Origin of the sequence: Pseudomonas sp. PB101 (assembly GCF_009764265.1) — a bacterium.
Taxonomy (GTDB): Bacteria; Pseudomonadota; Gammaproteobacteria; order Pseudomonadales; family Pseudomonadaceae; genus Aquipseudomonas.
The window spans coordinates 57,672-113,882 of the sequence record NZ_RWIR01000067.1 but is presented as its reverse complement, the minus strand read 5'-3'; the positions used below and the strand labels follow the sequence as shown (position 1 = coordinate 113,882).

At 61.3% G+C, this 56,211-nt stretch carries 52 protein-coding genes and 8 tRNA genes (2 of these 60 running past the window's edge); 41 read left to right on the top strand and 19 right to left on the bottom strand.

Annotated elements, in window-relative coordinates:
* From gltX to EI969_RS20720, 10 genes are all read left to right on the top strand, one after another.
* On the top strand, positions 1–309 hold the 3' end of the coding sequence (gene gltX / locus EI969_RS20765) for a glutamate--tRNA ligase (RefSeq protein WP_160389420.1). Its footprint begins 1,173 nt before the window's first position; 309 of the gene's 1,482 nt are visible here — the last part of the coding sequence; its start codon lies beyond the left edge, outside the window; it ends in the stop codon at positions 307–309.
* 259 nt (positions 310–568) lie between these two features.
* A tRNA-Ala gene (locus EI969_RS20760) sits at positions 569–644 on the top strand.
* A gap of 81 nt (positions 645–725) precedes the next feature.
* A tRNA-Glu gene (locus EI969_RS20755) sits at positions 726–801 on the top strand.
* A 53-nt stretch (positions 802–854) separates the two neighbouring features.
* A tRNA-Ala gene (locus tag EI969_RS20750) sits at positions 855–930 on the top strand.
* A gap of 80 nt (positions 931–1,010) precedes the next feature.
* Positions 1,011–1,086: transfer RNA gene (locus EI969_RS20745), tRNA-Glu, on the top strand.
* A 185-nt stretch (positions 1,087–1,271) separates the two neighbouring features.
* Positions 1,272–1,811, top strand: coding sequence for a TetR/AcrR family transcriptional regulator (locus EI969_RS20740; protein ID WP_160389419.1), 540 nt, complete (start codon positions 1,272–1,274; stop codon positions 1,809–1,811).
* Between the two features lie 29 nt (positions 1,812–1,840).
* A complete protein-coding gene (locus EI969_RS20735; protein ID WP_160389418.1) occupies positions 1,841–2,674 on the top strand; it encodes an alpha/beta fold hydrolase in 834 nt (277 codons plus the stop codon).
* A 49-nt stretch (positions 2,675–2,723) separates the two neighbouring features.
* Complete coding sequence (locus EI969_RS20730; protein ID WP_160389417.1) at positions 2,724–3,185, top strand: thioesterase family protein; 462 nt, start codon at positions 2,724–2,726, stop codon at positions 3,183–3,185.
* 132 nt (positions 3,186–3,317) lie between these two features.
* The gene (locus EI969_RS20725; RefSeq protein ID WP_150717010.1) at positions 3,318–4,277 is read left to right on the top strand and encodes a tRNA-dihydrouridine synthase; all 960 of its coding nucleotides are present in this window, start codon (positions 3,318–3,320) and stop codon (positions 4,275–4,277) included.
* Between the two features lie 121 nt (positions 4,278–4,398).
* Positions 4,399–4,845: an Hsp20 family protein gene (locus tag EI969_RS20720; protein ID WP_160389416.1), complete on the top strand. Its 447-nt coding sequence runs from the start codon at positions 4,399–4,401 to the stop codon at positions 4,843–4,845.
* A 230-nt stretch (positions 4,846–5,075) separates the two neighbouring features.
* Here the strand turns inward: EI969_RS20720 and EI969_RS20715 are convergent, their stop codons facing one another.
* From EI969_RS20715 to EI969_RS20680, 8 genes are all read right to left on the bottom strand, one after another.
* The gene (locus EI969_RS20715; RefSeq protein WP_160389415.1) at positions 5,076–6,008 is read right to left on the bottom strand and encodes a phosphatidate cytidylyltransferase; all 933 of its coding nucleotides are present in this window, start codon (positions 6,006–6,008) and stop codon (positions 5,076–5,078) included.
* A 1-nt stretch (position 6,009) separates the two neighbouring features.
* A complete protein-coding gene (locus tag EI969_RS20710) occupies positions 6,010–6,630 on the bottom strand; it encodes a 1-acyl-sn-glycerol-3-phosphate acyltransferase (protein ID WP_160389414.1) in 621 nt (206 codons plus the stop codon).
* Between the two features lie 9 nt (positions 6,631–6,639).
* Positions 6,640–7,095, bottom strand: coding sequence for a hypothetical protein (locus EI969_RS20705; RefSeq protein WP_160389413.1), 456 nt, complete (start codon positions 7,093–7,095; stop codon positions 6,640–6,642).
* Positions 7,085–8,428 (bottom strand): phosphatase PAP2/dual specificity phosphatase family protein, encoded by a 1,344-nt coding sequence (locus EI969_RS20700; RefSeq protein ID WP_160389412.1) that lies wholly within the window; start codon positions 8,426–8,428, stop codon positions 7,085–7,087. Before EI969_RS20700 ends, EI969_RS20705 begins: the two co-directional genes overlap by 11 nt.
* Positions 8,428–10,182, bottom strand: coding sequence for a bifunctional alpha/beta hydrolase/class I SAM-dependent methyltransferase (locus EI969_RS20695; RefSeq protein WP_160389411.1), 1,755 nt, complete (start codon positions 10,180–10,182; stop codon positions 8,428–8,430). Before EI969_RS20695 ends, EI969_RS20700 begins: the two co-directional genes overlap by 1 nt.
* 10 nt (positions 10,183–10,192) lie before the next feature.
* On the bottom strand, positions 10,193–10,816 hold the full coding sequence (locus EI969_RS20690; protein ID WP_160389410.1) for a CDP-alcohol phosphatidyltransferase family protein: 624 nt from the start codon (positions 10,814–10,816) through the stop codon (positions 10,193–10,195).
* A gap of 395 nt (positions 10,817–11,211) precedes the next feature.
* The gene (locus EI969_RS20685) at positions 11,212–14,490 is read right to left on the bottom strand and encodes a PAS domain S-box protein (protein WP_160389409.1); all 3,279 of its coding nucleotides are present in this window, start codon (positions 14,488–14,490) and stop codon (positions 11,212–11,214) included.
* 67 nt (positions 14,491–14,557) lie between these two features.
* Positions 14,558–15,448, bottom strand: a complete 891-nt coding sequence (locus EI969_RS20680) for a LysR family transcriptional regulator (protein WP_160389408.1) — start codon at positions 15,446–15,448, stop codon at positions 14,558–14,560.
* Between the two features lie 147 nt (positions 15,449–15,595).
* Between EI969_RS20680 and leuC the strand changes: the two genes are divergently transcribed.
* The 19 genes from leuC (at position 15,596) to EI969_RS20585 (ending at position 34,759) form a co-directional block, all read left to right on the top strand.
* Positions 15,596–17,014 (top strand): 3-isopropylmalate dehydratase large subunit, encoded by a 1,419-nt coding sequence (gene leuC / locus EI969_RS20675; RefSeq protein WP_160389407.1) that lies wholly within the window; start codon positions 15,596–15,598, stop codon positions 17,012–17,014.
* An 11-nt stretch (positions 17,015–17,025) separates the two neighbouring features.
* The gene (gene leuD, locus EI969_RS20670; RefSeq protein WP_160389406.1) at positions 17,026–17,670 is read left to right on the top strand and encodes a 3-isopropylmalate dehydratase small subunit; all 645 of its coding nucleotides are present in this window, start codon (positions 17,026–17,028) and stop codon (positions 17,668–17,670) included.
* Between the two features lie 152 nt (positions 17,671–17,822).
* A complete protein-coding gene (locus tag EI969_RS20665; protein WP_160389405.1) occupies positions 17,823–18,590 on the top strand; it encodes a class I SAM-dependent methyltransferase in 768 nt (255 codons plus the stop codon).
* A gap of 51 nt (positions 18,591–18,641) precedes the next feature.
* Positions 18,642–19,724: a 3-isopropylmalate dehydrogenase gene (gene leuB, locus EI969_RS20660; protein ID WP_160389404.1), complete on the top strand. Its 1,083-nt coding sequence runs from the start codon at positions 18,642–18,644 to the stop codon at positions 19,722–19,724.
* Between the two features lie 66 nt (positions 19,725–19,790).
* Complete coding sequence (asd, locus tag EI969_RS20655; protein ID WP_057715575.1) at positions 19,791–20,903, top strand: aspartate-semialdehyde dehydrogenase; 1,113 nt, start codon at positions 19,791–19,793, stop codon at positions 20,901–20,903.
* A gap of 281 nt (positions 20,904–21,184) precedes the next feature.
* Positions 21,185–22,195, top strand: a complete 1,011-nt coding sequence (locus EI969_RS20650; protein WP_160389403.1) for an aspartate-semialdehyde dehydrogenase — start codon at positions 21,185–21,187, stop codon at positions 22,193–22,195.
* Between the two features lie 205 nt (positions 22,196–22,400).
* Positions 22,401–25,022, top strand: coding sequence for a FimV family protein (locus EI969_RS20645; RefSeq protein ID WP_160389402.1), 2,622 nt, complete (start codon positions 22,401–22,403; stop codon positions 25,020–25,022).
* Between the two features lie 295 nt (positions 25,023–25,317).
* A complete protein-coding gene (gene truA, locus EI969_RS20640) occupies positions 25,318–26,142 on the top strand; it encodes a tRNA pseudouridine(38-40) synthase TruA (RefSeq protein ID WP_160389436.1) in 825 nt (274 codons plus the stop codon).
* 63 nt (positions 26,143–26,205) lie between these two features.
* A complete protein-coding gene (locus EI969_RS20635) occupies positions 26,206–26,832 on the top strand; it encodes a phosphoribosylanthranilate isomerase (RefSeq protein WP_160389401.1) in 627 nt (208 codons plus the stop codon).
* A 210-nt stretch (positions 26,833–27,042) separates the two neighbouring features.
* Positions 27,043–27,963, top strand: coding sequence for an acetyl-CoA carboxylase, carboxyltransferase subunit beta (accD, locus tag EI969_RS20630; protein ID WP_008047319.1), 921 nt, complete (start codon positions 27,043–27,045; stop codon positions 27,961–27,963).
* Positions 27,960–29,267 (top strand): bifunctional tetrahydrofolate synthase/dihydrofolate synthase, encoded by a 1,308-nt coding sequence (gene folC, locus EI969_RS20625; protein ID WP_160389400.1) that lies wholly within the window; start codon positions 27,960–27,962, stop codon positions 29,265–29,267. The genes accD and folC overlap by 4 nt, the downstream gene beginning before the upstream one ends.
* On the top strand, positions 29,251–29,910 hold the full coding sequence (locus tag EI969_RS20620; protein WP_160389399.1) for an SPOR domain-containing protein: 660 nt from the start codon (positions 29,251–29,253) through the stop codon (positions 29,908–29,910). Before folC ends, EI969_RS20620 begins: the two co-directional genes overlap by 17 nt.
* Positions 29,911–30,009: 99 nt before the next feature.
* Positions 30,010–30,570 (top strand): CvpA family protein, encoded by a 561-nt coding sequence (locus EI969_RS20615; RefSeq protein ID WP_056722189.1) that lies wholly within the window; start codon positions 30,010–30,012, stop codon positions 30,568–30,570.
* Between the two features lie 41 nt (positions 30,571–30,611).
* Positions 30,612–32,117: an amidophosphoribosyltransferase gene (purF, locus tag EI969_RS20610; RefSeq protein ID WP_095943671.1), complete on the top strand. Its 1,506-nt coding sequence runs from the start codon at positions 30,612–30,614 to the stop codon at positions 32,115–32,117.
* A gap of 73 nt (positions 32,118–32,190) precedes the next feature.
* A complete protein-coding gene (locus EI969_RS20605) occupies positions 32,191–33,402 on the top strand; it encodes an O-succinylhomoserine sulfhydrylase (protein ID WP_150715390.1) in 1,212 nt (403 codons plus the stop codon).
* A complete protein-coding gene (locus tag EI969_RS20600; RefSeq protein WP_160389398.1) occupies positions 33,399–34,175 on the top strand; it encodes an SDR family oxidoreductase in 777 nt (258 codons plus the stop codon). The genes EI969_RS20605 and EI969_RS20600 overlap by 4 nt, the downstream gene beginning before the upstream one ends.
* A 207-nt stretch (positions 34,176–34,382) precedes the next feature.
* Positions 34,383–34,458 (top strand) — tRNA-Val (locus tag EI969_RS20595).
* A gap of 53 nt (positions 34,459–34,511) precedes the next feature.
* Positions 34,512–34,588, top strand: a tRNA-Asp gene (locus EI969_RS20590).
* Positions 34,589–34,682: 94 nt separating this feature from the next.
* A tRNA-Asp gene (locus EI969_RS20585) sits at positions 34,683–34,759 on the top strand.
* 180 nt (positions 34,760–34,939) lie between these two features.
* Here the strand turns inward: EI969_RS20585 and aldA are convergent.
* Genes aldA through EI969_RS20565 form a run of 4 tightly spaced genes read right to left on the bottom strand, consistent with a single transcriptional unit; the run spans position 34,940 to position 39,721 of the window.
* The gene (gene aldA / locus EI969_RS20580) at positions 34,940–36,373 is read right to left on the bottom strand and encodes an aldehyde dehydrogenase (protein WP_160389397.1); all 1,434 of its coding nucleotides are present in this window, start codon (positions 36,371–36,373) and stop codon (positions 34,940–34,942) included.
* A 19-nt stretch (positions 36,374–36,392) separates the two neighbouring features.
* Positions 36,393–37,193: an aldolase/citrate lyase family protein gene (locus EI969_RS20575; RefSeq protein WP_160389396.1), complete on the bottom strand. Its 801-nt coding sequence runs from the start codon at positions 37,191–37,193 to the stop codon at positions 36,393–36,395.
* A 14-nt stretch (positions 37,194–37,207) separates the two neighbouring features.
* Positions 37,208–38,392 (bottom strand): L-rhamnonate dehydratase, encoded by a 1,185-nt coding sequence (gene rhmD / locus EI969_RS20570; protein WP_160389395.1) that lies wholly within the window; start codon positions 38,390–38,392, stop codon positions 37,208–37,210.
* 33 nt (positions 38,393–38,425) lie between these two features.
* Positions 38,426–39,721 (bottom strand): MFS transporter, encoded by a 1,296-nt coding sequence (locus tag EI969_RS20565; protein ID WP_160389394.1) that lies wholly within the window; start codon positions 39,719–39,721, stop codon positions 38,426–38,428.
* Between the two features lie 125 nt (positions 39,722–39,846).
* On the opposite strand from EI969_RS20565, the gene EI969_RS20560 reads away from it, so the two are divergent.
* The 5 genes from EI969_RS20560 to EI969_RS20540 all read left to right on the top strand — a co-directional run bounded on the left by EI969_RS20560 (position 39,847) and on the right by EI969_RS20540 (position 46,542).
* Positions 39,847–40,788: a LysR family transcriptional regulator gene (locus EI969_RS20560; RefSeq protein WP_160389393.1), complete on the top strand. Its 942-nt coding sequence runs from the start codon at positions 39,847–39,849 to the stop codon at positions 40,786–40,788.
* A 176-nt stretch (positions 40,789–40,964) separates the two neighbouring features.
* Positions 40,965–43,796 carry a xanthine dehydrogenase family protein molybdopterin-binding subunit gene (locus EI969_RS20555; protein WP_160389392.1) on the top strand — a complete coding sequence of 944 codons (2,832 nt, stop codon included), beginning with the start codon at positions 40,965–40,967 and terminating at the stop codon, positions 43,794–43,796.
* Positions 43,789–44,328 carry a (2Fe-2S)-binding protein gene (locus EI969_RS20550; RefSeq protein ID WP_007982256.1) on the top strand — a complete coding sequence of 180 codons (540 nt, stop codon included), beginning with the start codon at positions 43,789–43,791 and terminating at the stop codon, positions 44,326–44,328. Before EI969_RS20555 ends, EI969_RS20550 begins: the two co-directional genes overlap by 8 nt.
* 2 nt (positions 44,329–44,330) lie before the next feature.
* Positions 44,331–45,569 carry a cytochrome c gene (locus tag EI969_RS20545; protein ID WP_160389391.1) on the top strand — a complete coding sequence of 413 codons (1,239 nt, stop codon included), beginning with the start codon at positions 44,331–44,333 and terminating at the stop codon, positions 45,567–45,569.
* Between the two features lies 1 nt (position 45,570).
* Positions 45,571–46,542 (top strand): XdhC family protein, encoded by a 972-nt coding sequence (locus EI969_RS20540; RefSeq protein WP_160389390.1) that lies wholly within the window; start codon positions 45,571–45,573, stop codon positions 46,540–46,542.
* 127 nt (positions 46,543–46,669) lie between these two features.
* On the opposite strand, the gene EI969_RS20535 is transcribed toward EI969_RS20540, so the two are convergent.
* Positions 46,670–47,953, bottom strand: coding sequence for an FAD-binding oxidoreductase (locus EI969_RS20535; RefSeq protein ID WP_160389389.1), 1,284 nt, complete (start codon positions 47,951–47,953; stop codon positions 46,670–46,672).
* Between the two features lie 184 nt (positions 47,954–48,137).
* On the opposite strand from EI969_RS20535, the gene EI969_RS20530 reads away from it, so the two are divergent.
* Positions 48,138–48,214: transfer RNA gene (locus tag EI969_RS20530), tRNA-Val, on the top strand.
* Between the two features lie 480 nt (positions 48,215–48,694).
* On the opposite strand, the gene EI969_RS20525 is transcribed toward EI969_RS20530, so the two are convergent.
* Positions 48,695–48,901 carry a hypothetical protein gene (locus EI969_RS20525; protein ID WP_160389388.1) on the bottom strand — a complete coding sequence of 69 codons (207 nt, stop codon included), beginning with the start codon at positions 48,899–48,901 and terminating at the stop codon, positions 48,695–48,697.
* A gap of 251 nt (positions 48,902–49,152) precedes the next feature.
* On the opposite strand from EI969_RS20525, the gene EI969_RS20520 reads away from it, so the two are divergent.
* The gene (locus tag EI969_RS20520) at positions 49,153–49,347 is read left to right on the top strand and encodes a hypothetical protein (RefSeq protein WP_160389387.1); all 195 of its coding nucleotides are present in this window, start codon (positions 49,153–49,155) and stop codon (positions 49,345–49,347) included.
* A gap of 57 nt (positions 49,348–49,404) precedes the next feature.
* On the opposite strand, the gene EI969_RS20515 is transcribed toward EI969_RS20520, so the two are convergent.
* Positions 49,405–50,157, bottom strand: coding sequence for a carbonic anhydrase (locus EI969_RS20515; RefSeq protein WP_160389386.1), 753 nt, complete (start codon positions 50,155–50,157; stop codon positions 49,405–49,407).
* A gap of 192 nt (positions 50,158–50,349) precedes the next feature.
* Here EI969_RS20515 and EI969_RS20510 point away from each other — a divergent pair, with 192 nt between their 5' ends.
* Positions 50,350–50,805: a DUF2214 family protein gene (locus EI969_RS20510; RefSeq protein ID WP_160389385.1), complete on the top strand. Its 456-nt coding sequence runs from the start codon at positions 50,350–50,352 to the stop codon at positions 50,803–50,805.
* A gap of 172 nt (positions 50,806–50,977) precedes the next feature.
* Here the strand turns inward: EI969_RS20510 and csrA are convergent, their stop codons facing one another.
* Positions 50,978–51,169: a carbon storage regulator CsrA gene (gene csrA, locus EI969_RS20505; protein ID WP_053161267.1), complete on the bottom strand. Its 192-nt coding sequence runs from the start codon at positions 51,167–51,169 to the stop codon at positions 50,978–50,980.
* A gap of 250 nt (positions 51,170–51,419) precedes the next feature.
* Between csrA and EI969_RS20500 the strand changes: the two genes are divergently transcribed.
* Positions 51,420–51,785 carry an SPOR domain-containing protein gene (locus EI969_RS20500; protein ID WP_160389384.1) on the top strand — a complete coding sequence of 122 codons (366 nt, stop codon included), beginning with the start codon at positions 51,420–51,422 and terminating at the stop codon, positions 51,783–51,785.
* Between the two features lie 83 nt (positions 51,786–51,868).
* Here EI969_RS20500 and EI969_RS20495 read toward each other — a convergent pair whose 3' ends face one another.
* The 3 genes from EI969_RS20495 to EI969_RS20485 all read right to left on the bottom strand — a co-directional run bounded on the left by EI969_RS20495 (position 51,869) and on the right by EI969_RS20485 (position 54,102).
* Positions 51,869–52,558, bottom strand: coding sequence for an endonuclease (locus tag EI969_RS20495; protein ID WP_160389383.1), 690 nt, complete (start codon positions 52,556–52,558; stop codon positions 51,869–51,871).
* Positions 52,559–52,562: 4 nt separating this feature from the next.
* The gene (locus EI969_RS20490; protein WP_160389382.1) at positions 52,563–52,832 is read right to left on the bottom strand and encodes a DUF1654 domain-containing protein; all 270 of its coding nucleotides are present in this window, start codon (positions 52,830–52,832) and stop codon (positions 52,563–52,565) included.
* A gap of 181 nt (positions 52,833–53,013) precedes the next feature.
* A complete protein-coding gene (locus EI969_RS20485) occupies positions 53,014–54,102 on the bottom strand; it encodes an asparaginase (RefSeq protein WP_160389381.1) in 1,089 nt (362 codons plus the stop codon).
* A 354-nt stretch (positions 54,103–54,456) separates the two neighbouring features.
* Between EI969_RS20485 and EI969_RS20480 the strand changes: the two genes are divergently transcribed.
* From EI969_RS20480 to EI969_RS20470, 3 genes are all read left to right on the top strand, one after another.
* Positions 54,457–54,918, top strand: a complete 462-nt coding sequence (locus tag EI969_RS20480) for a hypothetical protein (protein WP_160389380.1) — start codon at positions 54,457–54,459, stop codon at positions 54,916–54,918.
* A 194-nt stretch (positions 54,919–55,112) separates the two neighbouring features.
* Complete coding sequence (locus tag EI969_RS20475; protein WP_160389379.1) at positions 55,113–56,072, top strand: sugar ABC transporter substrate-binding protein; 960 nt, start codon at positions 55,113–55,115, stop codon at positions 56,070–56,072.
* Positions 56,073–56,126: 54 nt separating this feature from the next.
* Positions 56,127–56,211: the beginning of a sugar ABC transporter ATP-binding protein gene (locus EI969_RS20470; protein ID WP_160389378.1), read on the top strand. Its footprint extends 1,469 nt past the window's final position; only the first 85 of its 1,554 coding nucleotides appear in the window; the start codon lies at positions 56,127–56,129; the stop codon falls past the right edge of the window.

The following is a 56,211-nucleotide window of genomic DNA, read 5'->3' as shown; positions in this document are numbered from 1 at the left end:
GATCAGGTCCGCCAGCTGATGCAGTTGATCCTGTGGAAGCTGGAAAGCCTGCGTCAGTGGGAAAAGGACAGCATCACCGCGACCATCCAGGCGGTGGTCGAATCCCTGGAGCTGAAGCTGCGTGACGCCATGCCGCTGATGTTCGCCGCGATCACCGGCCAGGCCAGCTCGGTCTCGGTGCTCGATGCGATGGAAATCCTCGGGCCGGACCTGACCCGTTTCCGTCTGCGTCAGGCCATCGACCTGCTGGGCGGCGTGTCTAAGAAAGAAAACAAAGAGTGGGAAAAGCTGTTGGGCGCGATTGCCTGATCCCGCTGGGTTGGACCTGTAGGAGCCGGCTTGCTGGCGAAGCGACCTTGCAGCCTGCATCAATCTTGCGGCTGCTATCGCTGGCAAGCCAGCTCCTACAGTTGGGGAAAACCCCGTTTTTTCCGGGGAAGGGCGGTAAGTGATTGTTATGTCGGCAAAAAATTTTAAAAAAAATCAAAAATAAGTTTGACAGACTTTCGATACGCCCTTAAGATTCGCCCCGTCCTCAGCGATGACATCGAAGATGCATCAATGATGAGGGGCTTTAGCTCAGCTGGGAGAGCGCCTGCATGGCATGCAGGAGGTCAGCGGTTCGATCCCGCTAAGCTCCACCAATTTTACAAGTTCAAGGTCTGGCCACACCGGTCTTGAATCGATCAGCACTCAGCACTGATCAGTTGTATAGAAGGGTTTGCGTCCCCTTCGTCTAGTGGCCTAGGACACCGCCCTTTCACGGCGGTAACAGGGGTTCGAGTCCCCTAGGGGACGCCAGTTTTACAGAAGTGATGTTGCAAGATGTCACTCCGCCGCGAGGCGAAAAATCCGGGGCTTTAGCTCAGCTGGGAGAGCGCCTGCATGGCATGCAGGAGGTCAGCGGTTCGATCCCGCTAAGCTCCACCAATTTTACAGTTCAAGGTCTGGCCACACCGGCCTTGAATCGATCAGTACTCAGCACTGATCAGTTGTATAGAAGGTTTTGCGTCCCCTTCGTCTAGTGGCCTAGGACACCGCCCTTTCACGGCGGTAACAGGGGTTCGAGTCCCCTAGGGGACGCCACGATTACCCGCTCTGCGGGATTTTATAAGGGTCATTCAATTATTGAATGGCCCTTTTGTTTGTCTGGCGTTTGGCCAAATTCCCCCATTTCCAAAAAAACTGTTCGTCAGACCAGCGGTCGCAGCTATGACTTGCTAAAATTTATTATGAGAATAATATTTCAATCGTAATATTCGGAGGCAACGATGAACGATAAAAAAGCTCAAACCCGCGAACGCATCCTCAAGGCCGCCAGCGCCGCGCTGATTCAGCGCGGCCCGGCCGAGCCAAGCGTGGGCGAAGTGATGGGCGCGGCGGGCCTGACGGTCGGCGGCTTCTACGCACACTTCGAAAGCAAGGACGCGATGATGCTCGAGGCGTTCAGGCAATTGCTCGGTCATCGCCGCGACCTGATTGCCGACATGGACGCGCAGTTGACCGGCGAAGAACGTCGCGCTCTGGTGGCCGCGTTTTATCTGTCGCGCAGGCATCGTGATTCCTCCGAATCGGCTTGCCCGATCCCGGCATCGGTCGGCGAGCTGGGGCGGCTGCCGGAAGCGTTTCGTGTCGCCCTGAATGAGCATGTGGAACTGATGGTCGCGCAGTTGGCGGCCAGTCCTGAAGAAACCGAAAAAGCCTTGGCCGATATGGCCTTGATGGTGGGTGGGCTGGCTCTGGCGCGGGCGCTGGGGCCGGGAGAGCTGTCCGATCGATTACTGCGTGCCGCCAAATCGGCAGTGCGTTGACCTGAAGGCTGCGGCCTGAGGAGAATGCGATGAGCGCGTTAAAGTGGGTTCGTGGCGTTAATGGCACCTTGGGCTGGTTTGCCCCGAAACTGGTCGCGAGCAAAATGCGCGTGGCCTTCATGACCCCGCGGGATCTGCCGCCCCGGGACTGGGAATTGCCGCTGCTGGCGCGATCGGAGCGCATCACCCTGCGCTTCGGCCTCTCCGCGCTGCGTTGGGGGCAGGGGCCTGCCGTGCTGCTGATGCACGGCTGGGAAGGTCGGCCGACGCAGTTTGCCAGTCTCATCACCGCGCTGGTCGATGCCGGATATTCGGTGGTCGCCCTGGATGGTCCGGCTCACGGTCGCTCGCCGGGCAGTGAAGCGAACGTGGTGCTGTTCGCTCGCGCCATGCTGGAAGCCGCTGCCGAACTGCCACCCCTGCAAGCGGTCATCGGCCATTCCATGGGCGGCGCCAGTGCCATGCTCGCGGTGCAGTTGGGCCTGCGTACCGAAACCCTGGTCTCCATTGCCGCTCCGGCGCGGATTCTGGGGGTGCTGCGCGGTTTTGCCCGTTATGTGGGGCTGCCGCCGAAAGCACGTTCGGCGTTCATTCGCCAGGTCGAGAGGGATGTCGGCATGCGCGCCGCGACGCTGGATGTTGCGCACTATCAGCTCGACATGCCTGGCCTGATCGTCCACGCCGAAGATGACAACATGGTGCCGGTGAAGGAGTCGCAACTGATCCACGAAGCCTGGTTCGACAGCCGCTTGTTGCGCTTGCAAGAAGGCGGGCATCAGCGCGTGCTCGCCGATCCGCGGGTGATTGATGGCGTGTTGTCACTGCTGGCCGGTCGCAGTCTGCAATCGCGCCAATCCGCCTGAGCATCCGTTACACTGCCCCGGTCGAAATCATCTGACCGGGAGTTGGGGCATGGGCTGGGATCGGGAAACGCCATTTATCATTGATCTGCAGGTGGGCGACGAGGACATTGACGGGCTGGGGCACGCGAACAACGCGGTCTACGTGACCTGGCTCGAACGCTGTGCCTGGCGCCACTCCCAGCGCCTTGGCCTGGATCTGGTCGAGTATCGGCGGCTGGACCGGGCGATGGCGGTGGTGCGTCACGAGATCGATTACCTGGCGGCGGCCTATGAAGGCGATGAGCTGCAATTGGCGACCTGGATCGTCGATTGGGACCAGCGCCTGAAAATGACCCGGCACTTCCAGTTGATCCGCCCAAGCGACAATGCAACGCTGCTGCGTGCGCAAACCACGTTCGTCTGCATCGAGCTGTCCACCGGCAAGCCCAAGCGCATGCCGACGGAGTTCATCGAGGGCTATGGCCCGGCGTTGACCCAATGTGGGAGCGAGCTTGCTCGCGATGAACGATAACGCGGTGTGTGCCTGATAAACCGCGTCGCCTGAATCGCGAGCAAGCTCGCTCCCACAGGTGGTCGCGATGTTCTGCAGATTCTTCGCGCAATCCAGTAAACTGCCGCACGTTTTTCCTCGAGTGTGTTTTTCATGCAAATTGCTTTGGCGCCCATGGAGGGGTTGGTCGACGACATCCTGCGCGATGTGCTGACCCGCGTGGGTGGTATTGACTGGTGCGTGACCGAGTTCATTCGGGTCAACGACCAGTTGCTGACGCCTGCCTATTTCCACAAGTTCGGCCCGGAGTTGCTCAACGGTGCCCGGACGGCCTCCGGCGTGCCGCTGCGTGTGCAACTGCTCGGCTCCGATCCGGTGTGCCTGGCGGAAAATGCCGCGCTGGCTTGCGAACTGGGTTCCGAAGTGATCGACCTGAACTTCGGCTGCCCGGCCAAGACCGTCAACAAATCCCGGGGTGGCGCGGTATTGCTCAAGGAACCCGAGCTGCTCAACCAGATCGTCGAGCACGTCCGCCGCGCCGTCCCCGCGCACATTCCGGTCACCGCCAAGATGCGCCTGGGCTTCGACAGCCCGGACGGTTCGCTGGTGTGTGCCACGGCCCTCGCCGAAGGCGGCGCGGAACACATCGTGGTGCATGCGCGGACCAAGGTCGACGGCTACAAGCCGCCGGCGCACTGGGAGTGGATTCCACGGGTGCAGGACGTGGTCAAGGTGCCGGTATTCGCCAACGGTGACATCTGGAGCGTCGAAGACTGGCGTCGCTGCCGCGAGATCAGCGGCGTGGAAGACATCATGCTCGGCCGTGGCCTTTGTTCACGCCCGGACCTTGCCCGGCAGATCGCCGCCGCACGGGCCGGAGAGGAGGTCGTGGAGATGACCTGGAACGAGTTGCTGCCACTGGTCCAGGACTTCTGGCTGCAGGCCAAGGCACAGATGACCCCACGCCAATCGCCGGGGCGGCTGAAGCAATGGCTGGCGATGCTGACCCGCAATTATCCAGAGGCGGTAGAGCTGTTCACCGTCCTGCGGCGTGAGACCGAGCTGGATAATGTCTCGCGCTTGTTGGGGCTGCCGGTGGCGGAAGCGGCCTGATAAAAATCTCAAAACAGTCTCTTGAAATGCAATCAGCGGTCCCTATCTAAGGGTTACGCGATGCCGAATTCGGGTCGCGGAGACAAAAAACCTTGCTGATTGTTTTCAGGAGATTTGAACCATGAGTACTGCTTTTTCCCTCGCCCCACTGTTCCGTTCCTCGGTAGGTTTCGACCGTTTCAACGACCTGTTCGAAACCGCCCTGCGCAATGAGCCAGGCAGCACCTATCCACCTTACAACGTGGAAAAACACGGCGACGATCAATACCGCATCGTCGTAGCGGCCGCCGGTTTCCAGGAAGACGACCTGGAGTTGCACGTCGAGAAGGGTGTGCTGACCATCAGTGGTGGCAAACGTGACGCCAACGAGGGCGTGACTTTCCTGCACCAGGGCATTGCCCAGCGTGCGTTCAAGCTGTCCTTCCGCCTGGCCGATCACATCGAGATCAAGGCTGCCGACCTGCGCAACGGTCTGTTGAGCATCGACCTGTTGCGAGTGATTCCGGAAGAGGCAAAAGCCAAGCGCATCCCGATCAACGGGGCGCAGAAACCGACTCTGCAACATTGAGTCGAGACTGATGCCGGGTTTGTGATTGATCAAACGGCCGGCTAAAACAAAAAGACCCCGACCTGTCGGGGTCTTTTTTTTGGCCATTCGCTGGCTTGTCGGGTCGCCGCATCGCAGCGATGGTCGTCAAAGATAACGTGGGAAAGTTGGATAAACGCGGCGCACTGGAGTCCATCGCCAGCAAGCCGGCTCCTACAGGTATTGCGTTTTCCCGGGGTGGGGTGAAGCGCTCAAGTCCAGCCGTAGCGCACCAGATGAAAGAAGATCGGTGCTGCAAAACACACCGAGTCCAGTCGGTCGAGCATGCCGCCGTGGCCTTCGATCATGTGTCCCCAATCCTTCACGCCCCGGTCGCGCTTGATCGCCGACATCACGATGCCGCCGGCGAAACCCAGCAAATTGATCAGTAGAGCGATGAACAGTGACTGCCACGCCGTGAACGGCGTGATCCACCACAAGGCGCAGCCGATCAGCGAGGCCAGCACAATGCCGCCGACAAAGCCTTCCACGGTTTTGGAGGGCGACAGTTTCGGCGCGATCTTGCGTTTGCCGAACAGCTTGCCGCACACGTATTGCAGCACATCCGACATCTGCACCACGATCACCAGATAGGCGATCAACAGCAGGTTTCGCCCTTCATAACCGGCGATGTCCAGGGTCAGCAGGGCGGGTACGTGGGACACGCAGAACACCGCGATCATCAGACCCCACTGGACCTTTGAGGCGCGCTCGAGAAAGTGTGTGCTGTCACCACCCAGGGACGCCAGGATCGGCAGCAGCAAAAACACGTAGACCGGGATGAAGATGGAAAACAGCCCGTACCAATCGTAGTAGATCAACAGGTATTGCAACGGCAGTGCCAGGTAGAAAGCCGCCACCAGTGCCGGGTAGTCGCTGCCGCGGGTCGGCGTGAGGGTCATGAATTCGCGCAGGGCGTAGAACGACACCAGGTAGAACAGCAGGATCACCGCAGTGGTGCCAAGCCAGAAGGCGACCCCGATCACCAGCACCATCACCCACCAGGCATTGATGCGCGCGTTGAGGTTGTCGATCACCGGGTTGGCGGTTCCCCGGGTGCGTCGTTTGAGTACAAAACCGATCAGCGAGGCCAGCAGCAGAAACGCGCCGATACCTGCGAACAACATCAAGGTCTGTCTGTCCATGTCAGGCATGCTCCCCGGCCAGGTTCAGCAGCGCTTCGCGGCTGCGCTCGAGAAACTGCGCCTTGCTTTCCTCTTCGCCCACGGCCAGCGCGGCGCCAAAACTGATGGTGCACAGCAGCGGTAGCGGCAGCACGCGCCCCTTGGGCATGACGCGGTTGAGGTTGGCGATCCACACCGGGATCAATTGCGCCTGTGGGTACTGTTTCGCCAGGTGATACAGCCCGCTTTTGAACGGCAGCAGGCCGTCTTCGGGATTGCGCGTGCCTTCAGGGAAGATGATCAGCGAATCGCCGTTTGCCAGGGCATCGAGCATCGGCTGCAACGGATTATCGGCGTTGTCCTTGCGCTCGCGGTCAATCAGCACGCCATTGAACACCCGGTTGATGATGTACCGGCGCAGGGGGCTTTTGAGCCAGTAATCGGCGCCGGCGACCGGTCGGGTGATGTCGCGCAAGGTGGGCGGCAGCGATGCCCACAGCAGCACGAAATCGCCATGGCTGCTGTGGTTGGCGAAATAGATGCGCTGCACCGCTTGCGGCGCACAACCGAGCCACAGGCTGCGGGCGCCGGTAAGGAGGCGCGCGGCAGACGTGATGAGGGTGGCAACCACGGGTTCCAGCATGAGAACTCCTTATCCCGCTACGGCCAGCCAGGGGCCGGCCAGGATGAAAACCAGGGTCAACAGGACTTGCGCCGCCACCAGCATTGCCTGGCGCCGCAACAGCTTGAGGGCACCGGCGATGCGTTGGCTCCAGGGGCGTCCGGCGCGTTCGGCGGGCTGTAGATTCAGCGCTGTCAGGGCTTGATCGAGGGCCTGGGTGCGCTCGCCGAGATCTGCAGCGCTCCGGGCAAGGCGCTGGAACAGATCGGCATCGAAAGCGACCCGCAGCGCCCAGTATTTCTGCCACAGGCCGAGCACCAGCAGCCCGCTGCCGCAGGTAACGCCCCAGGCCCCCGGGTTGGTCAGGACATACTGGCTGAGGCCGAGCAAGGCGCCCAACAGGGTGAGCCCGGTGGACAGCCGATCCAGCGAGTCGCCACGACGCAACAGACTGGCTGTCAGCTGCAGTTGCATATCAATGGACAATGTTGCTCTCCATGCGGGTCGCTACCTGCTGCAGGGCTTTTCGATGAAGGGGGCCCAGAACTATACCCGGGCGTGCGCACTGGATCAGTTGGATAGCGTCATCGACGCTCGCGGCTCGCCCGGTCTGCAGCAACCAGGCAGCCACCGCAGTGGCGCTGCGTGAGTAACCCAGGGCGCAGCAGACCAGCAACGGTCCTTGCTGACGCAGGATTTCGATGGACTGCGCGGCTTCCTCGCATTGCGCGGCATTGAGTGCCGTCAGATCCAGGACAGGCAATGAGCGGTAGGTGACGGTGCCGGGATTGAGCGAGAGCTCGGCACACAGATCGAAGACTGCGTTGAAGGCACTGTCCTTGAGTTCCCGCCGAGTCGGTATGCGCCCGAGCCAGACGTTGTCGAGTACCCGATCGGGATCCGGGGCCTTGCGGGTCCACAGGCGCGAATTGAGCCAGGCGGTGGCCAGATAGGGGGCAAACAGCCAGCGGGCGGCGGCGGACAGGCGTCCGTTGGCGCGCTTCTGAAAGCCGCCGGCGTCCAGCACGGCGTAATTGAACGCCACCAGCAGCAGGGCCAGCGCCGGCCAGAGCAGCCACAGCCAGATTCCCCCCAAGGCAAAAGCCGGGACCGTGAAAGCCACCGCCCCCAGCAGGTAAAGCAGCGCCAGTTTCCAGCGTTTGCCCCGGGGTGCCAGACGCACGGTTTGCAGGACGGAGGAACCCTCCAGCGGCCATAACCAGACACACAGCCAGCCGAGCATTGCGCCGGTGGGCAGATCGATGAAGTGGTGCTGGTAAGTGGTCAGTACGGAGATCCCGATCAGGGCGAACCAGCCATGCATCACCGTGCGCCAGATGCCCTGCAAGTGCCGCTGATAGCAGCTCCAGAGGATTACCAGCAAGGCGATGTGCAGCGATGGCGCCTGATTGAACGGCTTGTCAAAGCCGGCGAGGACGTCGAACAGCCAACCAAACACGCCATCCAGTTCCGGCCGGGCGAAAGTGAAGCGCAGCGGCCAGATCAGAAAGCAACTGACGGCGATCACCTGCGCGGTCAACAGGCGCAAGGCATGACGCTTCAGTTCTTCGCGGCTGCGCGGCAGCAGCAGGGACAAGCCGTACAGCAGGTCGATGGACCAGTACGGGACAATGGTCCAGGCCCAGAAAGGCATATGGCTTTCCCAGCCGAACACCAGGCTGCCGACATCGTCGCGCTGATCGGTGACCCAAGTGGCGAAACCATACGTGCCGAAAAACAGCGGCGCCAGCAGCACTAGCCAGAGCACCGCCGGTTTGAGCAAGCCAGGCTCACGTGTCGCCGTTGCAGTGAGTTGCATCACGACACCCGTTGCGCGAGGGCGACGCTGAAAATGCCCCACTCATCGACGCGCAAGTCGATCCTGCGAAAACCGGCGGCCTCCACCAGTTGGTCCATTTCCGCCTGAGTGCGGCGGCGCATGACCCATGCCTGGCCTTCGCGGTGGCTGGTCAGGGCGCGGGCGATCAGTTCCAGCTGTGGGTGCCAGGGTTGACCGGTATAGACCAGATAGCCGCCGGGCTCGACGGCTTCGGCCAGCCCGGCGAGGGAGGCGCCGACCATTTGGTTGTCGGCGAACAACTCGTACAAACCGGATACCACCGCCAGGGTCGGCCTGGGGGCCAGTGCGGCCAGATCGGCGCGGTCGAAGGCGTCGCCCTTGACGAATCGAGCGATCCCTTCCAGTCCTTTTTCGCGGATCAGCGCGCTGCCGTCGCGCACATTGATGTCGCTGTAGTCGCGCAACAGAATTGATTCGGGCAGCGGGCTGACGCCCTGCAAGGCTTCGAGAATGTAGCGTCCGTGTCCGGCGGCGATGTCGACGATGCGCACCTCGCGTCCCTGGTTGCGCAACTGCTGCATGGCCAGGCGCAGCAGCTCTTCGACATGCAGCTTGCGTTGGCGAATGCCGCGCCAGCCGATGGAGTCGAGGTAGTTGCGGTCGATCAGGCGGCCGAGACCGGATGTGCCGGTGGGGGTATTGCGGTAGACGTAGTCGAGGGTGCTGCCGGAGTCGAACCCGGTATCGAACCCCAGCTTGATCCCCGACGACAGCTGACTGCCCAGGCGCATGCTGGCGCGGGTCATGCGCCAGTACAGATCACGCAGGGAGTTGTGTGGCAGCGGCGCGGCCAGCGATTCGGATTCGGCGCAGGTCAGGCCCAGGCGATCGGCGGCCAGCAGGGAAGGGCGGGTGCCTGGTTGGGCGAAGTTCTGCAGGATGAAGCGGCGTGCACTGGCGACGGCGAGGCCGCGATTCTTTTCGCCCAAGGTGTCGTGGAAGAAGCCCGGCAGCACATGTTTTTCCTTGTGCGGGCTGCCCAGGCGATCGAAGAACTGTTCCTGCGGATGGCGATGCACGACGAAATCGGCACCGGAAATCAGCAACTGAACAGGTATCTGAATGGCCTGGGCGTCGGCCACGACCCGCTCGGCGGCTTCGTAGAGACCGAGCAAGACATTCACGGAAATGGCCTTGGTGATCAGCGGGTCATTGTCGTAGCTGGCGACGCGTTGCGGGTCATGGCTGAGAAAGCGCGCCTTGACGTAGCTGTTGACGAAAAAATTGCCGCGCCACTTGCGCAGCAGTGCCAGCCCCTGACGGGCGAAGGGCACATACAGCTTGACCCTGAACGCCGGCGACGCCAGCACCAGCGAGCGTATGCGTGGCGCGTAATCGTGGGCCCAGGTGGCAACGATCACCGCGCCGACGCTCTGGGCGATCACCGCGAGATTTTCTTCGTCAATCTGGTAGGTCGTCTTCAGGTGTTCGCAGAAGGTCTGCACGTCGCGCACGTTGGTGGCAAACCCCGGGCTGTCGCCGCGAGCGCCGGGCGAGAGGCCATGGCCACGGGCATCCCAGGCGAAGAAGTCGTAGTCGGGCAAGTCCAGTTCATCCACCAGGTGGGCAATGCGCCCCGAGTGCTCATGGCCGCGATGAAACAACAGCACGGCCTTGCGCGCCTCGGCCGGGGCGGGGGTGCCAGGCCAGTATCGGTAAAACAGTTCCACGCCATCATGGGTGGTGAATGTCTGCGGGCGAGCTTCGCGCATTGCCGATTCCTTAGGCTGAAGAGCCGTCTTGTTGTACTTCCCTGAGGCCCTGGCGGACCCTGTTTAACAGTGTGCAGAGCAACAGCACCGCGATGATTGCGAACACTCCATTGATCCAGAAAGCGTTGATCCAGCCCACCGCGATGCCGGCGGCCACCACCCCCAGCACGAAAGCCCGGTCACTCTTGCCCATGGGCCCGTCATAGCGCCGCGAGGCACCGATCATCGGCCCCAGCACGCCGCTGTACTCGCTGAACAACGCCAGCAGGGTCACCAGCAGCACCAGCCACAGGCTGACGTCCGGCAACAGGGCAAAAGGCAGGATCAGGGCGCAGTCGGCGGCAATATCGCAAAGCTCATTGAGGTAGGCGCCCAGGCGCGACTGTTGGCCGAATTCCCGAGCCAGCATGCCGTCTATGGCGTTGAGCGCCATGCGCACGATCATCCACACCGGCACCAGTGCGAACACCCAGGGGTGCCGCACGAAGCCGGCGATCACCGCACCCACCAGCACCGAGCCAATGCCCGCCAGCAGCGTGATCTGGTTGGCCGTGGTGCCGTTGTCGAACAAACGTCGGACCAGAGGGCGCAGGAGGTTTTGGAAGGCGGGTTTGATCTGGTAGATGCTGGGCACGTGGAGGGGTCTCAGCCAGTGGGGGGACGGAAATTGAGTGTAGATGGCATCTTGCGAGACCGGGGGCAGGCGTTCCCGGCAGTTCGCTGAAGGAAGGACACCCGGTCCCGTGCTCGAGCATGGGCGAAGCCAAACATCATGATGCGCGTATCGGCGCCTGCTCCCGAGTGAAAACCGGGACATGGCAAAGTGCGGCGCACAGGGTTAACGCGGGGGAGATAAACGTAAATGGGACGTTTCCGGGATGTGTGTAGGAAATGGAGAATCAATCGCCTTCTGCTACGGTTTTTTGGCGAAAGTGTGTAGGAGACCGTATTTTTCCAGTCTGCACGCGTAATCGTTCGCGTCCATCGTCGGAGCGCCGCCCGGAGCAGGCTCGCTCCTACAGTTGGGGGTTATTTCAAAAGTTTTTGAAACTCTTCCACCGGCAACGGCTGGCTGTGCAAATACCCCTGGTAGAAGTGACACTCCAGCCCCTGCAGGAACTCGAGCTGCTCCGCTGTTTCCACCCCTTCGGCAATCACCTTCAAATCCAGGCTGCGGGCCATGGCGACGATGGCGCGGATGATCTCGGCGTCGTTCGGGTCGCTGGTGGCGTCGCGGATGAACGACTGGTCGATTTTCAGGGTGTCGACCGGCAGGCGCTTGAGGTAGGTCAGCGAGGAATAGCCGGTGCCGAAGTCGTCCATGGCGAAGCTCACGCCGAGTTTTTTCAGACGGCGCATTTTGTTGATGGTGTCCTCCAGGTTCTGGATGACGATGCCTTCGGTGATTTCCAGCTTCAGCAACGTGCAGGGCAGCCCGTAGGTGGCGAGGCTGTTTTCGATGCGCTCGACGAAGTCGTTCTGGCGGAACTGGCGCGGGCTGATGTTCACGCACAGGCTGAATTTGTACGGGTTCACCAGGCCGCGGTCGATCAATTGCTTGAAGGCCTGGCAGGCTTCGTCGAGGATCCAGGTGCCGACCTCGAGGATCAGTCCGCTGTCTTCCAGGACCTTGATGAATTCGGTGGGTGACTGCGCACCGAGGTCCGGGTGATTCCAGCGCACCAGGGCCTCGGCGCCGACGATGCGGTCGCCCCGGGCGTCGACCTGGGGTTGGTAATGCACGCGAAACTCGCCCCGGGAAAGGGCCAGGCGCAGATCGGTTTCCATGCGCAGGCGTTCGCTCGCGGCCTTCTGCATGGTGTTGTGGTACATCTGCGCGGTATTGCGCCCCGAGTCCTTGGCGCGATAGAGCGCAATGTCGGCGCGCTTGAGCAGGTCGGTCGGGGTCGAACCGTGATCGGGGATCAGCGCAATGCCGATGCTGGGTGTGACTTGCAGGCGCTGGCCGTCGAGGAACATCGGTTCGGACAGCAGCTCGCGGATGGTGTCGGCCACTTCGCGAACCTGATCGCTGACCTCGTTGCGCGAGCCTTCGAGGCCGCTGAGCAGCACCACGAATTCGTCACCGCCCAGGCGCGCAACGGTGTCCTCCATGCGCACGCTGGCCTCCAGGCGCGCGGTGATGATTTTCAGCACCGTATCGCCCACCGGGTGCCCGAGGGAGTCGTTGATGTGCTTGAAATGGTCGAGGTCGAGGAACATCAGCGCGCCGCGCAGGTTATGCCGTTTGAGCAGGGCAATTTGCTGGCTCAGGCGGTCCATCAGCAAGGCGCGGTTGGGCAGGTTGGTCAGCGGGTCGTGATAGGCCAGGTGGCGAATCTGCGCTTCGGCGTTTTTCAGCAGGCTCACGTCCCGCGCGGTCAGCAGCAGGCAGGCGGTTTCATTGAGGGTGATCGGCTCCACCGAGACTTCGACGGTGAGCAGCTCGCCGCGCTTGTTGCGCCCGAGCATTTCCTGGTGATGAACCCGACCCTTGATCTGCAATTCGGCGAGCAGCGCCGAGCGTTGTTTTTCTTCCGCCCAGATCCCGACCTGGTACACCGTGCGGCCCACCACTTCTTCGGCGCGGTAGCCGGTCAGGCGGCAGAATCCGTCGTTGACCTCCAGGTAGCGTCCGGTGTCGCGCTCGGTGATGGTGATGGCGTCGGGGCTGGAGTGGAAGGCCTTGGCGAATTTCTCCTCGCTGGCCTTGAGCGCCGCTTCCGAGCGCTGTTGCTGGGTGATGTCGCGCAGCGTGGTGACGATGCAGGGCTGGTCGCCGACGCTGATCTGGCGGCTGGAAATCACGCAGGTCAGGACCTGTCCGTCCTTGTGCTGGACCAGAATGGCGACGTTGTTCAGGCCTTGTTCGCGGATCACTTGCTCGATCCGTCGCAGGCTTTTCGCCGAGGCGTCCCACAGGCCGATTTCGTCGGCGCTGCGGCCGATCACATCGGCGGCGCTCCAGCCGAAGGTCTGGGTGAAGCTGGAGTTGATTTCAATGAACTGGCCGCTGTCCTGGTGGGTGACGCAGATCGGGTCGGGGCTGACCTGGAACAGCGTGGCGAATTTCTCTTCGGAGGCCACCAGCCGTTGTTCGCGCTCCACCTGGTCGGTGATGTCCAGCAAGGTGCCGGCCATGCGCACCGGCACGCCGCTTTCATCGCGGTAGAGGCGGGCGCGGCTTTCCAGGTAACGTGAACTGCCGTCGGCCAATTGCACGCGGTAGGTCAATTGATAGTTGCCGGCCGGGCCTTCACGCAGGCTGCGGTAGGCGTCGCGCATGGTGTCGCGTTCTTCATCGGGCACGCCCTCGAAGAATTCGTCGAAGGACTCGTGGAAAGGTTTGGCTTCCAGGCCGTGCAGTTGGGCAGCCCGTGCCGATCCGTAGAGCATGCCGCTGGGAATGTGCCAGTCCCAGGTGCCCAGTTGCGCCGAGTCCAGGGCCAGGTCGAGGCGTTCCTGGCTGTCCTTGAGGGCATGTTCGGCGACTTTGCGTTCGGTGGTGTCAAGGAAGGTGCTGAGCAGATAGGGCTGGCCTTCGAGCTCGACTTTTTGCGCGCTGAGGATGCCGTCATGGATCTGGCCGTTGCTGGCGCGAAACTGCACTTCCATGCTGACCACGTCGCCTTTGGCTTTGGTGGCCTTGACCAGGTCGGCCCGTTGCTCGGGGTGCACCCACAGACCCAGTTCCAGGGTGGTGCGGCCGATCGCGTTTTGCACCGGCCAGCCGAACAGGCTTTCGAAATACTGGTTGGCTTCGGTGATCAGCCCGTCTTCCTGGCGGGTCAGCAGGACCATGTTCGGACACAGGTGGAACAGGGTGGCGAAGCGTTTTTCCGAGCTGCTCAACGCCTGTTCACGCTGACGCTGGTGGGTGATTTCGCGGATCACGCCGATCATGCGTGGCCGACCCTGCTTGTCCGGCAACAGGCTGCCGCTGATTTCCAGCCAGTGCAGGCTGCCGTCGGGCCAGCGGATGCGGTGGTGCATGGCCTGCTCCAGCGGCGCGCCGGCGATGACCGCGTGGAAGGCGCGGACGGTTTTGGCGCGATCCTCCGGCGGCAGCAGGTCGAGGTATTCCAGATCATGTGGCAACGGTTGCCGGGGATCGAAGCCGAACAGTGCCTGCGTACCCCGGGACCAGCTGATCTGCCCGCGTTCGATGTCCCAATACCAGGCGCCAAGGCGCGCGCCGTTGAGCGCGGCCAACAATTGCGAGGCACTTTCCCAGCCCTGTTCGGAGCTTTGCGGGTCAATGGCCTGGATACGCGGCATCGGCGGGATACGGTCAACAGATTTGGGCATTGGCAAGCCTTAGGCTGAATTTGGGCGTTTGTTGCAGGAATTCGCGGCTCTATAGGAGTAGCACAAGTTAGCCTTGAGTCCCTGGCGATTCGAGTTGAGCGTCCAGCAGGGCCATGAAGGCCCGGGCAGCGTTCGACAGCGTCCTTTCCGTGTGCAGGATATAGCCTAGCTGGCGAGTGAGCTGTATGCCCGGCAAAGGTATGCGCGCCACCTGTTCATCGAGCATGGTGCGCGGCAGAACGCTCCAGGCCAGGCCGATCGAGACCATCATCTTGATGGTTTCCAGGTAGTTGGTGCTCATGGCGATGTTCGGCGTCAGGCCCTGGGCTTCAAACAGCCGCTGCACGATGTGGTGGGTAAAGGTATTGCCGCCGGGGAACACCGCCGGGTGGCGGGCGATGTCCGCCAGGCTGACCTTGCCGTTGTGCAGCAGTGAATGCTCCGGGGCGACCACGAAATCCAGCGGGTCGTCCCACACCGGCGTGGCCTTGACCAGTGCATGGGGTTCCGGTGCGAGGGTGATGACCGCCAGTTCGGCGCGGCCATGGAGAATTTCCTCGTAGGCCACTTCCGAATCGAGAAACTGGATATCCAGCGCCACCTCGGGATAGCGGCGGGTGAACTCCCTTAATAAGGGAGGCAAGCGGTGCAAACCGATGTGGTGACTGGTGGCCAGGGTCAGACGACCGGTCACCTCGCCGGTGAGGTTGGTCAGGGCGCGGCGCGTATCATCAAGGACATTCAGAATCTGGTAGGCCCGAGGCAGCAGGGCGCGGCCGGCTTCGGTCAGCCCGACCTCGCGTCCCAGCCGGTCGAACAATCGCACCTTCAATTGCTGCTCCAGGCCGGCGATGCGTTTGCTGATCGCCGGCTGCGTCAGATGCAGGCGTTCACCGGCGCCGGAGAAGCTGCCGGTCTCGGCGATGGCAATAAAGGCATTGAGGTTGGCCAGGTCCATGGTCGTATTCCAGTTGGTTATCCAAAGCATAAAAAATATGAATTTGAGTTATTTAATGTAACCCCATAGGATCAGCCTCACAAGCCAAAGGGTTATTGAAAAACTCAAGACCCGGGGCATAGAAACAAGCTGATGAGGAACCGTCTGATGGCCGGCAAAACGCTCTACGACAAGCTCTGGGATTCGCACTTGGTCAAGCAGCGCGACGATGGCTCTGCGCTGATCTACATCGATCGTCACATCATCCACGAAGTGACCTCGCCGCAAGCCTTCGAAGGCCTGCGTCTGGCCGGGCGCAAGCCATGGCGCATCGATGCCAACATCGCGACCCCGGACCACAACGTACCGACCACGCCGGAGCGCAAGGGCGGCATCGACGCCATCGTCGACCAGGTCTCGCGCCTGCAAGTCCAGACCCTCGATGACAACTGCGATGAATACGGCATCGTCGAATTCAAGATGAACGACATCCGCCAGGGCATCGTCCACGTCATCGGCCCGGAGCAGGGCGCCACCTTGCCGGGCATGACCGTGGTCTGCGGTGACTCCCACACCTCGACCCACGGCGCATTCGGCGCATTGGCTCACGGTATCGGCACTTCCGAGGTCGAGCACGTGCTCGCCACCCAGTGCCTGGTCGCCAAGAAGATGAAAAACATGCTGGTACGCGTCGAAGGCCAATTGCCGTTCGGCGTGACCGCCAAGGACATCGTCCTCGCCGTGATCGGCAAGATCGGCACCGCCGGCGGTAACGGCCACGCCATCGAATTCGCTGGCAGCGCGATTCGCGACCTGTCCGTCGAAGGCCGCATGACCATCTGCAACATGTCCATCGAAGCCGGCGCTCGTGTAGGCCTGGTGGCTGCGGACGAAAAAACCGTGGAGTACGTCAAGGGTCGTCCGTTCGCTCCGAAAGGCGCAGAGTGGGACCTGGCCGTCGAAGCCTGGAAAGACCTGGTGTCTGACGCCGACGCCAAATTTGACACCGTGGTCGAGCTCGACGCCGCGCAAGTCAAGCCGCAAGTCAGCTGGGGCACTTCGCCGGAAATGGTCCTGGCCGTTGACCAGAACGTGCCGGATCCTGCCAAGGAAATGGACTTGGTCAAGCGCGATTCCATCGTCCGCGCCTTGAAATACATGGGTTTGACCGCCAATCAGGCGATCACCGACATCCAGCTCGACCGCGTGTTCATCGGTTCGTGCACCAACTCGCGGATCGAAGACCTGCGCGCTGCGGCCGTGATCGCCAAGGGCCGCAAAGTGGCCTCGACCATCAAACAGGCCATCGTGGTGCCGGGCTCGGGCCTGGTGAAGGCGCAAGCCGAGTCGGAAGGCCTGGACAAGATTTTCCTCGAAGCCGGTTTCGAATGGCGCGAGCCGGGTTGCTCGATGTGCCTGGCGATGAACCCGGACCGCTTGGAAAGTGGCGAGCATTGCGCCTCGACCTCCAACCGTAACTTCGAAGGCCGTCAGGGCGCGGGTGGCCGTACTCACCTCGTCAGCCCGGCCATGGCCGCGGCCGCCGCCGTGAACGGTCGTTTCATCGACGTCCGTGAATTGATTTAAAGGAGCGCAGCATGAAAGCTTTTACCCTGCACACTGGTCTTGTCGCGCCTTTGGATCGTGCCAACGTCGATACCGACCAGATCATCCCGAAGCAGTTCTTGAAGTCGATCAAGCGCACGGGTTTTGGCCCGAACCTGTTCGATGAATGGCGTTACCTGGATGTGGGGCAGCCGTACCAGGACAACTCCAAGCGTCCGCTGAACAAGGACTTCGTCCTCAACGCCGAACGTTACCAGGGCGCCAGCGTTTTGCTGGCCCGGGAGAACTTCGGTTGCGGCTCCAGCCGTGAACACGCGCCGTGGGCACTGGAAGAGTACGGTTTCCGCAGCATCATCGCGCCAAGCTATGCCGACATCTTCTTCAACAACAGCTTCAAGAACGGCTTGCTGCCGATCATCCTGAGCGATGCCGAAGTCGATGAGCTGTTCCAGCAGGTCGACGCCAATCCGGGTTATCAGTTGCAGGTCGATCTGCAGGCCCAGACCGTGACCCGTCCTGACGGTAAGGTGTTGAGCTTTGAAATCGATGCCTTCCGCAAACACTGCCTGCTCAACGGCCTGGACGACATCGGCCTGACCTTGCAGGACGGCGATGCGATTGCGACGTTTGAGGCCAAGCACCGTGCGAGCCAGCCTTGGTTGTTTCGCGACGCTTGATTGATCCGAGATTGATGTAGTCAGGACCGGCCCCATCGCTGGCAAGCCAGCTCCCACAGGTTTTGTGAACACCTCGGTCACTGTGGGAGCTGGCTTGCCAGCGATGAGGCCAGAACAGACACCACAAGACTCACCCCAAAAAGGAAGTCCCCATGACCAGCACCGCCCAGCACAGCCAGGTAGTCCAGAAGCAATTCGGTGAACAGGCTTCGGCCTACCTGAGCAGCGCCGTACACGCTCAAGGCACCGAATTCGCGCTGCTACAGGCCGAGCTGGCCGGGCAGGGCGAGGCGCGGGTGCTGGACCTTGGCTGCGGCGCCGGTCACGTGAGTTTCCACGTCGCCTCGTTGGTGAAACAAGTCGTGGCCTACGACCTGTCGCAGCAGATGCTCGACGTGGTGGCGACCGCTGCTGCCGATCGTGGATTGAGCAATGTATCCACGGTCAACGGTGCCGCCGAACGGCTGCCGTTCGCCGATGGCGAGTTCGATTTCGTCTTCAGCCGCTATTCGGCGCATCACTGGAGCGATCTCGGCCTGGCCTTGCGCGAAGTGCGTCGGGTGTTGAAGCCGGGCGGCGTCGCAGCGTTCATCGATGTGTTGTCACCGGGTAGTCCACTGTTCGACACTTACCTGCAAAGCGTCGAAGTGCTGCGCGACACCAGCCATGTGCGCGATTATTCCGCCGGCGAGTGGTTGCGCCAGGTCAGCGAGGCGGGGCTGCACACCCGCAGTACCACCCGTCAGCGTTTGCGTCTGGAGTACAGCAGCTGGGTCGAGCGCATGCGCACACCCGAGGTGATGCGCGCGGCGATCCGCGCGTTGCAGCAGTCGATGGGCAATGAAGTACGCGAATATTTTGAGATTGAGGCCGATGGTTCGTTCAGTACCGATGTACTGGTGCTGATGGCTGAGCGATAGAATTTTTCCGGGTGCGTCCAAGGGCGCACCGACTGATGACATGAGGAAAGCATGAGCAAGCAGATTCTGATTCTCCCAGGTGACGGTATTGGCCCGGAAATCATGGCCGAAGCGGTTAAAGTACTTGAGCTGGCCAGCGACAAGTTCGCCCTGGGTTTCGAGCTGAGCTTTGATGTGATCGGCGGCGCCGCCATCGACAAGCACGGCGTGCCGCTGGCCGATGAAACCCTGGAACGCGCCCGCGCAGCCGACGCCGTGTTGCTGGGCGCTGTGGGCGGCCCGAAATGGGACGCCATCGAACGTGACATCCGCCCTGAGCGCGGCCTGCTGAAAATCCGTGCGCAACTGGGCCTGTTCGGCAACCTGCGTCCGGCGATCCTGTACCCGCAACTGGCCGAGGCTTCCAGCCTGAAAGCCGAAATCGTTGCCGGCCTGGACATCCTGATCGTTCGCGAACTGACCGGCGGCATCTACTTCGGCGCGCCACGTGGCACCCGTACCCTGGAAAACGGCGAGCGTCAGTCCTACGACACCCTGCCGTACAGCGAAAGCGAAATCCGCCGTATCGCCCGTGTCGGTTTCGACATGGCGATGGTGCGCGGCAAGAAGCTGTGCTCGGTGGACAAGGCCAACGTACTGGCGTCCAGCCAGCTGTGGCGAGAGATCGTCGAAGAAGTGGCCAAGGATTACCCTGAAGTCGAACTGAGCCACATGTACGTCGACAACGCCGCCATGCAGCTGGTGCGTGCACCGAAGCAGTTCGACGTGATCGTCACCGACAACATGTTCGGCGACATCCTGTCCGACCAGGCCTCGATGCTCACCGGTTCCATCGGCATGCTGCCGTCGGCGTCCCTGGACACCAACAACAAGGGCATGTACGAGCCGTGCCACGGTTCGGCGCCGGACATCGCGGGCAAGGGCATTGCCAACCCGCTGGCGACCATTTTGTCGGTGTCGATGATGCTGCGTTACAGCTTCAATCAGCAGGCTGCCGCCGATGCCATCGAGAAAGCCGTGAGCCTGGTGCTGGATCAGGGCTTGCGCACGGGCGACATCTGGTCGGCCGGTTGCACTAAAGTCGGTACGCAGGAAATGGGTGACGCAGTAGTCGCCGCGCTGCGGAATCTGTAATCTCTCGGGCCCGCTGCCAAAATCAAGACAAGGCAGCGGTCCACATTTCAAGAAGGTGTAGTTGCGATGAAACGTGTAGGTCTGATCGGTTGGCGCGGTATGGTCGGTTCCGTGCTCATGCAGCGGATGCTGGAAGAGCAGGATTTCGATCTCATCGAGCCGGTGTTTTTCACCACTTCCAATGTCGGTGGCCAAGGCCCGTCCGTGGGCAAGGACATTGCTCCGCTCAAGGACGCTTACAGCATTGAAGAGCTGAAAACCCTTGACGTGATTCTGACCTGCCAGGGTGGCGACTACACCAGCGAAGTTTTCCCGAAACTGCGCGAAGCCGGCTGGCAGGGTTACTGGATCGACGCCGCTTCCAGCCTGCGCATGCAGGATGACGCGGTGATCGTTCTGGACCCGGTGAACCGCAAGGTCATCGACCAGCAGTTGGACGCGGGCACCAAGAACTACATCGGCGGCAACTGCACGGTCAGCCTGATGCTGATGGGCCTCGGCGGCCTGTTCGAAGCGGGCCTGGTGGAGTGGATGAGCGCCATGACCTATCAGGCGGCCTCCGGTGCCGGCGCGCAGAACATGCGTGAACTGATCAAGCAAATGGGCGCGACCCACGCCGCTGTCGCCGATCAACTGGCCGATCCGGCCAGCGCGATCCTCGACATCGACCGTCGTGTGGCCGAAGCCATGCGCAGCGACGCGTACCCGACTGAAAACTTCGGTGTACCGCTGGCCGGCAGCCTGATCCCGTGGATCGACAAGGAACTGCCGAACGGTCAGAGCCGCGAAGAGTGGAAAGCCCAGGCCGAGACCAACAAGATCCTCGGTCGTTTCAAGAGCCCGATCCCGGTCGATGGCATCTGCGTGCGTATCGGCGCCATGCGCTGCCACAGCCAGGCACTGACCATCAAGCTGAACAAAGACGTGCCGATCGCTGATATCGAAGGTTTGATCAGCCAGCACAACCCTTGGGTCAAGCTGGTGCCGAACAACCGTGAAACCAGCATCCAGGAACTGAGCCCGAACAAGGTCACCGGTACCCTGAACATCCCGGTTGGCCGTCTGCGCAAACTGAACATGGGTTCGCAGTTCGTCGGCGCGTTCACCGTCGGCGACCAACTGCTGTGGGGCGCGGCCGAACCGCTGCGCCGCATGTTGCGGATCCTGCTCGAGCGTTGATCGACTGAAGCAATGAAAGAACCCGCGCCTTGCAAGAGGTGCGGGTTTTTTTATCCCTGACAACCTTGAGTTTATGGGTTGCCCATACCGGCCTCTTCGCGGGCAAGCCCGCTCCCACAGTGTCCGGTGTCGAGCACAAGGTTTGTGTACACCACTGAAACCTGTGGGAGCGGGCTTGCCCTCGAAGGGGCCATCACAGGCACCACAAGCCCCGGCAGAATTGCCTGCATGCCACCCACCCGGTAAAGTGCCGCTCCCCCCGTTTCGCCAGAGGCAGAACCATGACCCAGACCATTGATATTGCCGTGATCGGCGCCACCGGTACTGTCGGCGAAACACTCGTGCAGATTCTCGAAGAGCGCAACTTCCCGATCGGCACCCTTCATCTGTTGGCCAGCAGCGAATCGGCCGGCAGTTCGGTGCCGTTTCGCGGCAAGAACGTGCGGGTGCGGGAAGTCGATGAGTTCGACTTCAGCAAGGTGCAGCTCGGGTTCTTCGCGGCCGGCCCGGCGGTTTCCCTGAGTTTTGCTTCCCGGGCGATCGAGGCCGGCTGCTCGGTGATCGACCTGTCCGGCGCCTTGCCGGCCGACAAGGCGCCGCAGGTCGTGCCCGAAGCCAATGCCCAGGTGCTGGCCGGCTTGAAAAAACCCTTCCAGCTCAGCAGTCCAAGCCCGTCCGCCACCACGCTGGCGGTGGTGCTCGCGCCGCTGATGGGTTTGCTCGATTTGCAGCGCATCAGCCTGACCGCCAGCCTGGCGGTATCGGCCCAGGGCCGCGAAGCCGTGAGCGAGCTCGCCCGGCAAACCGCCGAACTGCTGAATGTACGACCGCTGGAACCGAAGTTCTTTGACCGGCAGATGGCGTTCAACCTGCTGGCCCAGGTCGGCAAGCCGGATGAGCAGGGTCATACGCTGCTGGAAAAACGCCTGGTACGTGAGCTGCGCCAGGTCATGGCGTTGCCTTCACTGAAGATTTCCGTCACTTGCATTCAAGCCCCGGTGTTTTTTGGCGATAGCTATAGCGTGGCCCTGCAATGCGCGAGTGAAATCGATCTGGCGAAAGTCAATGCGGCCCTGGAGGACGCTCCCGGAATCGAGCTGGTCGAAGCGGGCGATTACCCGACGCCGGTGGGCGATGCAGTGGGGCAGGACGTGGTCTACGTGGGTCGGGTTCGCCAGGGTATCGACGACCTGTCGGAACTTAATTTGTGGCTGACGTCAGATAACGTACGCAAAGGCGCCGCGCTCAACGCTGTGCAGCTGGCTGAGTTGTTGATAAAAGACCTGCTGTAAAAGATACTTTGCAACAATTTGTCGAATGATTCCGGGCGGGCCTATGCTTGCCGGAACGCTGAAGGCGAGCCACTCTGCGGGGCTTTCCGGGGCATCAATCAAATGATCGCGCGCGACGACCTTTGCCGTTGCACGCAATGCCTTACGGCGGCGGCTATCAATATCTTCTCGCTGGCCGAGGAATGTTCAAACTAAGGATGAGCTAATGGTTCAAGTTCGCAAACTGGTGTTAGCAATAGCGGCCGCCTCGGCGCTGTCCTCCGGTATGGCGCATGCTCTCGGGCTCGGGGAGCTGACCCTGAAATCGACGCTCAACCAGCCGCTGGTAGCGGAAATCGAGCTGCTCGATGTCAAGGACCTCACCGCCGCCGAAGTGGTGCCGAGCCTGGCTTCGCCGGAAGATTTCGCCAAGGCCGGTGTCGACCGCCAGGCGTTTCTCAATGACTTGACCTTCACTCCGGTGCTGAACGCCAGCGGCAAAAGCATCCTGCGCGTGACTTCCAGCAAGCCGCTCTCCGAGCCCATGGTGAAATTCCTGGTTCAGGTCATGTGGCCGAACGGCCGCTTGCTGCGCGACTACAGTGTGCTGCTCGATCCATCGAAATTCTCGCCTCAAACCGCCGAGGCGGCCGCGCAACCGGCACCGACGCCAGCCGTCGCCGCGCCGGTAACCGGTGCGACCAAACCGTCGCAATACACCACCACGCCGCGCGATACCCTGTGGGAGATCGCCGCGAAGGCGCGTAATGGCGGTTCGATCCAGCAAACCATGCTGGCCATCCAGGCGCTGAATCCGGACGCCTTCATCGACAGCAACATCAACCGCTTGAAAACCGGCCAGGTGCTGCGCATGCCGGACCAGGCACAGAGCACGAACCTGCCGCAGCCCAAGGCGATCAGCGAGGTGGCTGCACAGAACAAGGCCTGGCGTCAGGGGCGTCGTTATGTAGCCACGCCCGGGGCAGGGCAGCAACAGCTCGACGCCACCCATCGTGCTCGCACCGATGGCGCTCCGGCTCAACCGGCCAGCGACAAACTGAGCCTGGTTTCTGCCGAGTCCGGCAAGAACCGTGGCAAAGGGGCCGCTGGAGATGCCGCGGCCCTCAGCAACAAGCTGGCGGTGACCCAGGAAAGCCTCGACTCCAGTCGTCGTGATAACGCTGAACTGAAAAGCCGCATGGCCGATCTGCAGAGCCAGATGGACAAGCTGCAGCGCCTGATCGAGTTGAAGAACAATCAACTGGCCAAATTGCAGGTCGAGGGCGCAAATGGGGCGCCAGCTGTAGCGGCAGCAGCTCCGGCAATGTCGGCCGAGCTCACAGCAAGCCCTGCGCCTGCTCCGGCTGAAAGTGCGCCACCTGTGCCAGCGTCCGAGGCAGCTCCGGTTCCGGCCGAGAAACCTGTCGAGGCGACTCCGGCCGCCTCCGACGAGCAGAAATTCAATGAGCTGCTGAGCAATCCGGTGCTGTTGGGCCTGGTGGGTGGTGGCGCGGTGATTCTGCTGCTCCTGCTGCTGTTGCTGGCGCGCCGCCGCAAAGCCCAGCAAGAAGCCGAGAAGCATCTGCGCATGGCACGTGCCCTGGCCGAAGAACAGCCGTTCTCGGCGGATCTCGACCTGCCGGAAAGCAGTTTCGAAGGCCTGGAAGTCCCGGCGCCGAGCGTGAAGCTGGCGACAGTCTCGGCACCGGCAATGGCACCAGCCCCAGCCCCCGCGCCGGCCCCGGTCATTGCTCCGGTGGTGATGACCACGCCGATCGCCGCGCCATTGGTGGCGCCGGCTGCCGAGCGTTCTCACGACGTGTTGGGTCAGGCTCAGTCGCACATCAATGCCGGTCGTCTGAACCAGGCTGCCGCGTTGCTCGAAGACGGCGTCAAGCAAGAGCCTCAGCGCAGCGACTTGCGCTTGAAACTCATGGAAGTCTACGGCCAGCAAGGCGATCGCGATGCGTTCGTCGCTCAGGAGCGCAAGTTGGTGGCCAATGGCGACAACTTCGCCCAGGTCGAAAAACTCAAGAGCCGTTTCCCGGCCATGGCGCTGGTGGCTGCCGGTGGTATCGCCGCAGCCGCCGTTGCGGCCGAACTGGATGCGCAATACGTCAAGGATCTGTTGTTCGATGAGCCGCCGGCTCCCGCGCCGGAGCCGGCACCGCTCGATGACGACCTCGACAGCGCCTTCGACCTGAGCCTGGATGATCTGGACACGATCAAGCCTGTGGCGCCTGCACCTGAGCCTGAAGTGACGGCGCTGGCAGACCTGGACGAGTTCCCGCTGGATGACGATCTGAGTTTTGAGTCGGTCTTGCAGCAGCAGACTGAAATGAAGGAAAACCTCGACGATCTGTCGGACTTCGATCTCGATCTGGACCTCGGTGCAGAACCGTCGCCGGCGATGCTGGCTGAAGACGATTTCCTGCTGGATCTGGATGACGGCGTGAAGGATTTTCCGGTCGCCGAAACCCCGGCTGTTCCTGACGTGGCGCTGGATGACCTGGATCTGCCGGCCGATTTCGATCTGTCGCTGGCCGACGAAACGGGCACGCCGGATGCGTTCGCGGCGGAGCTGGATGATGTCAACGCCGAGCTGGAGAGCTTGTCCAACAGCATCGGCGAGCCGACCTTTACCGAGGCGGATGCCGCACTGGGCGACGATGATGACTTCGACTTCCTCTCGGGGACCGACGAAGCGGCAACCAAGCTCGATCTGGCCCAGGCCTATATCGACATGGGCGACAGCGACGGCGCCCGCGACATCCTCAATGAGGTCGTGAGCGAAGGCAATGCCGAGCAGAAGACCGAAGCGAGGGAGATGCTGTCGCGCCTGGCTTGAGTGATCGGTAGGTTGTAAACAGAACGGCAGCCCTTTGAGGCTGCCGTTTTTGTTTGGCCGGTGATGCGTTGGTGTCTGCGAAATTGCTATCGCGGGCAAGCCCGCTCCCACAGTGATTTGTGTCGTTCACAAAACCTGTGGGAGCGGGCTTGGTCCGGGCGGCGATCCGACGATGGGGCCCGAACAGTCAAAGGAGATCCCTCTGGCATCCCCGCCCGACGGCCTTATAATGCCCGCCTTTGATACATCATCAGGCTGTCCCTCCTTGGCAAATATAGATAACCCGGCCGCCGAAATGGCCGCCGACGGCTTTTTCCGGATCGCGTTGGGCGTCGAATACAAAGGCTCGCGCTACCGCGGCTGGCAGCGCCAGGCGTCCGGGGTGCTCACCGTGCAGGAAACCCTCGAGAATGCCTTGTCCAAAGTCGCCGACGCGCCCGTTTCGCTGATGTGCGCCGGGCGTACCGACGCCGGGGTGCATGCCTGCGGACAGGTGGTGCATTTCGACACCCAGGTCGAGCGTTCGATGAAGGCCTGGACCATGGGCGCCAACATCAACTTGCCCCACGACGTCAGTGTCAGTTGGGCCAAGGTCATGCCGGCGCATTTCCATGCACGGTTCAAGGCCATCGCCCGGCGTTATCGCTACGTGATCTACAACGATCAGATCCGTCCGGCGCAAATGAACGAAGAAGTGACCTGGAATCACCGTCCACTGGACGTCGAGCGCATGGCCGAGGCCGCCCGGTACTTGCTCGGCACCCATGATTTCAGTGCATTCCGCGCCGGTCAGTGCCAGGCCAAGTCGCCGATCAAGGAACTGCATCACCTGCGCGTCACCCGCCACGGCAAGATGATCGTGCTGGACATTCGCGCCAGCGCCTTCCTGCACCACATGGTGCGTAACATTGCCGGGGTGCTGATGACCATTGGCGCCGGCGAGCGTCCGGTGGAGTGGATGAAAGAGGTGCTGGAGAGCCGGATTCGCCGCACCGGTGGCGTGACCGCGCATCCGTTCGGCCTGTATCTGGTGCAGGTCGAGTACCGCGACGAGTTCGAGTTGCCCGAGCGTTACATCGGCCCACACTTCCTGACCGGCTTCTCGGAACTTGGCGGCTGACGCCCTCGAATGCTTTTGTTACCATCCGGGACTTTCCCGGATTTGTCTTGGAGTTGTGTCGACATGTCAGCCGTTCGCAGCAAGATCTGTGGGATTACCCGCATAGAGGATGCGTTGGCAGCCGTCGAGGCCGGGGCGGATGCCATCGGATTCGTGTTCTACGCCAAAAGCCCCCGTGCGGTAACGTTCCAGCAGGCGCGCTCGATCATCAAGGCGCTGCCGCCGTTCGTGACTACCGTGGGCCTGTTCGTCAATGCGAGCCGGTGCGAGTTGGGTGAACTGCTCGACGCGGTGCCCCTGGACCTTCTGCAATTTCACGGCGATGAAAGCGCAGAGGATTGCGAAGGCTGGCACCGCCCGTACATCAAGGCGCTGCGGGTCAAGGCGGGCGATGACATCGCCGCGGCCTGCGATGCCTATGCCAGTGCCAGTGGAATCCTGCTCGATGCCTATGTCGAAGGCGTTCCCGGAGGAACCGGCGAGGCCTTTGACTGGTCACTGATACCGCATGGCTTGAGCAAACCGATCATTCTGGCCGGCGGTCTGACGCCGGATAACGTCGCCGAAGCGATTGCCCGCGTCCGGCCTTATGCCGTGGATGTCAGCGGCGGGGTAGAGGCGAGCAAGGGCATCAAGGATCACGCAAGGATCCAGGCATTTATCAAAGCGGTACGCGGTAGCACCTGTTGATGTGACGGCTGGCAGACTGCCGCCGTCCACTGCACTGTACAAAGCGGATGCACTGCACAATGCAGGCAGATCCGAGGGTTTGTGGTTGCACGCAGGTCATGTTTCGCGCTGACCGCGGCAGTCCATCACCGCACACATGAATTTAGCGCTAGGGCATACACGGGGCTGCGAACCAGAGCGTTCGGGCCGCCGGTACTGGAGAAAGAAAGCATGAGCAACTGGTTAGTAGACAAACTGATCCCTTCGATCATGCGTTCCGAGGTCAAGAAGAGCTCGGTGCCTGAAGGTCTTTGGCACAAATGCCCGTCTTGCGAGGCTGTGCTGTATCGTCCGGAGCTGGAAAAGACCCTGGACGTTTGCCCCAAGTGCAACCATCACATGCGTATCGGCGCCCGCGCCCGCATCGACATCTTCCTCGATGTTGAAGGCCGTGCCGAGCTGGGTGCGGACCTTGAGCCGGTTGACCGTCTGAAATTCCGCGACGGCAAGAAGTACAAGGACCGCCTGACCGCTGCACAAAAGCAGACCGGCGAAAAAGACGCACTGGTTTCCATGAGCGGCACGTTGCTGGGCATGCCGGTGGTGGTTTCGGCGTTCGAGTTTTCCTTCATGGGCGGTTCGATGGGCGCCATCGTTGGCGAGCGTTTCGTACGCGCCGCCAACTACGCCCTGGAAAAACGCTGCCCGATGATCTGCTTTGCCGCTTCCGGCGGTGCGCGGATGCAGGAAGCGCTGATTTCCCTGATGCAAATGGCCAAGACCTCCGCGGTGCTGGCGCGTCTGCGCGAAGAAGGCATCCCGTTCATCTCCGTGTTGACCGATCCGGTCTACGGCGGCGTTTCCGCCAGTCTGGCGATGCTGGGCGACGTGATTGTCGGCGAGCCGAAGGCTTTGATCGGTTTTGCCGGTCCGCGCGTGATCGAGCAGACCGTGCGTGAAAAACTGCCGGAAGGCTTCCAGCGCAGCGAGTTCCTGCTGGAGCACGGTGCCATCGACATGATCATCGACCGTCAGGAACTGCGTCCGCGCCTGGGCAACCTGCTGGCGCAAATGATGGGCCTGCCGACGCCGAAGTTCGTCGCTGCACCCATCGAGCCGATCGTGGTTCCACCGGTACCTGCCAGCCTATGACCCAACGTACCCTTGGCGAATGGCTCGCCTACCTTGAACAGTTGCACCCTTCGGCCATCGACATGGGGCTGGAGCGGTCGCAGCAGGTAGCGTCCCGCATGGGACTGGGCAAGCCGGCGCCACGGGTGATCACGGTCACCGGGACCAACGGCAAGGGTTCCACCTGCGCGTTCGTGGCGTCCTTGTTGCGGGCCCAGGGCTTGAGAGTGGGGGTCTACAATTCCCCACACTTGCTGCGCTACAACGAGCGGGTGACGGTCAACGGCGTCGAGGCCAGTGACGCCGAGCTCTGCGAGGCCTTTGCTGCGGTAGAGGCCGGGCGTGGCGACACTTCCCTGACGTACTTCGAAATGGGCACCCTCGCGGCGTTTTGGCTGTTCCAGCACTCCGGGCTCGATGCCGTGGTGCTGGAAGTCGGTCTGGGCGGTCGCCTGGACACGGTCAACGTGGTGGACGCCGACATGGCGCTGGTTACCAGTATCGGCGTCGATCATGCCGATTACCTCGGTGACACCCGTGAGTCCGTGGCTTTCGAGAAGGCCGGCATTTTCCGTCAGGACGCGCCTGCGCTCTGCGGCGACCTGAATCCTCCACAACCCCTGCTGGACAAGGCGCGCGAGCTCAATTGTCCGTTTTTCCTGCGTGGGCGTGATTTTGATCTCGGCCTCACCGATCAGAACTGGCAGTGGCGCGGTGTCGATGCGCAAGGGCGTGCGGTTGAGCTGCGCGATCTGCCGCTGCTTGATCTGCCGATGGAAAACGCCGCGCTGGCGTTGCAGGCTTACCTGCTGCTCGGTCTGCCTTGGGTGGATGCGCAGATTGTCGAAGCGCTGCGGGCAACGAAGGTGGTCGGTCGCCTGGATCGCCGCGAAATCGAATGGCAAGGCAAGCGTTTGAATTTATTGCTGGATGTGGGGCATAACCCGCATGCGGCGGAGTATCTGGCCCGTCGCCTGGCCAGCCGTCCACCGGTCGGCAAGCGCCTGGCGGTGTTCGGGCTGCTGGCGGACAAGGATCTGGATGGTGTTGTCGGCGAATTGAGTGCTAGTGTCCAGCACTGGGCTGTCGCACCGCTGGATTCGCCCCGGGCGCGTCCGGTTGCGGACCTGCGCGATGCATTGCAGGGTCTTGGTGCTTCGGTCGCGTCATACGACAGTGTCGCGGCCGCTCTGGAAGGGCAGTGCGCGCAGGCCACGAGCGACGACGAAATACTGTTGTTCGGATCATTTTATTGTGTCGCCGAGGCCCTTGAATGGCTGGCCCGGCGCTCCACGGAGGAAGCGGCAAATGGCATTGCTGGATAAGGCATACAAACAGCGCATGGTTGGCGCTCTGGTGTTGGTCGCGCTGGCGGTGATTTTTCTGCCGATGCTGTTTTCCCGCCAGGACGAACAGCGCCAGGTGACGGTCGAGGCGCCAGCGGCTCCGCAGGCGCCTGCGTTGCCGCCGGTGCAGGTCGAGCCCGTGGTGGTGCCTGAGCCGCAAGCCTTGCCTCAGGAACCTGTGCCGAGCGACGACGAAATCGCCCAGCAGGAATCGGCAGTGCCGGTTGCGCCCGTTGCTCCGGCACCGGCCGCCAAACCGGTTACGCCATCGCCTGCACCGGTCCCGGCGCTGGCCGCCAAGCCTGCAACTGCGCCTGCCCAGCCGATCACGGCGGCACCGGGCAAGCCGGACACCACGCCAAGCCGCGTCGATGCCAATGGTTTGTCGGTCAGCTGGTCGGTGCAACTGGCCAGCCTGGCGAACCGTGAAAGCGCGGAAAAGCTTCAGAAAACCCTGCGCAGCCAGGGCTACAACGCCTACATCCGTACCGCCGACGGCAAAAACCGGGTGTTTGTCGGGCCGCTGATCGAGCGCGCAGAAGCCGATCGTCTGCGTGACTTGCTCAACCGCCAGCAGAACCTCAAGGGGTTTGTGGTGCGCTTTCAACCGGAACGTGGCTAAAAACTATCGCCCCGATATGAAATGCACTGACAATCGCAGCTTACCGATAAGCATGGGCTCTGCTAAAATGCGCCGCCTTATCCGTCTGTAGGCTGCACTGTGCCATTTACCTGGGTTGACTGGGCGATCGTAGCAATCGTCGCCATCTCCGCATTGATCAGTCTGAGCCGCGGCTTCGTCAAAGAAGCGCTGTCGCTGCTGACCTGGATCATCGCAGGAGTCGTTGCCTGGATGTTCGGTGGCTCACTGTCCGAGTACCTCGGCGGGTACATTCAAACACCGTCGGCCCGTATAATCACGGGCTGTGCCATCATGTTTGTCGCCACTTTAATCGTAGGCGCAATGATCAATTATCTTATCGGCGAACTGGTTCGCGTCACCGGGCTCTCCGGGACCGACCGATTCCTCGGCATGGCCTTCGGCGCCGCGCGTGGCGGGTTGCTGGTGGTCATTGCCGTCGGGCTGTTGAGCCTGGGGCCGGTACAGCAGGACGGGTGGTGGAAAGAGTCACAGCTCGTGCCAAAATTTCTATTGGTCGCCGACTGGTCCAAAAACCTGATCCTCGGGTGGAGCAGTCAGTGGCTTGCCAGCGGAATCAGCGTACCCGCTGATATTCCGTTCAAGGAGCAACTCTTGCCGACGGCCAAAACGCCTCAGTGAGTAGTGCTCAGTTCAGATCCATTAAGTAGGGGTTGCGTCGCATGTGTGGCATCGTCGGTATCGTCGGTAAGTCGAACGTCAATCAGGCGCTGTATGACGCGCTAACCGTCCTCCAGCACCGCGGCCAGGACGCTGCCGGTATCGTGACCAGCCATGATGGCCGGTTATTCCTGCGCAAGGACAACGGCCTGGTGCGTGACGTGTTCCAGCAGCGTCACATGCAGCGCCTGGTCGGTCACATGGGCATTGGCCATGTGCGTTATCCGACCGCGGGCAGCTCGACGTCGGCCGAAGCTCAACCGTTTTACGTCAACTCGCCTTACGGCATCACCCTGGCGCACAACGGTAACCTGACCAACGTTGAACAACTGGCCAAGGAGATTTACGAATCTGACCTGCGCCACGTCAACACCAGCTCCGATTCGGAAGTGCTGCTCAACGTGTTCGCTCACGAACTGGCCCAGCGCGGCAAGTTGCAGCCGACCGAAGAAGACGTGTTCGCCGCCGTCACCGACGTGCACAACCGTTGCGTCGGTGGTTACGCCGTCGTGGCGATGATCACCGGCTACGGCATCGTCGGTTTCCGCGATCCGCACGGCATCCGCCCGATCGTGTTCGGCCAGCGTCACACCGACGAAGGCGTCGAGTACATGATCGCCTCGGAAAGCGTTTCCCTGGACGTGCTGGGCTTCACCCTGATTCGCGACCTGGCACCGGGCGAAGCGGTCTACATCACTGAAGAGGGCAAGCTCTACACCCGTCAGTGCGCGACCAACCCGTCCCTGACCCCGTGCATCTTCGAACACGTCTACCTGGCGCGTCCGGATTCGATCATCGACGGCGTATCGGTCTACAAGGCCCGCCTGCGCATGGGTGAGAAACTCGCCGAGAAGATCCAGCGCGAGCGTCCGGATCACGACATCGACGTGGTCATCCCGATCCCGGACACCAGCCGCACCGCCGCGCTGGAACTGGCGAACCACCTGGGCGTGAAGTTCCGCGAAGGCTTCGTGAAGAACCGCTACATCGGCCGGACCTTCATCATGCCGGGCCAGGCTGCGCGCAAGAAATCCGTACGGCAGAAACTCAACGCCATCGAACTGGAATTTCGCGGCAAGAACGTGATGCTGGTGGATGACTCCATCGTTCGCGGTACCACGTGCAAGCAGATCATCCAGATGGCCCGCGAAGCCGGCGCCAAGAACGTCTACTTCTGCTCCGCGGCGCCAGCCGTTCGCTACCCGAACGTCTACGGCATCGACATGCCGAGCGCGCACGAGCTGATCGCACACAACCGTTCGACCCAGGACGTGGCTGACCTGATCGGCGCCGACTGGCTGATCTATCAGGACCTGCCTGACTTGATCGAAGCGGTCGGTGGCGGCAAGATCAAGATCGACAAGTTCGATTGTGCGGTGTTCGACGGCCAGTACGTCACCGGCGACGTCGATGAGGCTTACCTGAACAAGATCGAACAGGCACGCAACGATGCCTCGAAGGTCAAGACGCAGGCAGTCAGCGCGATCATCGACCTGTACAACAACTGAGTAATTACCGGCCCTGAGGGGCCGGTTTTGTATCTGGCTTTTAATTTTCGAGATTAGGGAAAGGAGTGACAGCATGAGTCAGGATTGGGATGCCGGTCGGTTGGACAGCGACCTCGAAGGCGTAGCGTTCGATACCCTGGCCGTACGTGCCGGTCAGCACCGTACGCCGGAAGGCGAACACGGTGATCCGATGTTCTTCACTTCCAGCTATGTATTCCGTACCGCTGCCGACGCCGCTGCACGCTTTGCTGGCGAAGTACCCGGCAACGTTTACTCGCGCTACACCAACCCGACCGTGCGCGCCTTCGAAGAGCGCATCGCCGCGCTGGAAAGCGCCGAGCAAGCCGTGGCCACTGCAACCGGCATGGCGGCGATCATGGCGGTGGTGATGAGCCTGTGCAGCGCCGGCGATCACGTATTGGTGTCGCGCAGCGTGTTCGGTTCGACCATCAGCCTGTTCGAGAAGTACTTCAAGCGTTTCGGCATCGAAGTCGATTACGTGGCCCTGGCGGATTTGTCCGGTTGGGACGCAGCGATCAAGGCCAACACCAAACTGCTGTTCGTCGAATCGCCGTCCAATCCGCTGGCCGAACTGGTCGACATCGCCGAACTGGCGAAAATCGCTCACGCCAAAGGCGCGATGCTGGTGGTCGACAACTGCTTCTGCACCCCGGCCTTGCAACAGCCGCTGAAAATGGGCGCGGACATCGTCGTGCACTCGGCCACCAAGTTCATCGACGGCCAGGGTCGTTGCATGGGTGGCGTGGTTGCCGGTCGCAGCGAGCAGATGAAGGAAGTGGTGGGCTTCCTGCGTACCGCTGGGCCGACCCTGAGCCCGTTCAACGCCTGGATCTTCCTCAAGGGCCTGGAAACCCTGAACCTGCGGATGAAGGCCCATTGCGCCAACGCCCAGCAACTGGCCGAGTGGCTGGAGCAGCAGGACGGCATCGAGAAAGTCCATTACGCCGGCCTCAAGAGCCATCCGCAGCACGAACTGGCACTGCGCCAGCAGAAGGGCTTCGGTGCGGTGGTCAGTTTTGAAGTGAAGGGCGGCAAAGAGGGTGCCTGGCGCTTTATCGATGCCACGCGCCTGATTTCGATCACTGCCAACCTGGGCGATAGCAAAACCACCATCACCCACCCGAGCACCACGTCCCATGGTCGTTTGGCGCCACAGGAGCGTGAAGCGGCGGGCATTCGTGACAGCCTGATCCGCGTGGCGGTCGGCCTGGAAGACGTGGCGGACCTGCAAGCCGATCTGGCGCGCGGTCTGGCTGCGCTGTGATCGAGTTGTCTGCGCCGACCTCGGGCTCGAACGGCCGCGTAGCGCTGGTGACCGGTGCTGCGCGCGGTATCGGCCTGGGGATCTCGGCCTGGCTGATCAGTGAAGGCTGGCAAGTCGTGTTGACGGACCTGGACCGCGAGCGCGGTTCGAAAGTGGCGAAGGTGCTGGGCGACAACGCCTGGTTCATCGCCATGGATGTCTCCAATGAAGGGCAGGTTGCGCTGGGCGTGGCCGAGGTGCTCGGCCAGTTCGGGCGCCTGGATGCGCTGGTCTGCAATGCCGCGGTGGCCGACCCGCACAACATCACCCTGGAAAGTCTCGATCTGGCTCACTGGAATCGGGTGTTGGCGGTGAACCTCAGTGGGCCGATGCTGCTGGCCAAGCACTGTGCGCCGTACCTGCGCGCTCACAACGGTGCCATCGTCAACCTGGCCTCGACCCGGGCCGGGCAGTCGGAACCCGACACCGAGGCTTACGCGGCGAGCAAGGGCGGCTTGTTGGCCCTGACTCACGCGTTGGCCATCAGCCTTGGTCCGGAGATCCGGGTCAATGCGGTCAGCCCTGGCTGGATCGACGCCCGCGACCCCTCGGTGCGCCGTGCCGAGCCGTTGACCGAAGCCGATCATGCCCAGCATCCGGCGGGCAGGGTAGGGACGGTCGAGGATGTCGCGGCGATGGTGGCCTGGCTGCTGTCGAGGAACGCCGGGTTTGTCACCGGCCAGGAATTCGTGGTCGATGGCGGCATGACCAAGAAGATGATCTACAGCGAGTGACACTGGCGGATCTGATCAACTGTAGGAGCGAGCCTGCTCGCGATCGGTCGGAACATTCAGCATCCAGGTTGGCTGGCAGGCCGCCATCGCTGGCAAGCCAGCTCCCACAGGTTTTATGCGGATTTTGTCTTTTTCAGAAAAACTTCAATCCTGCTATTGACTTAGGTTCGCTACCTGCGTAAATTTCGCGGCCTCGGAGATGCAAACGGGTGATTAGCTCAGCTGGGAGAGCGTCTGCCTTACAAGCAGAATGTCGGCGGTTCGATCCCGTCATCACCCACCACTTCCGAGATACTTGCGAAAGCAAGAGGTAGGCTGAAATGCCTCCACCGACGCGCAGCGGTAGTTCAGTCGGTTAGAATACCGGCCTGTCACGCCGGGGGTCGCGGGTTCGAGTCCCGTCCGCTGCGCCATTATTTACGAAGCAGATTTCGATCTGGTTCGCGATTGAAAAGCACCGAAGCTTTCAGTCACATGAGATACTTGGGCGAAAGTCCAAAGCGATACGCAGCGGTAGTTCAGTCGGTTAGAATACCGGCCTGTCACGCCGGGGGTCGCGGGTTCGAGTCCCGTCCGCTGCGCCATATCTGCACCGAGGCCCACTGAACGCCTTGGAGCTACGAAGAAACCACTGGTTACTTCGAGTCGATAGCAAAGACCCTGGTCGAAAGGCCGGGGTTTTTTGTGTCTGAAATTTGAGTTTTTGCGACCCATTCTGCAGGAGCGAGCAAGCGCGCTCCTGCACGGTTGTTGGTGTTGCGCAATCAGCCTTGCAAATACACCGCATGAGTATGGGTGTACTCATACAACCCATGCTTGCCATCCGCACCACCAATCCACGATTTGCGCACGCCGGCATGGAAACCCTGCATCGCTTCGAAGTTTTCGCGATTGACGTAGGTTTCGCCAAAATCCAGCTCACGCATCGCCTGCATGGTTTTGCTCAGGTCGCGGGTGTAGATCGACGAAGTCAGGCCATAGTCGCAGTCGTTGGCCATGGCGATGGCTTCGTCCAGGTCGTCGATGATCTGGATTGGCAGCACCGGACCGAAAATCTCTTCGCGCATGATCTCCATGTCCGCACGGCAACCCGCGAGCACCGTTGGCTGAAAGTGGAAACCATTGGGCAGGTCGGCAATCTGTCCACCGCTGATCAGGTTGGCGCCCTGGCTCAACGCGGTGCGGACCTTGCGGTTGACGCTGTCCAGGCCCTGGCGATTGATCAGCGGACCCATTTCCACATCAGGCTGCGCAATCGGATCGCCGTAGCGGGTCGCGCTCATTGCCGCAGCGATGCGCTCGATAAATTGATCCGCCACCTTGCGCTCGACATACACCCGCTCGGCGCAGTTGCACACCTGCCCGCTGTTGATGATCCGCGAATCGCGGATCGCCCTCACCGCAAGGTCGAGGTCTGCATCCGCCAGCACAATGGCCGGCGCCTTGCCGCCCAGCTCCAGATTGAGCTTGGTGATGTTTGGCGCGGCGGCGGCCATGATCCGCGAGCCGGTGTCGACGCTGCCGGTGAAGCTGATCATGTCCACGCCTTTGTGCGCGCTCAGTGCCGAGCCCACTCGACCGTCACCGCAAACCACGTTGAATACGCCGGCCGGCAAGTCGGTTTCGGCCACCAGTCGGGCGAATTCGAAACAGTTGTTCGGGGTTTCTTCGCTGGGCTTGATGACGATGGTGTTGCCGGTCAGCAGGGCCGGGGCCATCTTGCGGGCGATCAGGAAGAAGGGGAAATTCCACGGCAGGATCCCGGCCACCACGCCCAACGGTTTGCGGAACAGGAAGATGTTTTCGTTCTGGCGGTCGCTGGTGATGATTTCGCCTTCGATGCGCCGGGCCCATTCGGCCATGTAGTCGAGGTAGTCGGCGGTGAAATTCACTTCGACTTCCGCCAGGCCACTGATCTTGCCTTGTTCCAGGGTGATGGTGCGCGCGAGGTGCGCAACGTTTTCCCGCAGTTTGGCAGCAATGCGGCGCAGGTAACCGGCGCGCTCGTTCGCCGGTTTGCGTGCCCAGTCCTTTTGCGCGGAGCGGGCGGCAGCGAGGGCGCGATCGACGTCTTCGGCGGTCGAAGCCGGGACTTTCGACAGCACGGCGCCGGTGGCCGGGTTGATCACATCGAGGTGGGCAGCGCTGGCCACGAACTGGCCGTTGATGAAGTTTTCGTAAACAGGCACGGACGGCATGGTGCGACTCCTTGGCAGATCAGTAAGTGCGTGAAGGTGCTTGAGCGCTGGCGGGTTCGCGATAGCGGGCGAGGGTGGCCATGGCGCCTTGGCGCAGCAGGCTGATGTCGATGGCCACCGCAATGAACTGGCAGCCCCAGCGCTGGTAGCGGCGTGCGTCTTCTTCGTTGGGGGCGAGAATCCCGCAGGCCTTGCCCGCCGCCAGCGTGGCGTTCACGGCATGTTGAATCCGCTCCTGGACTTGCGGGTGGCCGGGGTTGCCGGCATGGCCCAGGCCGATCGACAAATCCGCCGGCCCGATAAACACCGCATCCACGCCCTCGACGGCGGCGATCGCTGCGACGTTTTCCACGCCGGTGCGCGACTCCACCTGCACGATCAGGCACAGTTGTTCATGGGCGGTATTCAGGTAATCCGGCACGCCGTCCCAGCGGGTGGCGCGGGTCAGGCCGCCGCCGACTCCGCGAATGCCGTGGGGCGGGTAGCGCATGGCGCGCACCAGTGCCTGTGCCTGCTCGGCGGTTTCGACCATCGGGATCATCAGCGTCTGCGCGCCGATATCCAGCAATTGCTTGATCAGGTTGGCGTCACCATTCACCGCGCGCACCACCGGCGCGGTCGAGTAAGGCGCCACGGCCTGCAACTGGGCAAGTACGCCGGGCACTGTATTTGGCGCGTGCTCGCCATCGATCAGCATCCAGTCGTAACCGGTGGTGGCGACGATCTCGGCGGCGTAGCCGGTGGCGAACCCGGCCCAGATTCCGTACCGGGTTTCGCTGTTGTTCAGCGCGGCTTTAAACGCGTTTTGCGGCATGTTCATGTCCAATTCCTTGCTCAGCGGTTGTACGGCCGGTGCAGTTGGCGTTCCGGGTTGAGGGTCACGCCAAAACCTGGCTGGTCGAGCGCCGACAGACGCATGCGGCCATTGATCGGCACCGGCTCACCGAGTAATTGCGGGTGGAACATCGGCACCACTTCGTCGGCCTTCGGCGCCATCATCAGGAACTCGGCGAACGGGCTGTTATGCCGGGTGGCGACGAAGTGGTAGCTGTACACCGACGATCCGTGAGGGATGACCAGCGCGTTGTGGGCGTCGGCCAGGGCCGAGATCTTCACCAGTTCAGTGATCCCGCCGCACCAGCCGACATCTGGCTGGATGATGTCGCAGCAACCCATCTCCAGCAGCATGCGAAAGCCCCAGCGCGTGGCTTCGTGTTCACCGGTGGTCACCAGCATGCCCTTGGGCACGTTGTTGCGCAGGGCCGCGTAGCCCCAGTAATCGTCCGGCGGCAGTGCTTCCTCGATCCACTTCAAACCGTATTCGTGGGCGCCGACCGCCAGTTTGGTGGCGTAGTTGAGGTCCAGGCTCATCCAGCAATCGAGCATCAGCCAGAAGTCCGGGCCGACGCGTTCGCGCATGGTCGCCAGTTCTTCGAGGTTCTTGCGCAGGCCTTCCTCGCCTTCGGCCGGGCCGTGGTGCAGCGGCATCTTGCCGCCGATGAAGCCCATTTTCTGCGCCAGGTCCGGGCGGGCGCCGGTGGCGTAGAACTGCAATTCGTCACGCACCGCACCGCCGAGCAACTGGTGCACGGGCTCCTGGCGGATCTTGCCGAGCAAGTCCCACAGCGCCAGGTCGACGCCGGAAATCGTGTTGATGACGATGCCCTTGCGCCCGTAATACAGTGTCGACTGGTACATCTGGTCCCAGATTTTTTCGATGTCGGTGACACGAGCACCTTCGAGGAAGCGCGCCAGATGCTTTTCGACAATGTAGGCGGCAGGCTCGCCGCCCGTGGTCACGGCAAAGCCGACGGTGCCGTCGCTGGCTTCGATTTCCACCACCAGGGTGCCGAGCACGTTGATGCCGAAGGTGCGGCGGCTCTGGCGGTACTCGGGGTATTTGCTCATTGGCGTGGCAATGTGATCGTCGATCCAGTGGCCGTCGGCCTGGTCGTGATAATCCGCGCCGCCGCCTCGCAGAGTGAAAGCGCGGACGTGTTTGATGGTTGGAATGCCCATGGTGTGATTCCTTTTGTTAAACGGCGGTCAGGTTTAAACGGTGGCCGGTTTGTTCGATGCTTTATGGCCGGGCGCACGTATGCCCAGCACCAGCAACGCGGCGATGACGGTGGTAGCGGACAGCACGTACAAGCCTGCTGCCGGGGAATGGAAGGCGCCTTCGGCCCAGTTCTTCAATACCGGGGCGATGAAGCCACCGAGGGCGCCGAACGAGTTGATCAGGGCGATCCCGGCTGCGGCGGCGCTGCCGGCGAGGTAGCTGGAGGGGAAGGTCCAGAACACCGGTTGCACGGCGATGAAGCCGGAGGCGGCAAAGCACAGGGCGATGATCCCCAGCAGCGGGTTGCTGAAGGTCACCGAGCAGGCGATCCCGGCGGCGGCCATGAGCAAGGTCAGGCAAGCAGTGCGGCGACGTTCGCCGGTGCGGTCGCTGTAGCCGGGAATCAGGTAGGCGGCGATCAATGCGCAGATCCACGGGATCGCCGTGACCAGTCCAACCATCAGTCCGACCTTGGTGCCGAGCAATCCGCCAACCTGGCTCGGCAGGTAAAACACCACGCCGTAGACGCTGGCCTGGATCAGCAGATAAATCAGGCACAGGTACAGCACCGAGGGTTGGCAAATCACGTTGAGCAGGCTGCGGCCGTGGTTCTGTTTATGGCTGTCTTCCTGATCGAGCAGGCTCTGTACTTGCTGGCGTTCCTCGGCGGTCAGCCACTTGGCATCGGCCGGGCGATTGTCCAGGTACCAATAGGCCCAGATGCCCACCGCCGTGGCCATCAAGCCTTCAACAGCGAACAGCCACTGCCAGCCATGGAAACCGGCAAAGCCATCCAGTTCCAGCAGCAGGCCGGACAGCGGGCTGCCGAAGATGAACGCCAGCGGCGCACCGAAGTAGAAGAAACCCATGGCCTTGCCGCGCACGGCGCTGGGGAACCAGTAGGTGAGGTAGAGGATCACGCCGGGGAAGAACCCGGCTTCGGCCACGCCCAGCAGGAAACGCAGGACGTAGAAGCTGGTTTCGTTGTGGGCGAAGACCATGGCGGCGGAGACCAGGCCCCAGGTGACCATGATCCGGCACATCCACAGACGGGCGCCGACGCGGTGCAGGATCAGGTTGCTTGGCACTTCTAGCAGTGCGTAACCGACGAAGAACACCCCGGCACCGAAGGCGAAGGCGGCATCACTGATATGGGTGTCGGCCTGGAAGGCTTGCTTGGCGAACCCGACGTTGGCGCGGTCGAGGAAGGCCATGATGTACATCAGCAGGAGAAACGGCAGCAGCCGCCAGGAAATTTTGGCGAGCAGAGGCGCGGGTAGAGTCTTCATCGCAGTTTTCCTTTGGTAGGGCATTTGTTCTTATGGGGAAGACTGTACGGCCGCTGATCGATGCGTTACAAATCGAATCTAGCTAACAACTGATACCTTCAGGGTATCGATAAAAAAGGCCCGCCATGACCACGCCGACCATCTCTCGCAGCCTGCTCAATCGCCTGCGCTACAAGCATCTGCACATGCTGGTGACGCTCAGCACCAGCCAGAACCTGCACCGCGCTTCGCAAAGCCTGAACATGTCGCAACCGGCGGCAACCCGCATGCTCCATGAGATTGAAGACATGTTTGGTTGCGACCTGTTCGAACGTTTGCCTCGGGGCATGCGCCCGACGGCACTCGGCCAGGAACTGATTCGCTTCGCCGAGTCGGCCATCAGTGGCCTCGACCGCTGCGCCGAAGACCTGATGGCGCGGCAGCAGGGCGGCTACGGCTATCTGTCCATCGGCACCATCATGGGCGCGGCGCCGGGGCTGGTGATGGATTCGATCGCTGAAATCAAGTCGCTCAATCCGCAGTTGCGGATTCGCATCATGGGCGACACCAGCGACCAGGTGATCCAGTTGCTGGAACAGGGGCGCATCGACCTCGCCATCGCCCGGCGCAATGCCGCAACCGACAGTGAGCATTATGTATTCGAGCAACTGGGCAATGAGCGCCTGCTGGTGGTGGTGCATGCCGGCCACCCGCTGGCCCGGCGCAAAAAACTGGACATGGCCGAGTTGGTCAACGACTGGCCGTGGATCCTGCAACCGGAAACCAGCCCGGCGCGCATCGGTCTGGACCAGGTGTTGCAACGCCTGGCGTTGCCGTTGCCGGCGGACATCATCGAGTGCAGTTCGGTGTACTCCATGCAGCAGCTGATTCAACTGACCGACGCGATCATGGTCCTGTCGGAAACCGCATTGCGCGACTATCTTAAAATGGGCCTGGTGGTGGCGCTGCCGGTGGAGCTGGATGTGCAAATGGCACCCTTCGGGTTGTTGTTGCGCAAGGGCGAGCACATCAGTCGGGAGTTAGGGTTGTTCATCGAACTGCTGCGTCGAAAAGTCGCGGTTTTTTGATTCCTTGGTCAGTTTTTAGTTTTCCGCAAAGGCATAAGCCTATAAACTTAACCTTTCGGTCAGCTTTGCACTGTCAACAACAGCCCTTTGCATCGTCGAAAAGGGCCTCTGCAAGACTCGAGATTTCCAGAACATAACCAGAAGGGCGGACCCCATAACCGCCCAGAGGATGATCCATGTCCAACCGTGATATATCCCGGCGCTCGTTCCTTCAGGGCGGGCTGGTAGCGGGTGTGAGCGTGACGCTCACGCCATTGAGCAGCCAGGCGCTGGCCGCCTTGATGGAAAACAGCGTGACCGTGCCGTCCGAGCAGTGGCTCGGCAACAATGGCAAGGCGCGCGCCCGTAACGATGCCTTGTCCAAGGTCTGCGGCAGCAAGGTCTTTGCCCGCGACATCCGCGCCAAGGACATGCCGGGCTGGCCGCAGCAGCAAGGCCACGCCATGCTGCTGAAAACCATCAAGGCCGACCACATCTTTGCCGGCATCGACCTGTCGTGGCTCGACGCCGGGTTGCAGCCGGACCGCATCGTCACGGCCGAAGACCTGGTCAAGGACGGCATCGTGTTCCCTGAGGAGCACGCACCCGATCCACTGTTGCCGGCCGGCAAGGTGCCGATGTTCATCGGTCACCCGGTGGCGATCCTGATCTGGAACGACTTCGAGCGCTTCCGCCAGGCCAAGAACCAACTCAAGTTCAATGACAAGGCAATCCGCTACGGCGAGAAAGTACCGTTCTACGAAGGCGATCCCTACGGCAGCTTCCGCTACGTGCGCGTCGGCGGTGCGACCTCGGCCGACGAAGACGAATTCGCCAGCCTCAAGGACTCGATCCTGTTCCCGATGCTGAAAAACCGTCGTCCGGTGTGGAACTCCCAGCCGAACCTGCACGGCAACCTGACCGAGCGCGGGTTGTTCTACGCCGACCGCATGAAGCAGCAGATCGACACGCCGCCGGACAACTGGCTGGTGTTCGACGAGCGCTACAAGACCCCGTCGATCGAGCCGGCCGCCCTGGAGCCGGACAACGGCAACGGCTGGTACGACCCGGCGACCAAGACCCTGCATTTCGTCGTCGCCACCCAGTGCCCGCTGGAAGCCGCGACCGAAACCGCGAAGATGATCGCGCCGTCGCGTTTCGGCCTGGCCAACCTGAACATGCACCCGGGTTACACCGTCGGTTACGGCTCGAAAGACCACAACATTTTCGTCTACTACGCAGCATTGGCTGCGTTGTACGGCGCCGGTGTGCCGGTGCGCCTGGCCAATGACCGCTACGAGCAGTTCCAGAGCGGCATCAAGCGTCACCCGTTCGACATTCGCTACCAGTTGGCGGTGGACAAGAACGACTACAGCTTCAAGATTTTCCGCTCCGAGATGAGCGTCGACGGCGGCGGGCGAATCAACTACAGCCCATCCGTGGCGGCAGTTGGCGCCACGGCCGCGCAATCGATCTACTACATGCCGCAGAACGATCTGCAGGTCACGGCCTATCACTCCCGCGCCGTTGAAGCCGGGTCGATGCGTGGCTACGGCACCCTGCAGAGCATGGCGGCGACCGAGATGATGGTCGACGAAATCGCCGATCGCCTCGGTGTCGATGCCATCGAACTGCGCCGCAAGAACGCACTGCGCTCGGGCATGAAAAACACCCAGGGCGCGATCCCGGCCGGTGCCTTGCGCCTGCACGAGATTCTCGACAAGGCGGCCGTCCACGACACCTGGAAAAACCGCGCCGCGATCAAGCAGCAACGCGAAGCCGCCGATCCGGACAACTGGTACGGCGTCGGCTTTGCCATCTGCCAGAAAGACTTCGGCACCGGTTCCGAAGCGCCGATGGCCAGCATTGAATTCACCGCCGAAGGTCGCATCAGCCTGCGCCACATCGGTATCGAAATCGGCACCGGCATGTCCACTTCGCAGGCGATGGTCGTGGCCGATTTCCTCGGTCTGCCGGCGCACGAAGTGAAGACCGGCGAAACCGAGTGGAAAGAGTTGCAGCTGGTCAGCGGCGGCAACCCGTACATCATGAGCCAGGCCGAGCAGGACAACTTCCTGCGCAATCCACGCTGGGTCGGCAAGGTGGCTTCGGCTTCCTCGGCCACCAACTCGGCGTACTACTTCAGCCACGCCACCCGCGAAGCGGCGCGCGTGCTGTTCAACCACGGCCTGTGGCCGGCGGCCATGGAAATCTGGCGCCAGGGCCCTTTCGGCGGCCAGGCCAACCCTTACGTGGTGCGCCGCGAAGACGCCCATTGGGTCGACGGCAAGCTCACCGCCAACGGCATGGAACCGCTGCCGTTCGCCATGCTGGCCAAGCGCGTTCACGAGCGTGGCCTGGTGAGCGGTGCCACCGTGCACGGTTTCAACCGCTGGAGCTGGGCCGAGGCCGAGTTCAGCATCGACGGCGTGCGTGAGCGCTTGCCGCTCGACGGCCTGGCGGTCAAGTACGGTGACGGTGCCCCGAATGCGAAGAAGGCGCAGATGAACAGCGCCGGGTTCCATCTGCTGGACCGGCAGGGCATCGCCTACCCGGCGACCCAACTGAACAACGCGGCGGTGACTTACTACAGCCCGGTCGCCACGCTGGTGGAAGTGAAGGTCAACAAGGGTTCGAACGAAGTGTCGGTGCTCAACCACCACTCGTGGGTCGAGTGCGGTCGGGTGCTGGTGGAAGAACTGGTCAGGGGCCAGCTCGAAGGCGGCATCGCCATGGGCATCGGCCATGCGCTGATGGAAGAGATGCCGCTGTACGAAGGCGGACCGGGGGAGGGTGACTGGAACTTCAACCGTTATCGCCTGCCGATGGCGCGTCACGTTGCGGTGTGGAAACAGACGGCGGACATCCTGCCGCCACTGTCGCCAAGCGACCCGTCCAAGGGCATCGCCGAGGTGGTGATGATCCCGGTGGTCGGCGCCATCGGCAACGCCGTGGCCCATGCCATCGGTCAACGTGTCCGCGACCTGCCTATCACTTCTGCACGCATCAAGGAGGCCCTCAATGGCTAACCGTCCGCTTCAACTGACCCTCAACGGTCAATCCGTCGGCCCGGTGGACATCCCTGATGACCTGCCGATGATCGACTACCTGCACGAATACAAGAACCTCACCGGTTCGCGCCTGGGCTGCGGCCAGGGCATCTGCCACGCCTGCGTGGTGATCGTCGACAACCCCGACGGCACCAGCGAAGAAGTGCGCACCTGCATCACCGGCGCGCACTATTTCGAAGGCAAGAAGGTTCGGACCATCGAAGGCCATGCGACCCGCGACGAGCAGGGCAAGGTCACCGAGTTGAACCCGATCCAGCAGCGCTTCGTCGATGAATTCGCCTTCCAGTGCAGCTACTGCGCACCGGGTTTCGTCAATGCCGCGACCGTGCTGGTGGAAAAGCTGCAGCGTCAGCCGATCGTCAAGAGCCAGCTGGAAAAAGTCATCGAGGACAGCCTCGGTCATCACATCTGCCGTTGCACCGGGTACGTGCGCTACTACAGCGCCACCCGCAACGTGCTGACCGATCTCGGCCTGGTCAAGGAGGGTTAAGCATGAAGCTTCTACTTAGCCGTCTGGCATTGGCGGTTGGTCTGGCTGCGCCTGTGGTGGCAGCTCACGCCGATGATGCGCAGGTCAAGCAAGGCGAATACCTCGCCCGTGCCGCCGACTGCATGGCGTGCCACACCGCACCGGGTGGCGCGCCCTATGCGGGCGGCCTGCCGATCGTGTCGCCGTTCGGCATAATCTACGGCACCAACATCACCCCGAGCAAAGAGCACGGCATCGGCCTGTACAGCGACGACGAGTTCTTCGCCGCGCTGACTGAAGGCAAGCGCCGCGATGGCGCCAACCTGTATCCAGCGATGCCGTACACCTCGTATCACCTGATCCCGCGTGCAGATTCCGACGCGATTCACGCCTACCTGAAAACCGTCGAGCCGATCGAGCGCGCCGCGCCGGTCACCAGCCTGAGCTTCCCGTTCAACGTGCGCCTGGGCCTGATGGGCTGGAACATGATGTACGGCAAGGACGTGAAGCTTGCGCCTGCCGAGGGCAAGAGCGAAGCCTGGAAGCGCGGCCAGTACATGGTCGACGTGCTCGGGCACTGTGGCGAATGCCACACCCCACGCGGCTTGCCCGGTGCGATGCAGATGGACAAGCGCATGACCGGCGGCATTCTCAATGGCTATCTGGCGCCGAGCCTGCTGGCCACTGACCTGGCGGCCCGTGGCTGGAATCATCAGGACCTGAGCTCGTTCCTCAAACACGGCATGAGCGCCCAGGGCACGATGTTCAACGAAATGTTCCCGGTGTTCCACAACAGCACCCAGGGCCTCAGCGATCCGGACCTGGCCGCCATGGCGACCTTCCTGCTCGGCGATCAGCCGCCCGCGGCGAAAGTGCTCACCGAAGTGCCTGTGGACAAACTGAGCCCGAGCGCCCAGCGCGGCCGTCAGGAATATTTGAATGTCTGCGCCGGTTGCCACGCGCCTGGTGGCGAAGGCAAGCCGCACATCGCCGTGGCCATGCGTGGCAATACCACGCTGCGCCTGGAAGACCCGCGCAACCTGGTAAGGGTGATCGACGACGGTATCGGTGAACAGAAGTTCTCCGGTTTCGAGCACATGCAGCCAATGCCGGGGTTCGTCAAGAAGTTGAGCGATGAGCAACTCACGGACCTGCTGAACTACCTGCGTCAGGGCTGGGGCGGTCAGCCGAATGATCTGGCGGTAAACGACGTGCAGAAGCTGCGGGCCGATGCGCCGCCGCTCGAGCACAAGGCCCACTGATATGCAGCATCTGGATCTGCAAGTGGTGCGCCGGGCGCTGGAGTGGTCGGCGGCCGGTCAGCGTATCTGGTTGTGTACGGTGCTCGCCACTTACGGCTCTGCACCGCGCGCACCGGGTTCGCTGCTGGCGGTGAACGTTGAAGGGCAATGGATTGGCTCGTTGTCCGGTGGCTGTGTCGAGGAAGACTTTCTCGAGCGAGTCGCCGAGGGCGCGTTTCTGGAGCCGGTCAGCGTTGTTCGTTACGGCGAAGGCGACGACCCACGCTCGCGCGTCAGCCTGCCATGCGGCGGGGTGCTGGACGTGCTGGTCGAGAAGCTGGAGGCCGATTGCGCGGTGCAAGCGCATCTGCGCGAGCTGGAGTCGGCGCTGTCTGGCCGGCGTCGGTTGATCCGCGAAGTGGATCTGCAAAGCGGTGTGCGTAGCCTGTTCGATGATCGTGAGCAGGGTGTGCGTATCGAGCGTGAAATCGACCGGGTGCGTGTGCGCGTCGGCGCGGCCCAGCGCTTGCTGCTGGCGGGGTATTCCAGCGTGGCCCAGGCCTGTGCGGAGTTTGCCGTAGGCCTGGGCTTCGAGGTGATTCTGTGTGATCCGCGGGACGAAGTGCTCGAAGGCGTCGTGCTGGAAAATGTGGAGATTCGCCGTCAACTGCCGTCGGTGTTCATCGCCGACGGTGGCTGTCACAGCGACACCGCGGTGGTGGCGTTGACCCACGACCCGCGTATCGATGACCTGGCGATGATGGAGGCTGTGCGCACCGAGGCGTTTTACATCGGTGTGATGGGCTCCATGCAGACCTCGCAGAAGCGCTTCGAGCGTTTGCGGCGCATTGGCGGTCTGGGGGAGGTCGAGTTGGCGCGGATTCACGCGCCCATCGGGCTCAACCTGGGCAGCAAGACGCCGGCGGAGATTGCCCTGGCGGTATTGGCCGATATCCTGCGGATTCGCAGCGGTATCCCCCGAGATCGTCTCTAACCCCCCCCCACCCAAAAAAACTGTGGGAGCGAGCTTGCTCGCGATGTCGGTCTGGCAGCCAACGAATATGTTGGATGTTACGACCTCATCGCGAGCAAGCTCGCTCCCACAATGTATTGCGTGTCGCTTAGTATCCGAACCTGTCCCGCAATCCGTAATACCAGGCACCCAGCGCCGCGAACGGCGTACGCAGCATTTGTCCACCCGGGAACGGGTAATGAGGCAGGTCGGCAAAGGCGTCAAAGCGCTCGGCCTGGCCGCGCAGGGCTTCGGCCAGCACCTTGCCCGCCAGGTGCGTGTAGGTCACGCCATGGCCGCTGCAACCCTGGGAATAGTAGATGTTGTCACCCAGGCGCCCGACCTGGGGCAGGCGCGACAGGGTCAGCAGGAAGTTGCCGGTCCAGGCGTAATCGATCTTCACGTCCTTGAGTTGCGGGAAGGCCTTGAGCAGCTTCGGTCGAATGATCGCTTCGATGTTCGCCGGATCCCGCGCGCCGTACACCACGCCACCACCGAAAATCAGGCGCTTGTCGCCGCTGAGGCGGTAGTAGTCGAGCAAGTAATTGCAGTCTTCGACACAGTAGTCCTGGGGCAGCAGGGTCTTGGCCAGTTCTTCGCCCAATGGCTCGGTGGTAATCACTTGAGTGCCGCACGGCATCGACTTGGCGGCCAGCTCCGGCACCAGGTTGCCCAGGTAGGCGTTACCGGCAACGATGATGAATTTGGCCCTGACCTTGCCCTGCGGCGTGTGCACGACCGGATTGGCGCCGCGCTCGATGCGTACGGCCGGTGACTGCTCGTAGATCGTCCCGCCCAGGGATTCGACGGCCGCCGCTTCACCCAGCGCCAGGTTGAGCGGATGGATGTGCCCGCCACTCATGTCGAGCATGCCGCCGACGTATTGATCGCAGGCCACGACTTCTCGGATGCGGTGTTGATCCATCAGTTCCAGCTGGGTATGACCGAAACGTTCCCACAGGCGCTTCTGCGACTCCAGATGCCCCATCTGCTTGGCGGTCATCGCGGCGAACACGCCACCGTCCTTCAGGTCGCACTGAATGTTGTACTTGGCAACTCGCTCACGAATGATCCGGCCACCTTCAAAGGCCATCTGCCCCAGCAACTGAGCCTGCTTGGGACCGACCGTGCGCTCGATCACATCGATATCACGGCTATAGCTGTTGACGATCTGCCCGCCATTACGCCCGGACGCGCCGAAACCCACCCTGGCCGCCTCGAGCACCGTGACCTTGAAGCCGTTCTCCAGCAGAAACAGGGCAGAGGACAGCCCCGTATAACCGGCGCCGATCACACAGACATCGGTCTCGATATCATCCTGCAATGCAGGGCGCGGCGGAACCGCGTTGGCCGATGCGGCGTAGTAGGATTCTGGGTAGGGGGTGTTAGCCATCCTGCAGCCTCTGTTTAATATATTTTACGAGTGCATCGATCCTACCCGAGTTGAAAATCCCCCGCCAGCCACCCGGAAAATCTTCTTTGTACCGGCAAAATTAAATATTTTGCATATTCATAGGGTTAGCTCGAAAAAAGGTGTTGACACCCCTCCGGAATTCCGTAGAATGCCGCCTCACAGCAGGCACGTAGCTCAGTTGGTTAGAGCACCACCTTGACATGGTGGGGGTCGTTGGTTCGAGTCCAATCGCGCCTACCAAACAAAATCCGCTCTGCTGGGCGGTCTGGAAGGGCTCACCGAAAGGTGGGCCCTTTTTTGTTGTCCTGGATTTGATGCGGGGCGTTCACAACGCAACGCCCGGGTTCTGTTGTCACTCTTGAGTGGGAAAATCCGCTCGCAATTCCTGCAGGGTGCGCTCACCGAGCCTTCTCGGGTTGCAGCACATCCAGCAAGAGCAGACCTTGCCATGATTTGCGAAGACGCCAGCATCTCGAGCAGTGGCTTCCCAGTCCTTGGTTCTCTGGTTTCTTTCGAAACGAGCCTTTATGCGGCGTGTATCGTGTCGTCGTTGAGCTCTAGACATGTCTTTCTCCTAAGCCGAAGACGACAAAGCCCCGGCAGATTTCTCTGGCGAGGCTGGTTCGGCTCACATCCTGGATGTGCAGGAGTGACAGGGTCGGATGAATTTTGCTCGTTTGCCCGGTGGTGTCAACAGGCAGTCGCTTGCCTCATCAAAGGTCAGAGCGCGTAACCCGTCACCTGGGCTAGATGCCCATCCTGCGCACCAGCGATCAAGTGCAGCGGGATATTCTGTTGCACATCAATGGACGGTATTTCGAAGCTCCCGACTATCTGGAGGTGGCGCTCGCTCAGTTCGATCGACTCTGCTGCCTTTTCCTTAGCCATTCGCGCGTGGTTCATTGCGATTTCGTTGAGCGTTGACACGTTGTATCTCCCGGTGACTGACCAAGCGTATCGCTGGCGTCCTTAAGCATTGGTTGAATGGCTGCAGCGTCAGAATTATGTCGGTTCAGCGCTGTTATGCGCGTTCTGTGCAATCCTCAAGCCACGGGCGCCAATGAATTGCTCGTTGTGATTTGGCAGGCGACGAGTGGCGGGCCGCTGAGGGGGATGGGCCGGATTCTTTATCATTCGGGCGTAAACTGGGTGTGCGACCTCATTGAAAGGAGCTGCCCATGAACGAGGATCAAGCGAGCAAACACGCGCCCGCAGACAATGCCGTCTGGGATCGATACTTCTGCGCTGCATTGATTGCCGAAAGCAATTTGACTGCCCCGATTGTGGGCGGGGTTACCCACGAAGACAGGCAGAACCTGCTGATCGAGAGGGCCAGGACCCTCGCGGACAAGATGTTGGAAAACCGCAGGTAACCAGAGCCCAGCCGTCGCGCTGGGCTCTTCGCATGCTGGTGCTGTGCGTGTTGCGGATCAGGCGATCAGCTCTACCTTGCCGGTCGCCAGGCGATAGACGCCGCCCACGATCTTCAGCACGCCTTTACTCTGCGCATCGGTCAGCAAGGGTGAGGCCTGTTTCAGGCTGTCGACGGAATTTTTGACGTTCTGCTCGGTGGCGTTTTCCATCAGGCTCCCGGGTTGCTTGAGCACTGTCTCGACCGCCGACTTGAGTGCATCGGTCAGTTTCGGGATATGGCCGGGGAAAATCGTCTGATCCTTGACGGCCTTGATACTGGCCTCGATGGCGCCGCAGCTCTCATGGCCGAGCACGAGAATCAGCGGTGCGCCCAGTACGGCGACCCCGTATTCCAAACTGGCCAAGCCTTCCGGGGTCACGAAGTTGCCCGCGACGCGGATGGAGAAAAGATCGCCGCGCGCAGTGTCAAACGCGTACTCCGGGGCGATGCGCGAGTCAGAGCAGCTCAGCACTGCCACGAACGGATTTTGCCCCGACACCAGGGCCTCTCGCTCAGCTTTGAAATCATGGGTTTTGGAAGTGCCGGTTACATATCGCTCATTGCCCTCCATCAGTCTTTTCAGCGCCATGTCGGGACTGATCACGTTTTGCGGTTTTGGTGGGGCTGACGGTTTTTCGGCTGCCTGGAGGATCTTGCCGGGCAGTATGCCGGTCAGCAGCAGGGCGCCTGCGCTCAATCCGGCAAATTGAAGAAAACGACGACGGCCTGTGGTGTTTGAAGCAGAGCTTGAATCACATGATTTACACATGATTTTGTTTACTCAGTTCAATGCGGTGAGAGTGAGTTGCGGTTGGGGGCTGGCCTTGCCTTGGATGCTCGAACCAGCGCAGTGGAGTCTAGTTGGTCTGTCATATTGTGTAGCGGACTGCCGTGCAGCCGACCATTTCATGGGCTACTACTGACAGGCTCATACAATCTTCGAACTGGCAGGAGCTTCTCGATGCTGACTCACTGGATTCTGGCGGCGGTTCATCTTTTGGCATTGGCCCTGGGATTTTGGGCGGTGTTGGTTCGAGGCACGGCTTTTCGGCGTTTGGCCGATGGGTCCGCACAGGTGCGCGGTGTCCTGATGGCGGACAATGTCTGGGGGATTTCAGCTGTCGTTTTGCTGATCAGTGGAGGGATGCGAGCCTTTGGCGGGTACGAGAAAGGCACGGACTATTACCTGCATCAGCCGCTGTTTCATCTGAAGATGACCCTGTTCGTGCTGATCCTGCTGCTGGAGATCGCGCCAATGGTGACGTTGATCAAATGGCGGATAGCGCTGGGCCGTAAAGTGGCCTTCGATACTGGGCGTGCGAAGCTGTTTGCACGCATCAGTCATGTCGAGGCGCTGTTGGTGTTGTTGATGGTAGTGGCGGCGACTGGCATGGCGCGCGGGGTGATGTTCGGTTAACCACGCAATGAACGCGTCCTTCCCTGGGATAAACCGGAAAAGTCTGACAGCCTGGGCATTGGGCTTGCCGCTAGTATCGAACCCCTTGAGGCTTGCAGGAGTGAGGCGATACTGAATCTTTAGCCAGCCGTGGTTGCACATTGAACGGGCTGGCTACTGACTGCAGCAGAATTCAGGGTTGCGGCTTTTCCGGGGCGGTCAGGCCGGCCTGAATGCGCTGGTAAATTTCTTCACGATGCACTGCAACGTCCTTCGGGGCGTTGATGCCAATCCTGACTTGCTGGCCGCTTACGCCCAGGATGGTGATCGTAATGTCATCACCGATATTAATGCTTTCACCGACTTTGCGGGTGAGTATCAGCATGGTCTTCTCCTTGATTGCTTTGTGGGGCACCTGATTCGGACAGTGCAGAAGTCGGTGGTATGTATAGATTAGTGCGAAGTCTGACGGTTTGGGTGCCTCTTTCTGACGCACAGATGTGGCATTAATTCCCAAGGCGTAACTATACAGAGGCCGCAACCATCATTCTCGTTGTTTTGAGCCCATTTTACGGCACTCGCGAAGTATTCATGGATGGTAAAATCGCCGCTTTATGCATTTAGAGGGAAACGCCGTGCGCAAAATGGTTCTGGTAATCGCGATATTGGCACTGGCAGGGTGTGGCGAGGGCAGCGGAGTGGATGCGCCGAAGCCGAAACCGGCCATGGCTGCCGTACCGGCGGCAGTGTCCGGCCCGCAATGGGACCTTGAAGTGCGAGGTGAAACCCCTCAGGCCGTCAGTGATTTGAGTGGCTGGCTGATCGAGCACAGTTTCATGTCCAGCATCCTCAAGGAAAATGGCAATACGCGAATCCTGATGGGGCCATACAATTCCAAAGCCGAGGCCGAAGCCAAGCAGGATGAAGTCCGCGCGGCGCTCACTCGCGCGAAGAAACAGAACATCGAATTGCTGGTGCTTGAGCGTCCTGCCACTCAATAACCTTCTGTAACGCAGATATCCAGTGAACAAAAAAGGCCTCGGGGTTCAGTCTCGAGGCCTTTTTTTGTTTCAGGTGTGCGGGTTCAGCCGCAGGCCTTCATGTCCACCGGGCCGACGAACTCGTTGGCGCGCCCCATGACGCACGCCACGCTCTGGTTACGTTGGCGTTCCCAGGCCTGTACCGGATAGGTTTTGTTCCAGGCTTCGTACAGCTGCCGATCCTGTTTCGACAGGCGCAAGCCATATTGCTTGCTCATGTAGAAGTAAGTCCGGGCGATCATGCCGCGAATGGAAGGGCGGGGCATGACTTTCTTGGCCTTGAAATCGACCTGGGTCAGGCAGGAACCATACTGCCCCGATTGCTCGGGCAGCCAACCGAAGCTGAAGTTGCTGCGATCGCCATTGACCTCGCCAATGCTCGGCACCAGGTTGTGCAAATCAGCCTCGGCCTTCTGGTAAACCGGGTCGTAGCGGGTGCAATTCTTGCGGCCGCCTTCTTGCCAGCACTGGCGTTGATGACCGATTTGCCAGGCCGGAACGATATGCTCCCATTCGATGCGGGATGCGCGCTTGGCATTTTTGCGTGGCACATAACCGCAGGCGGCAAGGTTCACCCGGTTGCCGGTGTACTTGCAGCCGCAGTAAAACTCGGTGGACTGAGGGGCGTAGAGCTTCCAGGCGACCTTCTTCGCTTCGGTGAAAGTGCGCGGGGCATCGGCCTGCGCACCCATGACAAAAAACAACAGCAGTAAAACAAACCAGCGGGCACTCATCGACTCAATCTTCCTTCGGCACAACCCAGAAAATCTGCACGCCGCCATCGTCGCGATAGGCGAGGGTGACGTTGTCGTTTTCGTCGATTTCCTCCAGCAGGCGTTCCCATTCATCCACCGGCTCGTCGGCAAGGCGGAAGATCAGTGCTGCCCTGGCCTTTTGTGCGGTGGGTGAGTTGATGATTTTCTGAACGCGCAGGCCCATGCGTACATAGGTCTCGGGAGAGTCGGAGGTGGTGTCCACAGGATTATCCTTATTAAGCTGTACGTGCATACAGTATTTAACTGTAGGCCATTTCGCAACTGCTTATAAATCAAGAAATTCCTCTGACAGCGGTTTGTCCCGTTTGGCGTAAGGCGAAGGAGGTTTTTTTGTCAGATCGAACGGCAGCCATTCGCCAGGGTTGGCGAATGGTGCCGCGGTGCCCGACCGGATCCGGTCGGGCGAGGGCGAATCAGTATTCCCAGAACATCCGTTGCAGTTCTTTGCTGTCATTGGTCTTGGTCAGCGCGACCATCGCCAGGATCCGTGCCTTTTGCGGGTTCAGGTCGTGGGCAACGACCCAGTCGTATTTATCGTCGGGCTGTTCGGCGTTGCGCAGCACGAAGCCGCCGGCGTTGACATGGGAGGAGCGAATGATCTGCACGCCATCCTTGCGCAGGGCTTGCAGGGCAGGGACGACCCGCGACGATACCGAGCCATTGCCGGTGCCAGCGTGGATGATGGCCTTGGCGCCGGATTGAGCCAGCGCCTTGTAGGCGGTATCGCTGACGTTGCCGTAGGAATAAGCGATCTCGACGTCAGGCAGGCTCTCGATGGTCTTGATGTCGAATTCGGAATCCATGGTGTGACGCTTGGCCGGCAGGCGGAACCAGTAGGATTTGCCTTCTACCACCATGCCCAGCGGACCCCAGGCGCTTTTAAACGCTTCGGTCTTGATGTTGATCATTTTGCTGACGTCGCGACCCGACTGGATTTCATCGTTCATGGTCACCAGCACGCCTTTGCCCCGCGCGTCTTTGCTGCTGGCCACGGCCACCGCGTTGTACAGGTTGAGCATGCCATCGGCGGACATCGCAGTGCCCGGGCGCATGGAGCCCACGACGATGATCGGCTTGTCGGTTTTTTCCACGAGGTTCAGGAAGTACGCGGTCTCTTCCAGGGTGTCGGTGCCGTGGGTGATCACGATGCCATCGACGTCTTTGCTGTCGGCCAGTTCGGCTACGCGGCGGCCCAGTTGCAGCAGGTTTTCGTTGGTGATGCTTTCGGAGGCGATTTGCATCACCTGTTCGCCGCGAACGTTGGCCAGTTGGCTCAGTTCCGGAACGCCGGCGATCAGCTGTTCAATGCCGACTTTCGCTGCTTGATAGGTCGCACTGTTGGCGGCGCTGGCACCGGCGCCGGCAATGGTGCCGCCGGTGGCGAGGATTACCACGTTGGCCAGTTTCTGTTGGGTTTCGGCTTCTTTGGCCTGAAGGGCGGTAGGCAGAAGCAGTAGCAGGGCCAAGGCGCCCGGAACAAAGGTCTTGAGAGCAGATGTCATTATTTTTCTCTTCTAGTTGTGAGACGGTGCAGATGCAGGTTCATCTAGATGCGCCTCGGGCGAATCTGAACGCCGGAGGTGCCAGGAGAAGAGCAGGATCTGTACCAGTAACACCCTGAATCGAAAAACACGCTTAACTTAATGATTTGTAACGGTATTGCCGCATGTGTCCGGAAACGGTTTCGGGTCCGGGCGTCCGGATTGCCGAACATGTTTATCTTTTGTGTTCGGCGATCCGAAACGGCTGGCAGTTCTGTTGAAGATTTAAACGCATCAATTTGTCGTTAACCGACTAAAGAAAAGCGTGCCCCGGTCGATGCTCCTTCAAGGGATCTTTTTTCTGCAGGAGTTCACATGTCGTTATCTGTTGGTTTCCCAAACGCTGCAGGCATCACCATCGGAGGAAAGTCGGCGACGACCATTCGTGCGGTGGGCGATGCGACAGAGGAGGCGGCTGCCAGCGCGCTGGGGGTAAAGGGCAGTGACAGCAACAAGGTCAAAACCGGTCCGGTAGGCCTGGGAGAGAGTGCCGGTGCAAAGGCGGAACCGCAAGCGAGCGATAACACCAGCATTGCGGTGAAGGTGCTGCTCAAGCGTCTGCAGGAGTTGCAGCAGCAATTGCGTGAGCAACAGCAGCAATTGGCGCAGGCCCAGGCGGCTTCCTATCCGACCCCGGAAGCCAAGACCACCGCGGTGGCAGCCATTCAGGGGCAGGTTGCCGACACCAACGGCGCCATCCTGCAAGTCAGCGCGAGTCTGATCAAGGAGCTGACCAAGGGTTCCGGCACGGGATCGGTGGTCAACACCACCGCATGAGTTGCGTGCCGATTTTTTAGCCCATCCGTTCTGAAAGCACTTTTCAGGTCGTTGACAAATACCGGCAGGGTTCGCATAGTTTGCTTCACGCAAACGTTTGCGCGACCCCGAGTGATGGCATTCCTCACTCTGGGTCGTGAAGCTTACGCCAGCGCAAGCGTTGCTCACAATAATCATAAGATCGGAGTGAACCCATGAAGCTGCCATTCGCTGGACGCCTTCTCGCTGTCGCTATGCTGGCTGCCGCATCCGCTGCACTGCCTGTTTCTTCGGCTTTTGCTGAAACCACCCCTGAGAAACCGAAAGTGGCCCTGGTCATGAAATCCCTGGCCAACGAGTTCTTCCTGACCATGGAGGACGGCGCCAAGGCCTACCAGAAGGATCACTCCGGCGAATTCGAGCTGATCTCCAACGGCATCAAGGATGAAACCGACACCGCAGGCCAGACGCGCATCGTCGAGCAGATGATCCTGGCCAAGGTCAATGCACTGGTGATTGCACCGGCAGACTCCAAGGCCATGGTGCCGGTGATCAAGAAAGCCATCGATGCCGGTATCACCGTGATCAACATCGACAACCAGCTGGACCCCGCCGTCGTCAAAAGCAAAAACATCAATGTTCCGTTCGTGGGCCCGGACAACCGCAAGGGCGCACGGCTGGTCGGCGACTACCTGGCCAAACAGCTGAAGGCCGGTGACGAAGTCGGCATCATCGAAGGTGTGTCCACCACCACCAATGCCCAGCAGCGCACCGCAGGCTTCAAGGATGCGATGGAAGCGGCGCAGATCAAGGTGGTGTCCCTGCAATCCGGTGACTGGGAGATCGACAAGGGCAACAAGGTCGCCGCGTCCATTCTCAGCGAATACCCGCAAACCAAGGCCCTGTTGGCCGGCAACGACAGCATGGCGGTCGGCGCGGTGTCTGCGGTGCGCGCCGCGGGCAAAGCCGGCAAGGTGCAAGTGGTCGGTTATGACAACATCAACGCCATCCAGCCGATGCTCAAGGATGGACGGGTGCTGGCCACCGCGGACCAGTTTGCGGCCCGGCAGGCAGTGTTCGGCATCGAGACGGCATTGAAAATTCTCAAGGGTGAAAAGGTCGAAGGCGGCGCCAATGGCGTGATCGAAACGCCGGTTGAGCTGGTTACCAAGTAGTCCACTGGCGACGTAACGGCGCTCGTCCAGCCGGACGGGCGCGTGGAGAGTTTTATGTCAGCTTCCACTCCGAACGCTGTCCTCTCGGTCAGCGGTATCGGCAAGACCTACGCCCAACCGGTCCTGGCCGGCATCGACC

Excerpts from the sequence above, each read along its gene's own strand:
- EI969_RS20740 (WP_160389419.1), top strand. The coding sequence starts at position 1,272 with ATGAACGATAAAAAAGCTCAAACCCGCGAACGCATCCTCAAGGCCGCC.
- EI969_RS20735 (WP_160389418.1), top strand. The coding sequence starts at position 1,841 with ATGAGCGCGTTAAAGTGGGTTCGTGGCGTTAATGGCACCTTGGGCTGG.
- EI969_RS20730 (WP_160389417.1), top strand. The coding sequence starts at position 2,724 with ATGGGCTGGGATCGGGAAACGCCATTTATCATTGATCTGCAGGTGGGC.
- EI969_RS20725 (WP_150717010.1), top strand. The coding sequence starts at position 3,318 with ATGCAAATTGCTTTGGCGCCCATGGAGGGGTTGGTCGACGACATCCTG.
- EI969_RS20720 (WP_160389416.1), top strand. The coding sequence starts at position 4,399 with ATGAGTACTGCTTTTTCCCTCGCCCCACTGTTCCGTTCCTCGGTAGGT.
- EI969_RS20715 (WP_160389415.1), bottom strand. The coding sequence starts at position 6,008 with ATGGACAGACAGACCTTGATGTTGTTCGCAGGTATCGGCGCGTTTCTG.
- EI969_RS20710 (WP_160389414.1), bottom strand. The coding sequence starts at position 6,630 with ATGCTGGAACCCGTGGTTGCCACCCTCATCACGTCTGCCGCGCGCCTC.
- EI969_RS20700 (WP_160389412.1), bottom strand. The coding sequence starts at position 8,428 with ATGCAACTCACTGCAACGGCGACACGTGAGCCTGGCTTGCTCAAACCG.
- EI969_RS20695 (WP_160389411.1), bottom strand. The coding sequence starts at position 10,182 with ATGCGCGAAGCTCGCCCGCAGACATTCACCACCCATGATGGCGTGGAA.
- EI969_RS20685 (WP_160389409.1), bottom strand. The coding sequence starts at position 14,490 with ATGCCCAAATCTGTTGACCGTATCCCGCCGATGCCGCGTATCCAGGCC.
- EI969_RS20680 (WP_160389408.1), bottom strand. The coding sequence starts at position 15,448 with ATGGACCTGGCCAACCTCAATGCCTTTATTGCCATCGCCGAGACCGGC.
- leuC (WP_160389407.1), top strand. The coding sequence starts at position 15,596 with ATGGCCGGCAAAACGCTCTACGACAAGCTCTGGGATTCGCACTTGGTC.
- leuD (WP_160389406.1), top strand. The coding sequence starts at position 17,026 with ATGAAAGCTTTTACCCTGCACACTGGTCTTGTCGCGCCTTTGGATCGT.
- EI969_RS20665 (WP_160389405.1), top strand. The coding sequence starts at position 17,823 with ATGACCAGCACCGCCCAGCACAGCCAGGTAGTCCAGAAGCAATTCGGT.
- leuB (WP_160389404.1), top strand. The coding sequence starts at position 18,642 with ATGAGCAAGCAGATTCTGATTCTCCCAGGTGACGGTATTGGCCCGGAA.
- asd (WP_057715575.1), top strand. The coding sequence starts at position 19,791 with ATGAAACGTGTAGGTCTGATCGGTTGGCGCGGTATGGTCGGTTCCGTG.
- EI969_RS20650 (WP_160389403.1), top strand. The coding sequence starts at position 21,185 with ATGACCCAGACCATTGATATTGCCGTGATCGGCGCCACCGGTACTGTC.
- EI969_RS20645 (WP_160389402.1), top strand. The coding sequence starts at position 22,401 with ATGGTTCAAGTTCGCAAACTGGTGTTAGCAATAGCGGCCGCCTCGGCG.
- truA (WP_160389436.1), top strand. The coding sequence starts at position 25,318 with ATGGCCGCCGACGGCTTTTTCCGGATCGCGTTGGGCGTCGAATACAAA.
- EI969_RS20635 (WP_160389401.1), top strand. The coding sequence starts at position 26,206 with ATGTCAGCCGTTCGCAGCAAGATCTGTGGGATTACCCGCATAGAGGAT.
- accD (WP_008047319.1), top strand. The coding sequence starts at position 27,043 with ATGAGCAACTGGTTAGTAGACAAACTGATCCCTTCGATCATGCGTTCC.
- folC (WP_160389400.1), top strand. The coding sequence starts at position 27,960 with ATGACCCAACGTACCCTTGGCGAATGGCTCGCCTACCTTGAACAGTTG.
- EI969_RS20620 (WP_160389399.1), top strand. The coding sequence starts at position 29,251 with ATGGCATTGCTGGATAAGGCATACAAACAGCGCATGGTTGGCGCTCTG.
- purF (WP_095943671.1), top strand. The coding sequence starts at position 30,612 with ATGTGTGGCATCGTCGGTATCGTCGGTAAGTCGAACGTCAATCAGGCG.
- EI969_RS20605 (WP_150715390.1), top strand. The coding sequence starts at position 32,191 with ATGAGTCAGGATTGGGATGCCGGTCGGTTGGACAGCGACCTCGAAGGC.
- aldA (WP_160389397.1), bottom strand. The coding sequence starts at position 36,373 with ATGCCGTCCGTGCCTGTTTACGAAAACTTCATCAACGGCCAGTTCGTG.
- EI969_RS20575 (WP_160389396.1), bottom strand. The coding sequence starts at position 37,193 with ATGAACATGCCGCAAAACGCGTTTAAAGCCGCGCTGAACAACAGCGAA.
- rhmD (WP_160389395.1), bottom strand. The coding sequence starts at position 38,392 with ATGGGCATTCCAACCATCAAACACGTCCGCGCTTTCACTCTGCGAGGC.
- EI969_RS20565 (WP_160389394.1), bottom strand. The coding sequence starts at position 39,721 with ATGAAGACTCTACCCGCGCCTCTGCTCGCCAAAATTTCCTGGCGGCTG.
- EI969_RS20560 (WP_160389393.1), top strand. The coding sequence starts at position 39,847 with ATGACCACGCCGACCATCTCTCGCAGCCTGCTCAATCGCCTGCGCTAC.
- EI969_RS20555 (WP_160389392.1), top strand. The coding sequence starts at position 40,965 with ATGTCCAACCGTGATATATCCCGGCGCTCGTTCCTTCAGGGCGGGCTG.
- EI969_RS20550 (WP_007982256.1), top strand. The coding sequence starts at position 43,789 with ATGGCTAACCGTCCGCTTCAACTGACCCTCAACGGTCAATCCGTCGGC.
- EI969_RS20545 (WP_160389391.1), top strand. The coding sequence starts at position 44,331 with ATGAAGCTTCTACTTAGCCGTCTGGCATTGGCGGTTGGTCTGGCTGCG.
- EI969_RS20540 (WP_160389390.1), top strand. The coding sequence starts at position 45,571 with ATGCAGCATCTGGATCTGCAAGTGGTGCGCCGGGCGCTGGAGTGGTCG.
- EI969_RS20535 (WP_160389389.1), bottom strand. The coding sequence starts at position 47,953 with ATGGCTAACACCCCCTACCCAGAATCCTACTACGCCGCATCGGCCAAC.
- EI969_RS20520 (WP_160389387.1), top strand. The coding sequence starts at position 49,153 with ATGAACGAGGATCAAGCGAGCAAACACGCGCCCGCAGACAATGCCGTC.
- EI969_RS20515 (WP_160389386.1), bottom strand. The coding sequence starts at position 50,157 with ATGTGTAAATCATGTGATTCAAGCTCTGCTTCAAACACCACAGGCCGT.
- EI969_RS20510 (WP_160389385.1), top strand. The coding sequence starts at position 50,350 with ATGCTGACTCACTGGATTCTGGCGGCGGTTCATCTTTTGGCATTGGCC.
- csrA (WP_053161267.1), bottom strand. The coding sequence starts at position 51,169 with ATGCTGATACTCACCCGCAAAGTCGGTGAAAGCATTAATATCGGTGAT.
- EI969_RS20495 (WP_160389383.1), bottom strand. The coding sequence starts at position 52,558 with ATGAGTGCCCGCTGGTTTGTTTTACTGCTGTTGTTTTTTGTCATGGGT.
- EI969_RS20490 (WP_160389382.1), bottom strand. The coding sequence starts at position 52,832 with ATGCACGTACAGCTTAATAAGGATAATCCTGTGGACACCACCTCCGAC.
- EI969_RS20485 (WP_160389381.1), bottom strand. The coding sequence starts at position 54,102 with ATGACATCTGCTCTCAAGACCTTTGTTCCGGGCGCCTTGGCCCTGCTA.
- EI969_RS20480 (WP_160389380.1), top strand. The coding sequence starts at position 54,457 with ATGTCGTTATCTGTTGGTTTCCCAAACGCTGCAGGCATCACCATCGGA.
- EI969_RS20475 (WP_160389379.1), top strand. The coding sequence starts at position 55,113 with ATGAAGCTGCCATTCGCTGGACGCCTTCTCGCTGTCGCTATGCTGGCT.